The sequence below is a fragment of the Serratia sp. 25CWL12 genome, from assembly GCF_055790885.1.
In genome coordinates, this window is record NZ_CM147698.1 from 980,415 (window position 1) to 1,036,226 (window position 55,812).

The window sequence follows — 55,812 nt, forward strand, 5'->3', positions numbered from 1 at the left end:
GTGTTTGAGTGGGTCACCAATAGTTTGGGTGCCCAAGGTACGGTTTGTGCAGGTGGTCGCTATGATGGACTGGTGGAACAACTGGGCGGACGGGCCACCCCGGCTGTTGGTTTTGCCATGGGAATGGAACGTCTGGTGTTGCTGGTTCAAGCGGTGAACCCGGATTTCAAGGCGCCTGCCATCATTGATGTCTATGTCATCTCAAGTGGTGTCGGCACACAGAGTGCAGCGATGTTGTTGGCAGAGCAAGTGCGTGATGCCATACCGCAGATTAAACTGATGACCAACTACGGCGGTGGCAACTTCAAAAAGCAGATCACCCGTGCTGATAAATGGGGTGCGCGCATTGCCCTGATCCTGGGGGAGAATGAAGTGGCGGCACAGCAGGTGGTGGTAAAAGACCTGCAAAGTGGTGAACAAGAAACGCTGGGGCAAAGCGAAGTCGCGATGCGCCTGGCTTCGATGTTAAGTTAAAGAGAGGGTCGCCGTGGAAGTCTATTCCAATGAAAACGAACAGGTTGATGCTTTACGACGTTTTTTTGTTGAAAACGGCAAAGCGTTGGCTGTGGGGGTTGTGCTCGGTATTGGTGCCCTGGTTGGTTGGCGCTACTGGCAGAATCACCAAAACACCAACATGATGGCGGCTTCTGAGTCTTATGAGCAGGCTATGACGGCACTGGCTTCCGGTAAAGCGGAAGAAGTGGCGGGAGCAGAAAAGTTTATCCAGGCTAACAGCAATAATTATGGTGTCTTTGCGGCACTGCAACTGGCAAGGAATTTTGCCGAGCAAGGTGATTTTGCTAAAGCAGAACAACAATTGGTTCTGGCACAAGGGCAGGCGAAAGATGAAAACCTGCAGGCGTTAGTTAACTTGCGCCTGGCTCGCGTGCAGTTGCAGCAGAAAAAGCTGGATGAAGCACTGAAAACACTGGAAAGTGTGAAAGGTGCGGGTTGGGTGACTATGATGCAAGATGTGCGCGGTGATGTGCTGTTGGCAAAAGGTGATAGCAAGGGTGCACAGGAAGCTTATAGTAAAGGTATTGAATCAAATGATTCTCAGGCGCTTGTGCCAATAATGCGCATGAAGTTGAATAATTTGTCCAGCTAAGGGGAATTCCCATGCAATTGCGTAAAACACTCTTGGTCGGGCTGGTTTCCGTCGCCTTGCTGAGTGGCTGTTCACTGTTTGGTGGTGAAGAAGATGTTGTTGTCATGTCACCATTGCCAAAGGTTGAAAATCAATTCACACCAACCAAGACCTGGAGCACTTCTGTAGGTAGTGGTATCGGTGATTATTACTCCCATCTGCGTCCTGCTTATCAGGACAGTACCGTTTATGCGGCTGATCGTCGTGGCACGGTCAAAGCACTGGATCTGGCTGATGGTAAAGAAAAGTGGAAGGTTGATCTTTCCGAGAAAACCAAGTTCTACACCCGCAATCAGCCTGCGCTGTTGTCCGGGGGCCTGACGGTTTCTGGTTCCAAGATTTATGTCGGCAGTGAGAAAGCCGTGGTTTATGCGCTGAATACCAGTGATGGTCAAGTTGCATGGCAAACGAAGGTGGCTGGTGAGGCACTTTCCCGCCCGGTGGTTGCCGATGGTTTGGTGCTGATCCATACCAGCAATGGCCAACTGCAAGCATTGAACGAAGCGGATGGCACCATCAAGTGGACGGTTAACCTGGATGTTCCTTCATTATCACTGCGAGGGGAGTCAGCGCCAGCAACCGCATTTGGTGCCGCCATTGTGGGTGGTGACAGTGGCCGAGTGAGCGCCGTGTTGATGCAACAAGGGCAACTGATTTGGCAACAGCGTATATCCCAGCCCATGGGGGCGACTGAGATCGACCGCTTGAACGATGTGGATACCACCCCGGTGATTATTGAAAACGTGGTGTACGCATTGGGTTACAATGGTAGCCTGTCAGCGCTGGATCTGCGTTCAGGTCAGATCCTGTGGAAACGTGATATGGGCTCGGTGAATGATTTTATCGTTGATGCAGGCCGTATCTATGTCGTCGATCAGAATGATGCCGTGGTTGCACTGAGTACTCAAGGCGGTACCAACCTGTGGCGTCAGAGTGGCTTGTTGCACCGCAATCTCACATCGCCTGCACTGATTAATGGTTATCTGGTGGTGGGTGATGCAGAAGGTTACCTGCATTGGATTAATACCACTGACGGCCGTTTTGTATCGCAACTTGAAGTGGATAGTTCAGGCTTCTTGTCAGCGCCAATCAACGCTGATGGCCGGTTGTTGATCCAGGCGCGTGGTGGCAAGGTTTACGCTTTTACGCGTTAAGCCGTCTATCGCCAAGTTTAATCACGCGGCAGTCTGAAAGATGACGTGAATAACGGCTCCTGATGTCAGGGGCCGTTTCGTATTTTTAAACTGTGCTGCCAATATCTATTCGGTTTTACAGTAACACATTGATTATTAAGTAATGAGGCTTCAACCATGATACCTGTCATCGCGCTGGTCGGGCGCCCGAATGTGGGTAAATCCACCTTGTTTAACCGTTTAACGCATACTCGCGATGCGTTGGTGGCGGATTTCCCTGGGCTAACGCGAGACCGTAAGTATGGTCGTGCTGAAGTAGAGGGTAACGAATTTATTGTTGTTGATACCGGGGGTATTGACGGAACCGAAGATGGTGTAGAAACCCATATGGCTAGTCAGTCGTTGCTGGCTATCGAAGAGGCAGACATCGTGCTGTTCATGGTGGATGCCCGTGCCGGGTTGATGCCAGCAGACCAGGGGATTGCTCAGCATTTGCGTAGTCGCCAGAAAGCCTCCTTCCTGGTTGCCAACAAAACCGATGGTTTGGATCCCGATAGTGCCACGGCAGATTTCTATTCGTTGGGGTTGGGGGAGGTTTATGCGATTGCGGCCTCTCATGGCCGTGGGGTGACACAACTGATTGAACACGTCATGGTGCCCTTTGTTCCGCCAAAACCGGAACTCGTTGAGCTGAGTGAAGAAGAGGCCAATGCGGCTTATTGGGCAGAGCAAAATGGCGAGCTGACCGATGACGAAGGTGAAGAGCCGGAAGATGATTTCAACCCGCAAGATTTGCCGATCAAGTTGGCGATTGTTGGCCGCCCTAACGTCGGTAAGTCTACGCTGACCAACCGCATCCTGGGTGAGGAGCGTGTGGTGGTATATGACATGCCCGGTACCACCCGTGACAGCATCTATATCCCGATGGTACGTGATGAGCGTGAATATGTGTTGATTGATACTGCCGGGGTGCGAAAGCGTGGCAAGGTGACTGAAACCGTCGAGAAATTTTCGGTAATCAAGACACTGCAAGCGATCGAAGATGCCAACGTGGTGCTGTTGGTCATTGATGCCCGCGAAGGTATTTCCGATCAGGATTTATCACTACTTGGTTTTATCCTCAATAGCGGGCGTTCGCTGGTGATTGCCGTCAATAAATGGGATGGCATGAGTGAGGAAGACCGGGAACATGTCAAAGAGATGCTTGATTTGCGTCTGGGCTTTGTCGACTTTGCCCGGGTGCACTTTATCTCTGCCCTGCATGGCAGTGGAGTGGGCAACCTGTTCGAATCGGTACAGGAGGCTTACGAGTGCGCTACCCATCGGGTTAATACTTCAATGCTGACCAAGATTATGCAGATGGCGGTTGATGACCACCAGCCACCGTTGGTACGTGGCCGCAGGGTGAAACTGAAATATGCTCATGCGGGTGGATATAACCCACCGATTGTGGTGATCCATGGTAATCAGGTCAGCGAATTGGCAGACTCCTACAAACGCTATCTGATGAATTACTTCCGCCGTTCATTGAAAGTGATGGGCACACCAATTCGCATCCAGTTCAAAGAGGGGGATAACCCATTTGCTGGTAAGCGTAATACCTTGACCCCTAATCAGATGCGCAAACGTAAACGCTTGATGAGTCACTTGAAAAAATCAAAATAAGACAGTAGAGCAGCAATCTTAAGGCATCAACACCTGAGATTGCTGCCCCTTGCAGAGTGACAGGTATATCATTTGCCAATGAGTTTTTCTTGCTGACTTAGCTAAGGAACGCCATGTCTTGGGAAATATGGAGTTTTGCATTTGGTGTTACCGTACCGAATCTGTTGATGTTATTGCTAGGTATCTGGCTGCGTCATCGGCGAATAATGGATGATTTTTTTATCGATGGGGCAACCAAGCTGGTATTCAACTTGGCGTTACCCTGCCTGCTGTTTTTTAGTATCGCCAATAACCATCCTCAGCTACGTGATAATTTGACCCTGGTGATTTTTGGTGCAGCGGGAACCATCGGGACCTTCCTGTTACTGGAATTTTCTGCCAAGTGGCTGGTGAAAAACCCTCGTGAACGTGGTGTGTTTGTACAGGGCGGGTTCCGTGCCAATAACGCGATTATTGGCCTGGCTTATGCCATAACCGCCTATGGCGAACAGGGGAAGGCCATTGCCCCGATGTATCTTACGGTCACTGTTGTTTTGTATAACGTCCTGTCGGTTATTACCCTGACGCGCAGTTTGCAGGGGGGGCCAGGGCAGAAGATCAACACCCAGGCACTGTTGCGCAGCATTGTGAAAAATCCGCTGATCTTAGGCCTGCTCAGTGGGGTGGCCTATGCACAGACTGGGCTGGGTATGCCGCAATTTATTCAACAAACCGGCAGCTATATTTCTGGTCTTTCATTGCCACTGGCGCTGTTATGCACCGGGGCCAGCCTTGATCTACGAGCCATGTTCCGCACTTCCAATGTTGCTGTGCTTTCATCATCAGCGAAACTGTTTTTGATACCATTACTGATGACCGTTGGTGGGTGGCTGTGTGGTTTCCGTGGGGAAACATTGGGTATTATCTTTATGTTTTCGGCTTCTCCCACCGCCGCTGCCAGCTATGTAATGACCCGAGCGATGGGGGGCAATGCCACCCTGGCCGCAAATATTATTGCCATCACCACGGTGGGTTCATTCTTTACTACCGCCTTGGGGATCTATTTTTTACGCTCTTGGGGGCTGATTTAATTTTTACCTTGATAGCGTTGTGTTGAACAACACCATGAGTCATTGCGGTGATTGTTGGTGTGGTGATGTATTGGTATACCAGGAGGAAAAATGGACGCTTTATGCCCCGCTTGTGGCCAGCCGATGAATTGGGTTGACGGCGATTATCATTGTCAAATTTGCCAACGTCACTATCGGCAGATTGCTGAATGCCCCGACTGCGGGCAACCGTTGCAGCAATTGAAGGCGTGTGGGGCGGTGGACTACTTATGCCAACAGGGCCATGGCTTGATTTCAAAAAAGCGCGTGAAGTTCAGCTACCAACCCCTCTGAGAGTATACCCAAGTTCAATCAATTTGCAGGTAGGCGGCCACTGTACGAATCCCGATGAGCTTACTAGAGTAAGTGATTCGGGTGAGCGACAAATCCGCCTGGAGCCTGACGAATCCCCACAAAATAATGGTTAGAAGGGAACATTCATGACATTCAGTGATCTGAAGAATCGCCAAACCCACCAGATCAGGGAGAATGCCATGAATGCCTACTCATTATTACATGATTCTATTGCTGTTGCTTGTCCGTCAATTCATAAAAAACGTCTAGATACGCTATGTTTGGCAATGAAAACGCTGTGTTTTCATCAAAAAGCCTCTCTTTCAGGTATTGGGCGAACGTTGCACTCTTCCGCCAAAACTAAACACTGCATTAAGCGTATTGACCGGTTGCTAGGAAATACAAAACTGCAGGCTGAACGAACAGCGATTTATGCCGCTTTGATACCCATGCTGATTGGGCAGCAGAAAAAACCACTTATCCTCATTGACTGGAGCCAGATCAATGAGGAAGCCGGTTTTCATATTCTTCGGGCATCTCTACCGACAACAGGCAGGGCATTAACGCTCTATGAAGAGGTTCATCCTAAAAGTAAAAGTCATAATCGTCAGGTACATGGTGCTTTTCTTCAACAATTGAAATCCCTTCTCCCTGACGATGTCACCCCGATTTTTATCACCGATGCGGGGTTTAAAAACCCTTGGTTCAAGCAGGTCGCGGCTCTTGGTTGGTATTGGGTCGGAAGGATACGCCATTTCACCCAGTTCTCTTATTGCCCTGACAACAAATGGCAACAATGTCGTCATCTGGAACCTGCCGCCTCTGATACACCGCAATCGTTAGGAGAAATTACATTAGCCAAAAGAAATCCATTACAATGGTTTGCCCATCTTTTTAAAAAACCGATGCAGGGTCGAAAAAAGAAGACACAAGGTAAACGTGTTTCCAAGAGGACAAACAGCACCTCTTACGGCAAAAGAGAGCGCGAACCTTGGTTTTTGGTGACTAACTTGCCACCTGAATCACTTTCTGCCAAAGAGGCAGTCGAAGTGTATAAAACGCGTATGCAGATAGAGGAAAGTTTCAGAGATAACAAGAACCAGCGGATCGGTTTGTCACTGAAAGAAACAAGGAGTCAACATGCTAGTCGTCTTGAGGTTTTACTTCTGATAGTGACCCTTGCGACGTTGGCGTTATGGCTTATTGGCAGTTTAGCCAAACAACGAGGCATGGAGAGGGGTTATCAAGCCAATACAGTGAAAACCAGAGCTGTCCTGTCGTTATTTAACCTGGGTATACAGGTACTGAGAAAGACAGGAATACCGGATGCTGAATCTGATGAGTTCCGAAAATTATTGGAGAGAATACCTGACCCTCTCCAGGGAATATCTCGATGAGAAGAATTGTGGGGATCCCTCAGGCCTGGAGCGGATTTGAACGCTGCTTGCAGCGGCCCCGAAAGGGGCGAGCCTCATGGATGAAGCGAGTAACTGCAGCCAACACCGCTGTAGTTTGATTGGCGACGGGTATATTAGTCATCGTAGAGTCGATTATGGTGGGTACTCACTGCAGGTGATACTTTATTCGGGCTCAGGCGTTTTACCGAATCACGCACCACCAAACGCCCGTGCAGTAACAAATTGCAGGGGGGAGCATTTGGGCGCAACATCCGCCGCTGTAATAGTGCAATCGCTTCAGCACCCAGTTCATCGCGAGGAACATGGACCGAGGTCAGCGCGATATTATGGACCTCAGCCAGGTTGAAGCCGTCGGTACTCATAACGGAAATTTTTCTCGGCACATTGATATTCATCTTTTCGAGTGCATTTACCACGCCCACCGCCATATAGTCACCACCCACCAGAATGGCTGTGGGCAATTGTGCCGGGTCGCTAATCCCATTAATAAATGCGGTTACTGCCTGTTCCGCTTCTTCACTACCAAAGCCAGAGGTGGTGACCAGATGCTGACTATCAATAAAGGGAACATTATGCCGCGCGTAAGCCTGCTTGATCCCCACCAGGCGGAGTTCCATGGTATTACGCCGCAAGCATTGCAGATTGAGAATGCGGCTATGCCCTTGCTGGAACAGATAGTTGGCAGAGTACTCGCCAATTAATTGATGATCAGGGGAAACACTATCCAGGCGCATCTGGTGGTCACTGCAATTGATCAGAATACAGGGTTTATTCAGATCGGCCGCCAGCGTATGGATATGTTCATCATCAATACCGATCAGTAACACCGCTTCCGTTTGCGGATCGTTCATTTTCTCTAGAAATAGAGCACTGTTGCTTTGTTCCTCCTCCAACCCGTAATAGCGGATCCTGACATCATGTTCAGCCAGTGCACTGGCTATTCCCTGGATCACTTTGTAGTAGAAAATGTCGCTACGCACATCAAAAGCACGTTGTGGGGCAAACACCGCCAGGTTATTCAACATAAACCTGCCGTTGGAGATCCCCTGCAAAATACCATTTTGTTGGGCACAGGCCAGCACCTGTTGCCGAGCTTTAGGGCTGGTATTGGATTTCCCTGCCAATACACGTGACACGGTACTGATGGAAAGCCCAGTTTGCCGGGCGATTTCTTGTATTTTTAATTTTCCATTCATTTTGTGATTCCGCTCAAATTAGTTGATGAAAATATTTTCACAAAAATAATTCATTATAAAAAAGTGGGTTATAAGAACGATGGCAATACTTTACTTGATTTGTGAGAATTTTTGCAAAAATTACTATTTCACTCATAGACCTCACTGGTTAGTCTATTTGGCAGGCTAAATTTATCAGCCCGGGTTTTGAGACTGAATGGCAATTTAAATGCGATTAAATCAAAGCCTGGTAGAAAAAGTGGTGCTATCTCTTTGCGATTCGCCACAAAAATGCTGCCAGTAGCGGTGAAATTAACCGTGACTGCAGCAGAAAAACGCATTGTTGCCATGGGCTTTTTGACCTGGTTGGTTTGATCGCGGAACGTGGCAAAAAACCTTCACCTACTCTCTAAGTTGGATTGATATGAAAACGTTAAAAACTTGGACGCTAGCCGGGCAATATGCCGACCGTATTGAACTGCTGGTCGATAAACAGCATCTGTTGTGTCTGTATGTACTGGAAAACAATCTATTTCGCGTACTGATTAAGCGCCACGGTGAGCTGGCGCTGGATCGTACCTGGAGCATTGCACCGCAACAAGATGTCCCTTGGCAAGGGCGTGATCGCCAGAGTGTGGACGGCTTTAACTTACCGGGTTATCAGTTGCAACAGCATAAGGAAAGCCTGACCGTCGCCACCGCGAAACTGCGTGTTACGGTACATCAGCCGCTGTGGCTGGAGTGGGAATATTGCAATGATGCCGGTGAGTGGCAACCGTTGGCGGCTGACCGCCCAACCAGCGCATATCTGCTCAACGCTCATGGTGACGGTGTCGCGCATTATCAGCGCCGTTACAAAAATGAGCGTTACTACGGGCTTGGGGAAAAAGCTGGGGACTTGGAGCGGACAGGGCGCCGTTTTGAGATGCGCAATCTGGATGCGATGGGTTATAACGCAGCCAGCACCGACCCACTGTACAAACATATTCCCTTCACCATTACTCGCCGTGATGATGTCAGCTTTGGTTTGTTCTATGACAACCTGAGCAGTTGCTGGTTGGATTTAGGTAATGAGCTCGACAACTATCACTTGGCTTATCGCCGTTATCAGGCTGAAGCTGGGGACCTGGATTATTATATGTTCCTCGGGCCTAAAGTATTGGATGTCACCAAAGCCTTTGTCCGCTTGACCGGTAAAACCCTGTTTGGGCCGAAGTGGAGTTTGGGTTACAGCGGTTCCACCATGCATTACACCGATGCCCCAGATGCTCAACATCAGCTGCAGCAGTTTATTAAGTTATGCCGTGAACATGCGATCCCTTGTGATTCGTTCCAGCTCTCTTCCGGTTATACCTCGATTAATAACAAGCGTTATGTCTTTAACTGGAATTACGACAAAGTGCCGCAGCCGAAAATGCTTAGCAAAGCATTCCATGATGCCGGGCTAAAACTGGCGGCCAATATCAAACCTTGCTTGCTACAGGATCACCCGCAATATCAGCAGGTGGCTGACCAGGGCTTGTTTATCCGTGACTCGCAAAGCGACACGCCTGAACGTTCAGTGTTCTGGGATGATGAAGGTTCACACTTGGACTTTACCAATCCTGAAACGGTGCGCTGGTGGCAGAAAGGGGTTACCGAACAGTTGCTGGAAATGGGTATCGACTCCACCTGGAACGATAACAACGAATATGAAGTGTGGGATGGTGAGGCACGCTGCTACGGTTTTGGCAAACCGATTGCCATCAAACATATTCGCCCGGTGATGCCGTTACTGATGATGCGCGCGTCAATGGAAGCACAGCAACAGTTCGCACCAAACTTGCGTCCTTACCTGATTTCCCGTTCTGGTTGTGCGGGGATGCAACGCTACGTGCAGACCTGGAGTGGTGATAACCGTACCAATTGGCAAACTCTGCGTTACAACATCCGTATGGGGGTGGGCATGAGTTTATCCGGGTTATATAACGTTGGGCACGATGTGGGCGGGTTCTCTGGTGATAAACCCGATGCAGAACTGTTTGTACGCTGGGTACAAAATGGTGTGATGCATCCCCGTTTCACCATCCATTCATGGAATGATGATGCGACGGTGAACGAGCCATGGATGTACCCAACGTCAACGCCGATGATTCGTGACGCGATTAATCTGCGTTATCAACTGATGCCGTACTTCTACACCTTGTTGTGGCAGGCTAGCGCAGATGATGAACCGATGTTGCGTCCCACCTTCCTCGACCATGAACATGACCAGAATACACTGCGTGAGACGGATGACTTCTTAATGGGCCGTGACCTGCTGGTAGCCAGTGTGGTTGAACCTGGGCAACGTCAGCGTGAGGTTTATCTGCCAGATAACACCGATGGCTGGTACTGCTTCTACAGCGGTCAGTGGTATAGCGGTGGTCAGACTATTGTGGTGGATGCGCCTTTGGAACGCTTACCGTTGCTGGTACGTGCTGGGGCCGGATTGCCGATTTCTCACTACTTGGGCCATGTGGATACTGCTGCCGACAATTACCGTGAACTGCGGCTGTTCCCAACCAAGGGCACTGGGCGTTCTGCGGGGCTGCTATTTGAAGATGACGGCGAGAGCCATGGTTGGCAGCAAGGCAATGCGTTGTGGCTGCGTTGGCAGGCAGTGACTGATAACCAACGTATTGAGTTGACCTTTACCACTGAAGGCCAGTTCAAGCCGACATGGCAAACGCTGAATATTGTTTTACCTGCGGGTGAAACCCGTGAGCTGTGGGTTAATGGCGCTCGCTGTAATAGCTATACGTTGTAATTGATGTTGACCTTCAACCCTCGTTAAGAGGGTTGAAGGTATACTTTCGCTGCCGTTATTTAAACGACAGCGAGGGTGAAAAATATTGAAGATAACACCATGGAATAAAAAGATTTATTCTAGTCATCATTTACATTTTGGCATCACTTCGATGACAAAGGAAAGCCACTCGTAATAAAGAGCAACTTTTCATGTTAGTGGGGTTTGAGGGATAGTTTGCGTAAAATAGCAGCAACATCAGTGCTACGTATTGCCCCCGTGGCTGCGGATACCGTTAATTCCTCCAGCTCGTTACCTTCGTCACGGATATTAATGCCATTACGCTTTAAAAATGCCATCGCAACGAAAAAAGCGGTTCGCTTATTACCGTCATTGAAGATATGGCCGCGGGAAATAGCGACAAGATATATCGCAGCGAGTTCGTAAATATCCGCAATACCCTCATAATAAAGCTGATTCTGAACGCGATAAATGATCGCTTCTGCTCTTCCTGGTTCTGGCATCCCGGGAACACCTGGCAGGGCTTCAAGCAGGCGATCATGAAATGCTATGACCTCCTGAGCACTGATCCATTTCATCTATCAGCCAACGCCTTAATGGTATGTCCGTGCCGCCCCATAATTTCGGCAAATTCAGCGTCCAGTTTTGCTTCCTGCCATGTGTTGAAATCATTGCGGCTAATAAGCACGGCGGAAGAGCCATCACGGCGGGTGATTTCTACTGGCTCTCCCGCTGTGGCGATGTCCATTACTTCAGCGATATTCTGCCGGGCTTGAGATGTAGTGTAGGTTCGCATATTGCCTCCGGTGATGTACTTTTTAAAAGTACATCACAAACGTACAACATGCAACATTAACGCTATAACTTAGTATCAAGGCCTGCGGTGAGCACTAGGTTGCGGTGTTCGGCCGCTCGCTACCTTTACCACGTCGCTTCTTGGTGACGTTGATGGTTTTTATCTCGCTTTCCAGCCAACCATCCTGCAACTGTGTTTTCACTAACTCACCCACTTGCGCCTGCTTGGTGGTTTTCAGTAAATCGCCACCCGGTGTTTGCGTTACGCTATAGCCACGAGACAAAGTGGCCAGTGGGCTGACGGCTTCCAACTGGCTGCAAGCAATACCAAACCGTTGACGATAAGCATTAAGCTGCTGCGCCATGCCTTGCTGTAACTGATAGGTCTGTTGCTGAATACGTTGCTGTAACCGGTGTATGCTACCCGTTGGCTGTTGTTGCCGCAGACGCTGTTGCAATTGTTCACTGCGGCGTGAACAGCCGCGCAACTGCCACTGCATGGCTTCTTGCAAGCGCTGTTGTAATTTAAAGAGCCGCGTTTGTTGCCGTGCCAGACGCAAATGCGGGTGTTGCTGCTGCAACCGATGATGAAGACGGGTGAACTGCTGTTGCCGCTGTGCCAGATAGTAGTCCAGAGCCATTTCCAGCCGTTGCTGTTGTGATTGCCATTGGCGTAATAGCTCCAACTGATTGCGGCTGATCAACTCGGCGGCGGCGGAAGGGGTGGGGGCGCGTAAATCAGCGACAAAATCGGCGATAGTGATGTCGGTTTCGTGCCCAACCGCACTGACAATGGGAATATGGCTGGCAAAGATCGCCCGTGCGACACGTTCGTCGTTAAAGCTCCACAAGTCTTCCAGTGACCCGCCCCCACGGCCGACGATCAACACATCACATTCGTTGCGGCGGTTAGCGGTTTCAATGGCATTCACAATCTGCAATGGGGCTTCCGCGCCCTGTACCGAGGTGGGGTAAATGATAACCGGTAAAGACGGATCGCGGCGTTGCAATACTTGCAGGATATCATGGAGCGCAGCACCACTGGCTGACGTGATCACCCCAACGCATTTGGCCGGGCTGGGTAATGCTTGCTTGAACTGCTGCTCAAACAGCCCTTCCTCAGACAGGCGCTGTTTCAACTGCTCGAATTGCTGCTGTAACAAGCCATCCCCTGCGGGCTGCATACTTTCGGCAATCAGTTGATAATCCCCACGGGGTTCATACAACGTAATGCTGGCACGCACCAGAACCTGTTGGCCATTTTGCGGGCGGAAGGTAGTACGGCGGTTGCTGTTGCGGAACATGGCACAACGCACCTGGGCACGCTCATCTTTCAACGTGAAATACCAGTGACCAGAGGCGGGCTGAGAGAAGTTGGAGATCTCGGCGGAGAGCCAAATCTGGCCCATTTCCATTTCCAATAGTTGCCGAACCGTCTGATTAAGGCGGCTTACGGTAAAAATTGAGGGTGCAGTAGGTAGCGACATGTGAGCCAGATCAAATTTCAAAACAGAGACTTAATCGGTTGATACTACCTTGCATTGCAGGGTAATCAAGAGTTTTTATCAGAAAATGCTGGAGGCAATCGGTTACGTTCTGTATAATGCAGCGGCAATATTTTATCTTTTCCCCAACCACCTTGGTGAGATATTGCCCATGCTACGTATCGCTAAAGAAGCTCTGACGTTTGACGACGTTCTCCTGGTTCCAGCCCATTCCACTGTTCTGCCTAATACTGCCGATCTTGGCACTCAACTGACTCAATCTATCCGCCTAAATATCCCTATGCTGTCAGCAGCGATGGATACGGTTACCGAATCCAGCCTGGCCATTGCATTGGCACAGGAAGGTGGCCTGGGTTTTATTCACAAAAATATGTCTATCGAGCGTCAGGCGGAAGAAGTTCGCCGTGTGAAAAAGCATGAAAGCGGTGTGGTGACTGACCCACAAACCGTTACACCGAATACCACGCTGGAGGAAGTGAAAGCCCTGACCGCACGTAACGGTTTTGCAGGTTATCCGGTGGTGACGGACGGTAATCAACTGGTTGGTATTATTACTGGCCGGGATGTCCGCTTTGTTACCGATTTGACCCAACCGGTGACGGCGGTGATGACACCGAAGGAACGTTTGGTGACCGTCAAAGAGGGGGAAGCACGTGACGTCGTTCTGCAGAAAATGCATGAAAAGCGTGTCGAGAAAGCCCTCGTGGTGGATGATAACTTCCGTCTGCTCGGTATGATCACGGTAAAAGACTTCCAGAAAGCAGAGCGTAAACCGAATGCCTGTAAAGACGAGCATGGCCGCTTACGTGTCGGTGCTGCGGTGGGTGCCGGTGCAGGCAATGAGGAACGTATTGATGCGCTGGTTGCTGCCGGGGTGGATGTACTGCTGATTGACTCTTCCCATGGTCACTCCGAGGGGGTGTTGCAGCGCATTCGCGAAACTCGCGCCAAATACCCAGAGCTACAAATTGTTGGCGGCAACGTGGCGACATCCGCAGGGGCCAAAGCATTGATGGATGCCGGTGTTAGCGCGGTAAAAGTGGGGATTGGCCCAGGTTCTATCTGTACCACACGTATTGTGACTGGCGTAGGGGTTCCACAGATCACCGCGATTGCTGATGCGGTAGAGGCGTTGCAAGGCAGTGGTATCCCGGTGATTGCTGATGGCGGGATCCGCTTCTCGGGTGATATTGCCAAGGCGATTGCTGCCGGCGCATCTTGCGTGATGGTCGGTTCCATGTTGGCGGGGACAGAAGAGTCGCCAGGGGAAATCGAACTCTATCAGGGGCGCTCATTCAAATCTTACCGTGGCATGGGCTCTTTGGGGGCGATGTCGAAAGGTTCTTCCGACCGTTACTTCCAGACTGATAACGCTGCTGATAAACTGGTACCGGAAGGTATTGAAGGCCGTGTGGCTTACAAAGGTATGTTGAAGGCTATCGTGCACCAACAGATGGGAGGCTTGCGTTCCTGTATGGGATTGACCGGTTGCGCCACCATTGATGAACTGCGTACCAAGGCTGAATTTGTGCGCATCAGCGGTGCAGGTATTCAGGAAAGCCATGTGCATGATGTGACCATTACCAAGGAAGCTCCTAATTACCGCATGGGTTAATATTTCGCCCATTCGTGCAAGAAGCGTCTAGGGGTGAGGGAGTTCCTTCCTCATCCTCAATGTGCTTTTTGCCCTTTTTTCTGTTGCTGGAATTTGCCTCACATGACAAAAAATATTCATAAGCATCGCATTCTCATCCTGGACTTCGGTTCGCAATATACCCAGTTGATAGCACGTCGTGTGCGTGAAATTGGCGTTTACTGTGAATTGTGGGCCTGGGATGTGAGCGAAGAACAGATCCGTTCATTCAACCCGAGCGGCATTATTCTCTCTGGCGGCCCGGAAAGTACCACTGAATTTAATAGCCCGCGCGCACCAGAATATGTCTTTACTGCTGGAGTCCCGGTACTGGGGGTTTGCTATGGTATGCAGACCATGGCGATACAGTTAGGTGGCCATGTACAGGGTTCAAACGAACGTGAGTTTGGCTATGCACAGGTCGAAATGACCAGCGCCAGCGCCTTGACTCGCGGTATTGAAGACGCCATCAGCCCGGCAGGCAACCCATTGCTGGATGTATGGATGAGCCATGGCGACAAAGTGACGGCTATCCCGTCTGATTTTGTCACTGTTGCCAGTACTGATACCTGCCCATTTGCCATTATGGCCAATGAAGAAAAACGTTTTTATGGCGTGCAGTTCCACCCGGAAGTGACCCATACCCGCCAGGGCCAGCGCCTGCTGGAACGTTTTGTATTGGACATTTGTGGTTGTGAAGCGTTATGGACACCTGCCAGCATCATTGATGATGCCATAGAGCGTATTCGCCAGCAGGTAGGGGACCAGCATGTGATCCTCGGCTTGTCCGGTGGTGTGGATTCTTCGGTTACCGCCATGCTGCTACACCGTGCTATCGGCAAACGCCTGACTTGTGTGTTTGTGGATAACGGCCTACTGCGTTTGAACGAAGCGGAGCAGGTGTTGGAAATGTTCGGCGACCATTTTGGCCTGAATATTGTCCATGTTCAGGCAGAACAACGCTTCCTGAGCGCGTTGGCTGGCGTTGATGAGCCAGAAGCCAAACGTAAGATTATTGGCCGGGTGTTTGTTGAACTGTTCGATGAAGAAGCCTGCAAACAAAGCCAGGTGAAGTGGCTGGCACAGGGCACCATCTACCCGGATATGATTGAATCAGCCGCTTCTCTGACCGGCAAGGCCCATGTGATCAAATCACACCACAACGTGGGTGGCCTGCCGAAAGAGATGAAACTGGGTCTGGTTGAACCGTTGAAAGAACTGTTCAAAGACGAAGTGCGCAAGATTGGCCTGGAGCTGGGTCTGCCATACAACATGCTTTATCGCCACCCATTCCCTGGCCCAGGTTTAGGGGTGCGCGTGTTGGGTGAAGTGAAAAAAGAATACTGCGACCTGCTGCGCCGTGCCGATGCAATTTTTATCGAAGAACTGCACAAAGCGGACCTCTATAACAAGGTCAGCCAAGCATTCACCGTGTTCCTGCCAGTACGTTCGGTGGGGGTCATGGGGGATGGTCGTAAATATGATTGGGTAGTTTCCCTGCGGGCAGTAGAAACCATCGACTTTATGACTGCGCATTGGGCACACCTGCCGTACGAATTCCTCGGCCGGGTCTCCAACCGTATCATTAACGAAGTCAACGGCATTTCCCGTGTGGTTTACGATATCAGTGGTAAACCACCAGCGACGATTGAGTGGGAATGATTTACTAGGCACTCCAAACATTTCGAATCTATTCACAAATCCCGCGCAGACTCAAACCCTGAGCGGGATTTTTAATATCTACGATTCACACCTATTCTGTAAAGCTCACTTTTTTTGACGGTATATTTGACGGTATCCGCACTCTACGGGTACTCTCCTATCAATTTATCCGTCACCATTTAGGTAAATTTTGACGGTCCACGGCACACAGATAGGGCGCGCTCATGCTCACCGATACAAAACTAAAAAATCTCAAGCCACGCGAAAAGCTTTACAAGGTTGTTGATCGCGACGGCCTATATGTGGCGGTACTTACAAGCGGTTCAGTGTCGTTCCGCTTTGACTACCGACTGAACGGTCGCCGGGAAACCCTGACGATTGGCAAGTACGGCCCTGACGGTATCAGCCTGGCTGAAGCGCGGGACCAACTCAATACCGCCAAAAAACTGCTGGAGTCAGGCCAGTCACCGGCTGCGGCGAAGCGGGACGGTATCAGACAGATAAAAGGCGCGGATAATTTCGCAGATTATACCGTTGAGTACATGAAACATGTCCGCCTGGCTGACAGTACAAGAGCTATGAAGCAAGCAGTCATCAACCGGGATATCCTGCCAACGCTTGGAAAAAAGCTGTTGCATGAGATCACTACGCCAATGCTTCGTGCGCTGTGTGATAAGGTTTTAGAGCGCGGAGCCAGAGCCACAGCCATGCAAGTCCGTGAGATTGTGGGCGCTGTATTCAGCCATGCTATTGATCGTGGCCACTCAGTGCCAAATCCGGCAGCCAACATCAAAGCCTCAAGCATCGCAACTTTTGAAGAGCGTGAGCGGGCGCTGGATCCACATGAGATTGGTGTGTTCTTCAATGCCCTTCATTCGACAGGCGCTGCATCATCGCTCAAGCTGGCTATCAAGATGATACTGATCACCATGGTACGAAAGGGGGAGCTTGCCGGGGCAGCGTGGAAAGAAATTGATTTCGAGTCTGCACGATGGGTGATCCCTGCTGACCGGATGAAAGGCAGTCGTAACCATGTTGTTTATCTATCTCAGCAGGCAATGGATATCATGATTTCTCTGCAGGTCGCCGCATGTGGTTCTGATTACATCCTTCCATCGCGTTATGATCCACGAAAGCACATGTCCAACGCGGCGTTAAACCGAGTAATCACAACAACTGTTGATAAAATTAATAAAGAGGGTGGGGATCTTGCGCATTTCACAGTGCATGACCTGCGCCGGACTGCCAGCACGATCCTGCATGAAGAAGGGTTTAATTCTGATTGGATAGAGAAGTGCTTGGCCCATGAGCAGCGCGGCGTCCGTGCAGTGTACAACAAAGCGGAGTACGCCGAACAGCGCCGGGATATGCTGCAGCAGTGGGCCAATATGGTGGATGGATGGATTGAAGCGGAAAAGCGGTAACTCGATTTATGCGGCAACCTCCCGGCGTGGTACGCACATTTCTGGCAAATTAGCTCTTACCAATGCCTCAGCAAATGGAGGTGGTACCGCATTACCGCAACGGGCCACCTGCTTGTCTTTCGCATACTTCTTGCCGCGATAGTCTTGGTCGATAATGTACCAAGCTGGGAAGCCTTGGGCGGCGTATAGTTCGTGCGGCTGCAACATACGCATTCCAATATCGACAATCTGGTAGTCAATACCTTCAACCGTTACCAGGCCAAACCGGTCATTTGTGGTAACGGTATGCAGCGGATCCTTGAGGCTTACCCCTTCCTTATCGGTACCGTAATACTTCAACAAAAACGCTCTCACTTCTCCAAAGTGGTTACCACCGGCTGTTACCGTTTGCAAAGGTTCGGTAACCTCTTGCCCAGTGTTTGTGCCGCGCATCTTGATTAAGTTTGAGGTAACCAGCGCGTGATGATCGACAGTCGTTACAGTGTGGGCTGGTTCCGCCAGATCCGCACCGGGGCCGGTATAGTTGCCGCCGAAATGCTTGGCGAGAAATGCAGATACCAGTTGGCTTTTACCACCACCGCCAGCGGTGATAGTGCCGTTTGGCTCATCAACTCCATGACCTACGCTATTACCAAACTGGCGGGTGATCACCGGGGCTACAACTAGGTGCTCAGCTTTCGTCGTAACGGTAGTTAGCGGCTTACCGGCTTCATATGCTAGGCGGTCGCCACCAAAGCCAGTCTGACCAATTCGCGCAATGATTGGTGCAACAACGCAGGAATGATTGGTATTGCATAGCGTGTGCATAGGCTGATCTGCTGGCCGTGGCTTGGCTGAATACTTAGGCCCACCCGCGCCAACTATCACCGGACTCACCACCGCATAACCATGAGTTTTCGTGATCGTCTGCAATGGCTCATCAAGTGACTGGCCCCGGAAACAATCGTAAGTCGTTTTGGTACTGGTGTGATTGCATTTGACGATGAACGGCGTTGGGTTGTCGATAACAAAGCGTTGAATGCCTCTGGCGATCCGTTTCAGCGTGTTCTCTGCCAGGGGCTTCTTGCGTTCGAATATGCTTGGGCATGGGATTGACCAATCAATGCACTCGGCGGCTGTGCGCCATGGATGCAGTTTGCCGCTTTGCACTTCCAGCGACTTTGGATCCCCGTGGGTAGGTTCGGGCCAGACAACCTTTTTCCCATCACAGCGCATCACCATGAAAAAGCGTTTGCGGATCGTTGGGGCGCCATAGTCACAGGCGCGCAGCTCCCGGTATTCGACCGTATAACCAAGGCCGGCAATCAAAAGGCGGTGTTCTGCGCTGCCCACCGCAATCGCCAATACCTCACAGCACTCAGCCAGTGCAGGGTGATCTGCTGCTATACCAGTCGTCAGCATTGCAACAAATCCTGCGAAAGTTTCACCAGTGCGTTCCGGGCACGGGTAGTTATTCCCACCCTCATCAGTTACGAGCGGCCCCCACGTTTTAAATTCCTCTACGTTCTCCAGCATCATTGCCCGTGGGCGCACTTTCAGCGCCCAACGAATAACGATCCAGGCCAGCCCGCGAATTTCTTTCTTAACCGGGGCACTGCCCTTGGCCTTGCTGAAATGGCGGCAATCTGGGCTAAACCACGCCAGCCCCACCGGCTGACCTGCGGTAGCTGCTACAGGGTCAATATCAAATACTGACTCGCAGTAATGCAGGGTTTCAGGGTGGTTGGTTTCATGCATCGCTATGGCGTGCGGGTCGTGATTAATCGCAATATCAACACTGCGGCCTGTGGCCATTTCAATACCGGTACTTGCTCCGCCACCTCCGGCGAAGTTATCAATGATCAATTCACGGATCATGCTGTTGCCCTCATGTTTTCTGTCAAGCTTGTGACAATCTGGATAATGTCCCATGCTGGCATGCCTTCCAGCTTTAAGCGGTTAATATGTTGTCGCAGCTTATTTTTAAGGTTCTCAGACAGCCCATTGGCTATTGGTACCTGGTCAAGCAGTAAATTAACTTCCTGTGGCCAGAATGCGCAGGCAGTTTCCGGAAGAATAACTTCTGGAATATTTTGTGGTTTGGTTTGTGGTTGAAATGATTCCTGAATAAGCTCTATATCGTTACGTGCGCACTCGTTACCCCAGTGATGCCACCCGTGACAGTTACTACGGCTAAATAATTCAATTCGTGACACGTCACCGTAAAGACGCTCTAGGCGGTGTCTTGCCTCCCAAGGCTTGGCGCTGTGCTGGGTTATCGGCGCGTAGATAATCTGCTTAACACCTGCATCTACCCGGTCAAGACCGGTACCGCGCACTGCTACAAGCATTGATTCCTGGTTGCCTCGGCTGTAGTTGCCGGGGTTCATGCGGGTGATGCCGTTCAACAGATCGAGGAAGTCATAGAAATCGACCAGGCCGCCGTCCTCCAACGCTGCGTTTACCGTGCGCTCGGCCATTTCGTTGAATTTCACCCATGTGAACAGGAACATCTGCCTAACATCAAAGCCCCACGCCGCCGCCAGTTCTTTTGCTTCGTCTGTATGGGTGCCGGTGTACCACATCGCCAGCACGCTGTTTTCTGCTGCGATAGACCAGACTGGCAACCGTTTAAGATCCTGCAGCGTCATTGTGCTGTAGTGATTACCTGCGGCACCGTTACTCACCTTGTTGCCGTACTGCCATGGTGGATCCGCGTAAATAAGCTGATAGGTCATAGAGGATCACCGCGCTCATCATCCTGGCTTTCATGCCAGATCTTTATCTTCCAACCATCGCGCATGGTTATGGTCCGGCTGCCGCGCCTGCTGCTGATGGGGTATGCCGCCAATAAATCTTCAACAGCAAGCAGCCGCTTGTTCTTTCTGTGCTTTATGCGGTGGCATTTCTTCAATACAGAACCGACAAGCCACTCAGCAGATTTGACGGTGATGAACAGATAACTTATCAACACCATCCCCAGATGAATCCAACCCATGAAGTCTAAATTTTTCATATTACGCTCACTTGCGCTACTGGGCGCGTCTTGCGTAGCCTGACATCTGGCTTGCGTTTAGTTTCCTTTCCGGCTCCTTCCCTCTGGTGCTGATCCATCCACGCTTCAACTTCTTCCAAGTTCCAGGCGACAACGCCAGCCAGGTTGAACCGGGCCGGGAACTTACCTTGCTTCTCCAAGCGGCCAATGGTGGAATCAGATAAGGGCACCATTTGCAGGAGCCTTTTTTTATTAATTGCTGCTTTCATGGTTACTCTCCTTTTTGAATTTTGCGTTAGCCTCTTTTCGCTGGAGAATTAAATTTTCCAGCGTTTCTTCGAGAGGTTTTATTTCAGCTTCCAGAGGGTGGGGCAGTATTGGCTTTTGCTCGGTTCTGTCTATCATGCTGCTAACAACAGAGAACGCTTCGGCAATGCTTCTGCTAAAGTTAATTGCTGCTTTATATTTTGCTATCCGCCTTCTAACTTCGTTTATGCGTCTGTTAATTAACAGATTTCTGTATTTTGTTAACTGACGCTTATGCTTTGCTTCTTTCTTTTTCTTCTCTATTTTTTGTTCTGCTTCCCACTCCCGCTCTGATTCTTCTTCCCTTGCGCTTTCGCGTCCGCACACTTCCGCAAATGCATCATCACAAGTAGCATTGGCATCAAAGGTGATATCCCTGCATGGAACTCGACCATACGGACCGTTGCTGCAATATTCAGTCCCTTCAAATGGGCAAATTGAACAATCATCAACGTCGCGCCAGAGAGCTATTGTCCAATCTATTTTTTGCATCACCATCTCCTTTGGCGGGGCCGCAGCCCCGCATGGTGGGTTACATAGGGACTTCGTTCATCAACAGCTCATCACGGCGGATGCTATAAACGTCTGTCGCTCTGTCCAATAGCTCCTGATTGTTAGCCAGCGCCTTGGCTGCTCTGGTGTAGGCCTCATCAATAGCCGCTATATCGTTTTGGTCACTCAAGAAAGAAGTAAACCAAGCCAGGATCTCTTCAGGGCTTTCCAGCTTTTTCTTGGTGTTAACTGGTCGCGCTTCTACCTCAGGCTGAACAATCTTCTCCGCCTTGCCGTTGATCAGGCTGTTAACACCTGCGGCATTAGTTGCCGCTGGCGTGATATCTCGCTCAACGCGTGGCATCTCAGCCAGTTCATCTGGGGTATAGACACCCATGATTACGTCAGGACAGTGAAGGCGTGACCAGCGTTTAACTGCGAGGTATGCCAGTTGCTGCTTAGGATCGCTTGCCCATAGCGTGGAGTTTCTAACCTGAGCTTGAGAAAGCAGAAGTTCCAGCTCGCGTGGTTCTTCCTCACCTTTCATTGTTGCCCACACAATCACGCCACACCCCGTTTCATCCTTCAACGTCCACCCTGGCGCTATGTAAGTTCCCCCGTTTTTTGATGGCTTCTCTACAAACTTACCAATCACGTTTTCCCAAGGCCCAAACCACTTGTAATTAATGCGGTCTTTGGTTGGCGACATTGTTGTGATAACGGCGTTCACTAGCTGCGCTTCATAACCCAGTGTCCCGCTCACAACGTGGGTTTTCTGTGCAACAGCGAACGGGTTCATACCCCACTGCGCCGCCTGCATCGCTACTGCCATGCAATCTGCAGGCTTGCCTGCCAAGTGCGCCGGCACCGTTACCCTGCCTTGCGCCATAACTTCGGCAAACTTCATTAACTGGTTAAGCCCTTCAGGGCTGAAGATTGTTGCCGCTGTACCAGCAACAGCGCTGCTTGCTGGTGCGGTCATCGTTGTGATTTGATTGCTCATGCGTATTGGTCCTGTTTGCGCGCCCAGGCAGGGCGTTGAATTTTCTCTACACCGCCCCATTCGTTTGAAGTGCGGCATTCGTGGTAGGTGTTCAGATCCCGGCGGTAGAGTCGGTGACCCTCGTCTACATCTGATGCGTCAAGTTCAAAAACTCGCACCGGGTAGCGTCCACAGTCGATGGTTTCGCTTACAGCCAGGAAGAAGAAGCCGTGCGCCTCACCCCTCAATTGCTGCACCCCTTCGCGATACATAGCGTCTTGAACGTGATAGCGGAATTCCTCGATGTGTCTAGCGAACCGATCCATGTCGGCAACCTTCTTCACATCAATAATCACCGGGTGATTGGTTAAGTAACGGTCTGGACGAACTCGGCAAAGCTCGCCTGTTTCCGAGTCAGTCCAGTAGAACGATGATTCACAATGGCCATCAGCTTCTAGCATCCAGCGTGCTGCCGGGTGGGCCATGGCGCTATCACGCATCAAAGCTAACTTGCGGCCTTGCTCGGCATCCATGACCGTTTTCCCGAGGCTTTCGCACTCCTCAAGAAAATCCTTTTCCTCCGCCTTGCCATCGTTGGTGCGCCGGTTGAATTCCGGCGCGATGATGAAACGATTTTTGAACTCATCCGGTTCAAGTAGCGCGCAGTGCAGGGCGCTGCCCATATCCAACGCTTTCAGCTTTTCGGTATCAACCGGAGCTGTTTTAATCCACTGCAACAGAGCCGGGTTTTTGGCAACCAGATCAAGCTGTGACTTACTCACGCCGTCATCGGCGTGATAGTCCTCGTTGGAGATATCGTGGTAGATACCTGTTTTCACTTGATCGCCTCTCTTATAAATTGCCCAATCAACGGTATTAGCCCCTCTTGCACCGTGTAATGCTCACGCCGATCCTTTGCGCTGTCATAAATGGCAATCCAGCCGTAATGCGTTTTTACCTGGAGTACTTGGTAGTCTCCCCTCCCATCTCGCCAATCAATATTTTTACTGGTAAGCCATTCCTTGTATGCCTGTAGTTTTGATTTGTGTAGAAGGTTTCGCCTGGCCATCACGCCACCTCATCGAAGTGATTAGGTGAATCGAGCAGCTGCATTGCTCGTTCCATTTTTATTTTCCGCTGCACGATTTCGTACTGGGCGTCATACAAGTGCTCGTCCATCCAGCTTGAATTCATCATTGCGTTAAGCTGATGCTGATCTGTGTGGGGAAAGAGGGCGCTTGCCGCATTGCGCAGACCGTGAAGTTTCAGAGTGACCATTTCCTTTTCGGTAAGGTCACCGATAAGGTTTTGCTCATCCTGATCCATTTCGAGGATCTGCTCGTATTGCTCCAGAGCCTCGTCAATCATTCGTTGGTAGTTGAAATTGCTCATATCAACCTCAGTAGTTAATGGTCATGTTTTTGATTCTCATGCGCGCCACCACCTCGACGCATTTTCTTGCGAACTCATCCGGGATCCCTTCATTTATGAGTTCTTCAACGGCTGTGCGGTTGATGGCCCTGCGATGCTCAACATCTTTGGCGCGTTTTGCGGCTTCATCAGCGATGCGTTGCTGCTCAGCTATCCGCGCCTGCTCTCTCTGATCAGCTTCCTGCCTGATGCGGTCAGCCTCCTGTTTTGCCCGGAGCTGCTCGGCTTCAATGGCGGCTTGTTTATCGCGTTCTGCTTTGGCCTCAGCGTCGATGCGTTGCTGTTCTGCCAGCGCCGCCGCGTCTTTGGCGTCTTGCTCAGCCTTGGCTAGTGCTGCTTTTGCGTCAGCTTCTCGCTGTGCTGCCGCTGCGATTTCTGCTTCATTGGCAAGTCTGGCCTGCTCAACTGCCTGCTGCTTCAACTCCGCTTCATGGGCAATGCGCTGGCGTTCTGCTTCCGCCCTGGCTTCGGCTGCGTCCCTGTCGTGTATTTCGTTCATAAGCAGGGCTTCTTTATGATCCGACTCGATGCGATCAGCTCGCGCCTTATCGAAAGCAACGTTCATTTCCAGTGCCTCAACGTGCCATGCCTGCATCTGCTGATCTGCTTTGATTCGCTCCTGCTCAGCTTCCCAGTCAGTGACGGGCTTCCGGATCTCAATGGCTAAATTGTCGAGCGCGTCTCGTACTTTCTTGCGGCTGGCATCAACCAAGGCAGGGCGCTTTTTCATATCAGCGACGAGATTCTTACCAGCCTCATCAATCATGGCCTTTGTGCTGCGTACGGTAGCCGCCATGCTGATATAAACCCGGCGACCAGCAGACTTATTCAAGTCACCGACGACTGGCAGCGCTTTTTCACGAATGCTTGTGATAAGGCCATCAATGTATTCATCATTGATGAATGCGGCTTCCAGCTCTGCTGGTGTCGCTGGTAAGTTGACTAATGCAACTTCTGTTTTTTCCTCGCTCATCTGTGCGTACCTTCCAATCTGTTCGCCGTGTCAAAGGCAACTTTTGTAATGAAAGCCCATTGCAGGGCTTCGCTGAAATCTGCAAACCGCCAACTGATACAGCCGCAGACGGTTACGCAGTAAATCCCGTTGATGGTTTGAGATATCATGATTAGTACCTTTTGTTTACCAAATCGGTAACTATAAATGGCAGGCGGAAACCTGCTGGCCAATGAATTGAGTGAAGTCGTTATGGTCGAAAATGTACGCACCGCCAGGCTGACTTTCATCTAAGTTACGTGCTGCCGCATATGCGCGTTTCATGTTACTGATGAAAGCCATGAAAGCCGCGTTACGTTCACAGTTGCAGCGCCAAACGTTGAAAGCGTTTACTTTCATGAATGCTTCGAATCGTGGGTTCATTTCACTATCCTTCGTAGCTTTAACGAATCGCCCCGCAGGGCGCTTTATAAGTTCACTTCTAAAGAGCTTGTCCAGTCGGTCCCGCTCTTAACGGGGCTGGGGGTGATTGAGTCGCTCACCCGATGCGTTTACTTACCTTTGTTTACCTTTTTGGTAACTCAGTGAGGTAATAATTAACCGATAATGAATAGATGTCAATAGTTATCGGCATTAAAATTACCATACAGGTAACTATATCGGGCATGCAAAAGCACCGCATAGCGGTAACTTATTGGAAAGAAAGGAATAGATTGTTACTTATTGCCTGGACTGTAGCATCACAAATTCAATGAATGATTCTATCTTGGCCTTATCTTCAGCGGAAAGCTGCGCAAACTGTGATCGATCATAATTAATCATCGTCGGGTCTTTCTGCTGCAGCAATAGCTCATAACCACGACGCCCGAACGCCCCGGCGATAGCCTCCAGGTTATTGATCGTCACATTTCCTTCACGGCTCAATACGCGATTAACTGTTGACTGGCCAACACCAGCGGCGGCGGCTACTTTCGCCTGGCTGGACATTTCGCGGCTATTACTCATCCATAACTCAAGATTCATGGCCACTACTGCGCCAATATCCGTCTCTTGCTGCGCAGGATCCGCACCAGCAGCCATGGCAAGCATGTGATCACGGTCTAGCCAGTATTTTGGCTTATTACTGATCACCTCTATCTTGCGTGCGAGGGCATCACCGATCCCCTTGTGATTGTTGTCATCCACTGGCTTTAGACAGCGACTGATAAAGTTGGCAGTGATGCCCATTCTTTCAGCGAGTCGCACTTGTTTACCGTCGAACTCTCGTTGAATGATGCTCTGTAGGTTCTCGCGCCGAACTTCGTTGATGCTTTTCATGTCGCTAGCTAGTCCATTTTGTTAATTTCTGTCTGTATTTAAAACAAAATTACCTTAATGGTAAATGAACCATAACGGTAATAAATTTGCTAAATGCCACCAATTAGGTAATCATTCATGCATCCGTTGCCACCAATGAGGTGCCATAAATTGGAAAAAGTCGAGAAATTCAATCTTAAAAAAATGTGGCTCTGCATGAATGCTGATGAGCGAAAAGCTTTTGCTGATGATGCAGGTAGCACCGTTCACTACATTAGAACGCATACCGTGAGGGCCACTAAGGTGCCACGCCAAGCGTTTATGGATCAACTGGTTAAAGCTGTAAGGAAACGTAAGCCAGAAATCACCCGGGAGCAGGTGATCGAATACTTCTACCGATGAACATCAAGCCTAAATAGGGTCGCTTATGCGGCCCTTTTTTATTGTCTTTTTAGCTAAGGTAATAAAAATCTATTTATGGTTGATCTATTTTTCATTTATGTGCATTCTTACATCACTGACGACAAAAAAAGTGAGGACACAGGATGAAAATCATTACCCGCGTTGAGGCCATTCAGTTGGGAGTGCTCCGGTTCTATACCGGCAAGCCCTGCCGCAATGGCCACTACTCGGAGCGTTTTACCAGCAATGGGGTTTGTGTTGAATGCTCCGCGCAGCACTCATCAGCGTACCGTAAGCACATCAAGAAGCTGATCCACGACGCACGGGCTAAGTTTGCGGAGGTGCGCTGATGGCTGGTGACTGGATCAAAATGAGAACTGACCTGCACACGCATCCGAAAATTGTCCGAATGGCGTCCGCATTGAAAGCGGACAGGCTTCGTATTGTTGGCGGACTACATTCCGCTTGGTGTCTTTTCGATGTCCATTCTGTTGATGGTTTTCTTGATGGTTACAGTCCTGAAACGCTCGACGACATGATCGGGTTCCCTGGTTTTTCGCGTGCAATGATGGTAGTTGGCTGGCTAGAAGTTGATGGTGAAAACCTCGTAATGCCCCGTTTTGACGAGCATAACGGCCAGTCTGCCAAGCGTCGGGCACAGGATGCAGCAAGAAAAAGAAGCGTCCGAAAAATGTCCGCACCAGAAGAGGACAAAATGCGGACCAGAGAAGAGAAGAGAAGAGAAGATCTAAAAGATAAAGATCCCCCTCTTACTCCCCCGAAGAAGGAAAAGGTGGTTTATGAGTACCCACCAGGATTGAACGTAGCAGCCTGGGATGAGTGGAAGCAGTACCGGAAGGATTTAAATATTAAATCCTACGCACCAACACCCAGGAGCGAGGGCGCAGCAATCACCAACCTGCTGAAGCTATCAGGCGGTGATCTGCAGAAGCAGGCAGAAATCATCAGGCAGAGCATGGCCAACAGTTGGCGTGGGCTATTTGAAATCAAGACAGGGGGCAACCATGAGGCAAGCGGGAGATATAGCGCGGGACATAGTTTCAAAGGCAACGCAGTCGAAGCAGTTCACGCAGCAACAGCCAGAATGCGGGAACAGCACGGACTCACAAGCCCTGGACAGAACAATCAGGATTTGGGATCGCATGGTGGAGCTTTATTCGGACAAGTGGACACGCAGGAACGGGCTGACACCGCCATCACTCTGGATCAACGCGATTGGAAAGCTGTCTGACGCACAGATCAAGTCAGGGATCGGCGAGTGCATGCGGCAATGCCTGGTTGAAGGCAACCGCTTTGCTCCAGACCTATCCGACTTTCTGACCTACGTCAGCAGCAGCACAAAGCACGGCATTGGCATCGGTACTGATGAGGTCATGCAAGAGTTTCATGGCTACTGCAAGAACCGAAGCCGGTACAGCTGCGCTGAAACTTACCCATGGCGGCATGATGTTCTGTACTGGATTGTTTGCGACCTGCGCCGAGAGATGATCCAGAATAATCTGAACGACGCGGAATTGGAACGCCGGGCAGATAAGCACCTTAAGCGCTGGGCAGAGAAGGTCAAAGCAGGAGAGCAAATACCCAAGCCGGTTCCGCTGCTATCCGAAGATGCATCCAGTCGCAGGAAGGGAAAGCCGGGTGCAGGGCATTCAGCGGCAATGGAAATGCTATCAAGACTTCGAGGCGGCAAACCAAATACGAATTGAACTAGCGAAATTACGCAGCGATTCAGGGGTAGATTGCGTTATGAGTCACTCAGGCACATAACGAGATGGGTTAACAGTTAAAGCTCAACAGCGGCCCATACAGAGCGTTTTAGCACAGATGCGAATTGTGAAAACAATCGCTATTTTTAAGTTGCAAATAGTTACCAAATTGGTAATAGTTACCTTTATGGTGTTATAAGGAGCTGTTTTATGAATCCAATTGCTTTTATCGAGAAGAACATTAAACAAGCGCTCATATCTGAAGGCTTCAGCGTTTCGGTTGCTCAGGGGGGGGCAAATGTAGCGGTTGATTTTTATCGTCGTTCATCTCAACCAACGGTTAAAAGCCGTGGAATTTATGATGACTGTCTGAAGGAGGCGGTTAGGTTTGCAAAGCTTCAGGGTGAGAAGTCAGTAAAAATAAGCGGTAAGACAAAAAAGGTAACGGCATGAGCAAAATCATAATTGGGATAGATCCAGGGTGTTCAGGGGCAATCGTCGTCCTGAGTTCATCTGGAAAGTATCTGAACAGCATCAGCACGCCGACGCTGAAAGTTGGCACAAAGACCCGTGTTAACGGTGCTGCTGTTGCATCGTTCCTGCGTGCATTCGAGCTGGCAAGTGCAGAAGCATTCCTGGAGCAAGTTGGCGCAATGCCTGGGCAGGGTGTTAGCAGCATGTTCACGTTCGGCCATGCCGCTGGGGTTGTTGAGGGGATCCTGCAGGGGCTGTTGATTCCCTACAGCTTGGTTACTCCGCAAGCCTGGAAGAAAACAGCGGGGCTGATTGGCAGCGACAAAGACGCGGCGCGGAGTCGGGCAATACAGCTTTACCCGGAGCTGAGAATTCTTGACCAAAAAGCCAAGGGCCAAGCCGTAGCTGATGCTTTGCTGATAGCACGTCACGGAATCGGGATTTAACTATGGACGACATCGATCAGGCCAACGAGCGCGCAGAGCAAATACTGCAGATTCGCATAGACGCAGCCAGGGCAAAGTCAGCGTTACCAGCGGCGCATGAGTGCGACGCGTGCGGCGCGCAAATACCGGAAGCCAGGCGCAGAACAGTTCCCGGCGTTCGGTTGTGTATTGACTGTAAGACGCTAGAAGAGATGCACCAACGTATACACAGGTAAGGATCTGATAATGAAAAATATCGTTGTAAATCAAGGTATAAAAACTGATAAGTCTCAGATGGTTGTTATGACTTACGAGCAACTAAAGCAGCAGTTTGATGCTGTAGTGGCTGAGAATGCGAAAGCTATCGCAGCTGTTAAGGCCTTTGCTGACGCTACCGAGCAGCTTACTGAAATCATTGGTGATGAAATCGGAATGAATGGCGTGGCTGGGTTGCTTGCGGCATTTTCTGTTATCGGGAATATGCCTGCAACCTCCGCAGCACTGGCAGAAGTAGAGGCTCGAGGCGTTGAGAAGTTTATCGCGAAGAAGCTTAAGCAACTCGAAGCCATGCACCCGGATACTCACGCATTTGGCGCTACAGCCATGTCTATTCGGGCGCAGGTTAACGAGTTGCAAGCGTACGTTGTAGAGATGCGGGAGGCCCGGTGATGAAGATTATGCCTAAATCAATCGAGCACCTCACTGATGAAGTGATTGCTGACGCTTTTGAGGGTAGCGGCTGGATACGCAGAATCATCGCCAGCCCCGGCTTGGTCATGCGGTGAAGTTATTTATCGCGTTACGGAAAAGGGGCAAGAGCTGGCTATTTCATCCCTGCCACCGGTGAAGGAATCCGAGTATGGCAAGTACCTGAATGCTGATACAGGGCATTCGTTTACTGATTGGCTCGGTATTAATAAACCAGAAATAGAATGGCGCAGTTCGCGCTATGGAAAGTATGAGTATCGAATGTGCCGGGTTTTTGATAGCGGATACTCGCGCTACCGGGAAGTTGAAGGCGACTGGTGCGCCACGAAGAAAGCAGCCAAGGCCAGTTACAAGCAGGCTTTGAAAGAGTTCAGGGCCGAGGGGCGGCACACACAAGGGGAGGAAGCAAAGCAATGAACCTGACAATTCAAAATTTATGTGACATCTGTGATTTTATGGGTATATCGACCCAGACGGATGAATGCGCAGACATGACCGCTGAGGTGTGGATCGGTGAGGGCGTCATTAAGGGCGAAGGCGGAGCTCCTGACTATCGAGGGCTGATTGCTCATTGTGCCGAGTATCCAGAAGAGGGGGCAATACCACTGGAGGAAGCAAAGCCATGAGTAAAGAAGCTGAAAAGCGCTGGGAGTGTTTCACTACTCTTTGCAAAGAAATGAATGAATTGGCAGATGAAATAATTGAGTGGTCAGCCGATGGTCATTACCGCGATCGACTCATTCAGCTTTATGACCTTGCTGATACGGTTTTTGGTGCAAAGAACGTTAAAAGGCTACTCGCAGCGCTGGAGGAAGAAGGGCGGCGCACCGAGGTCGCAGAGAAGCGACTACATGAGGTGGCAACGCATTGCGCCACGGTAGAGCTGAAGAACACAGTGCTTGAGCAGCAACTACAGCTGCTAGGGACAACGAAAGAAAGTGATGCTGTGGCTGATGGAGTGAAGCTTGTAGCAATTATTCTTAAGGGATCGCTTAATGAGATGAATTCAAACTTTTTTACCAAGCTTGGACGAGGCCCGAATATCAAAATTGTTAGCGGACTGATTCCGCAACTTGAACGACTATCCATGCTTATTCGGACTGAGAAAGATATAGATGCGTGTCTGGCTGCAATTGGGGTGGTTAAGGTCAAGGGGGAGTGATATGCCAGAAGCAAACAGTTTTACAGACGACGAACTGGAAATGATGTCACACGGCAACAATCCACAGTCGAATGCTTACCGCGAGCTGCTGGCGCTACGCAAGTCGGCAATCCACACCGCCCTACCAGCGCCCGTGGTGACAAGCGAACTGATTAAGCTAATTCGTTCTGGCGATATCGAAGAGATGCTATTCAAGTCAACCCATGAGCAGGCTGAATTCACGCGAATTCAGCTATACAACATCCGCGCCGCAATGCTGACGGCGGAACATGTAAGCACTGCTTACACGTTGCCGGAGGGCTATAAGTTGGTGCCGATTGAGCCGACAGCGGAGATGATTAAAGCAACCGGCATCATGGACGATGAATATTATTTCGATTGCCAGGAATCCGCTGATGCATTCATGCACGAGAACTATAAAAAAATGCTTGATGCAGCACCAACCCCCACCAAGGCGGCTAACAATGGCAATGACTGACGAACAACGCCGCGCCGATGCCAGGGATAGAAAGCGTGCCCAACGTCAGCGCGAACGTGAAGCGGCGGCCACTGGCGCTGTAAGCGGTAGGAGGCGGATAAGTTTCGAGGTAAGCGATCACATCTTCGAGAAAATACAGGCCAACTGTGCCGCACGGCGACCAGGTAAGGATCCGTATAGCATTGATGAGTATTTCGAGCTGCTAGCCGTGCAGGATATCAATCTGTTGAAGCGGCAACTGGCTGAGCTGGCCAATCACAAATGCCAGTGCGGTGAGTCGATGCCGGGGCCAACTGGAGGTTGCTTTCGGAACGGCGAGGCGGCGTGTAGGCAGACTCACATATGGCGTGAGCTGATGCTTAAAACGCTGTGACGTGTCACATTACAAAGCGTGACAATTTACGGCAAGTCACACACAACGAAACCCGCTACTTGGCGGTTTTTCACTGCGTGTTATGATGTTACCAAGGGGGTAATCATTATGGCTAAAGACGGTAAACTTAATGCGCAGATGGAGCGGTTTTGTCAGGAGCATATCAGGAACCCAGATAACCAAACGGCAGCCGCAAAAGCTGCCGGGTACAAGAATCCTGCGGTGTCTGCATCACGACTAATGAAAGACCCTGACATTCAGGCGCGGATAGCTGAACTGATGCAGCACCGCAACAAGCGAACCAGGATCGGCGCTGACTACGTGCTGAAGCGATTGATTGAAATTGATGAGCTGGACCTTGCAGACATCATGAATGATGACATGACGCTCAAGCCGCTTAGCGAGTGGCCTAAGCCGTGGCGTCAGTTTCTGTCAGGGGTGAAGGTTGCCGAGCTATTTGATGGGCAGGGCAATGACAAGAAGATGATTGGCGTGCTGAAGTCGATCAAGTGGCCGGACAAAGTTAAGAACCTGGAGTTGATCGGCAAGCATGTGGACGTTAACGCATTCAAGGAAATTCATGAACATAACGTTAACGTGACCCTGGCTGACCGAATGGCCAAGGCCCGCAACCGTGCGCTGGAGAAAACAACCAAGTGAACGATGACAGCGAACAGCTTGAGCAACAACTGATCGATGATATAGCCAGCTTTACCCACGATCCACACGGTTACGCACTCTATGCATTCCCTTGGGGTGAAGAGGGAACCGAGCTGCACGATTCACCAGGCCCGCGAGTATGGCAGGGTGATGCTTTCGATGAAATAGGCGAACACTTACAAAACCCGGAAACAAGGCACCAACCGCTACTCATCTGTCGCGCATCTGGGCATGGGATCGGCAAGTCTGCTTTTATCTCTATGTTGGTGAAGTGGGGTATGGACACCTGCGAAGATTGCAAAGTGGTGGTGACAGCAAACACAGAGAACCAGTTACGCACCAAGACGTGGCCTGAGATCGCAAAGTGGCAGCGCCTATCAATCACTAGCGACTGGTTCAACTGCACAGCCACCGCTATCTATGCCAATGATCCGGCGCATGCAAAATCGTGGCGGGCTGACGCCGTTCCGTGGTCTGAGAACAACACCGAGGCATTCGCCGGGCTGCACAACAAGGGAAAACGCATCATCCTGGTATTCGATGAGGCATCCAACATTGCCGATCTGGTTTGGGAGGTTGCTGAGGGGGCGCTGACCGACGAAGGGACAGAAATTATCTGGGTAGCGTTCGGTAACCCGACGCGCAATATGGGCCGGTTTCGAGAATGCTTCCGCAAGTATCGCCATCGCTGGAAGGGTAAGCAGATCGACAGCCGCACCGTTGAGGGTACGAACAAAGAGCAGATCGCCAAGTGGGAGCAGGACAACGGCGCGGATAGCGACTTCTTCAAGGTGCGGGTGCGCGGTATCTTCCCTGATGCATCTGAGACCCAGTTTATCCCAACCGGCTTGACTGATGAGGCGCTGGCCAGGGTAGTAACTCAGCGTGATGTTGCCCACGCTCCGACCATTATCGGCGTAGACCCCGCCTATTCTGGCGCTGACGATGCAGTGATCTACATGCGCAAGGGGCTACATGCAAAACTGCTTTGGCGTGGCAGCAAGACTACCGATGATTTGATCATGGCAAAACGCATTGCTGATTACGAGGATGAACACCAGGCTGACGCTGTAAATATCGATTTTGGCTACGGAACAGGGATTCACTCCATCGGCACCGGCTGGGGGAGATCGTGGACGCTAGTCCCGTTCGGTGGTGCATCCAGTGATCCGCAAATGCTGAACAAGCGCGGCGAGATGTACAACAGCGCCAAGACATGGATGAAACTAGGCGGCGCATTGGATGAGCGGGAAACGGCAGAGGACTTATCTGCGGTGGAATACAAGGTGAGGGTAGACGGCAAGATCGTGCTGGAGCCAAAGGAGCAAGTTAAAGAACGTTTAGGCCGGTCGCCCGGTTGCGGTGATTCCTTTGTCTTGACCTTTGCTTACCCGGTAGTTAAAAAGCGGCATGCGCTACCTGGTGATAAGCGTGGCGGGGCGGTAACTGAATATGATCCGTATGCGTAAAAAAATGCCCTCACAAGGAGGGCGAAATCGTACACACAGGTAATGGTCATGGCTAAAACGGGAAGAGCACTGGCGTTAAGGTTCGCCTTTGCTTATCTGCAAATCGGGCCGTGGCTATATTGCAGTACCAATAATCTTACCGTTTAACCATCGAGAGCACCGGTACCAGTTTTTAGACTTAGCAAGGTTTAAGGGATGGCCCGGCTTGTTGCTCTCAATGATTACCGTAAAGGTAATTTATAGTTATGTTAATGTCAACAAATAGGAATATAAATTACTATATGGTTTAATTGGTAATCATTTTGAGGATTATCCGTATGTGCATGAGTTCACCAAAAGCCCCACCAGCTCCCACAGTGCAGGCCGCGCCACAGCAACAAGATGCGTCCATTGTTGATGCTGCAGACAAAGAGAAATCACGTCGCCGCGCTGCTGGTGGCCAGCAATCAACAATCCTAACCGGCGCGCAGGGCGTAACAGGCCAGGCGACAACTACCGGCAAAACGCTATTAGGCGGCTAAGATGGCAGTGAAGGAATCCCGCAAGCAGTTTTTAATGAGTCAGCTATCACAGCTGGAAACTGCCCGTAGTTCTTATGATCCGCACTGGAAGGAGCTATGTGATTTCATCCTGCCAACAAGTGGGAGATTCCTTACGTCTGAAGTCGCCAAGAACAAGCGCAACACCAAGATTGTCGATCCCACTGGCGGCTTAGCATCGCGCACCCTGGAATCAGGAATGCTTTCCGGTATCACTTCACCCACTCGCCCGTGGTTCTCACTGAGCACACCCAACAAACAACTGATGGACAGTTGGCCAGTCAAGATGTGGCTGACTCAAGTTGTCAGCTTGATGAACGATGTGATGAACAAATCTAACTGGTATCAGTCGCTGACAGTTCTTTATCGCAATCTCGGAACATTTGCCACGGGTGCCATCTCCATTCTGGAAGACGATGAAGACGTGATCCGCACGCACGTTTTCCCGATCGGCAGTTACTACGTATCGAATAGTGATCGCCTCCAGGTTGACACCGTATTCCGCAAGTTTTCCATGACATGCCGCCAGCTAGTTACTCAATTCGGAATTGATAGCGTGAGCGATGCGGTTAAGTCGGCGTGGGAAAGCGGCAGCTATGAGCAGTATTTCGAAGTAGTTCATGCAGTAATGCCAAACGCCAATCGCGACACCGGAAAACTTGACTCGAAAAACAAGCGCTTCAGCTCTATTTACTTCGAGACTGGCGGTGATGGCGATAAACTTTTGCGTGAATCTGGCTTTGATGAGATGCCGATCTTGGTACCGCGCTGGGATATCAACGGAGAGGATGCTTACGGCTCATCTTGCCCAGGAATATTGGCTCTGGGCGGTATCAAAGCGCTACAACTCCAGCAAAAACGCAAAGACCAGGCCATCGATAAGTTGGTTAATCCGCCAATGATGGCCCCTTCATCACTGCGCAATGAGCGCCTTTCCCTGCTTCCCGGTGATGTTTCCTATTACAGCGGGGCAGGCGATCAGAGTGGGTTTAAGCCCATCTATGAAATCAACCCGCACATTAACGAGCTGCTGGCCAGCATTCAAGATGTCCGCCAACTGACCAATGAATGCTATTTCGTTCCTCTGTTTAACATGTTCAGCCAGATCAACACCCGCAGCATGCCGACTGAAGCCGTTACTGAAATGCGTGACGAAAAAATGCTTCAGCTTGGGCCGGTGCTTGAGCGCCTGAATGATGAGTTTCTTGACCCCGCCATTGATAGAATTTTCAACATCATGCTGCGTCGCGGCATGTTGCCACCACCACCCGAGGAGCTTCAGGGGCAGCCGTTGCGAGTTGAGTACACCAGCGTGATGGCGCAGGCGCAGAAAGCTGTTGGCATTGGCTCCATTGAGCGGTTTATCGGTTTCGTCGGGAATATGTCTCAACTGTTCCCATCAGCCAGAGACAAGGTTGATGTTGACAACACCATTGATGAGTACGGCGACATGCTCGGTGTACCAGCGACGATCACCAAGTCAGATGAGCAGGTGCAGGCAGATCGAGAAGCACAGGCGCAGCAGATGCAGGCGCAGCAGACGTTAGAGATGGGCGCACAAAGTGCAGACATTGCTAAGACGCTAAGCCAGGCCAACACCAGTGATCCCAACGCACTGGCCAAGATTGCACAGGGTATGCAGCAATGATGACGCAACAGCAGTTACAGCAGCGCCACGCTGAAGATGTCAAGCAAGTGATGAGCACTGAACCTGGCCGCCGCTTTGTCTGGGGGCTTTTGCTGAATGCTGGCGTGTTTCAAACATCATTCAGCAGCGATACCAATACAACTATGTTCCGCGAGGGTAACCGTAACGCGGGGTTAGCTTTATTTAATGACGTGTTCGGCCTTTGCCCGGACTTGTACCTGAAAATGGCCGCTGAGGCTGAAGCAGACAAAGTAAACACAGCCGGTGGCGCAATTGCCGAAGAAGAGGAAAACCAACAATGAACCTATTTGAGCGCTTGCTGATGCGTCGCCTGATGAGTGAAGCCAGTACTGATGGTGGTGAAGGGGGTGCACCGCCAGCGGGTACAACCACAGAGCCAAGCCAATCAGCCCAAGAGCCTACTGGTGATAACAAGCCACCCGCAGAGGCTGATAAACCAGCGGCCACCGATCCCGCGTCTGATGCAGAAAAGGACAAGGATAAGCCAAAGGATACTGAGAAGGAGAAGGAGGCAGAGAAGAAGGACGACAAGCCTGCCGTGCCTGAAAAGTATGAGTTCAAAGCGCCGGAAGGCGTTGAGCAACTGGACGCAGCAGCGCTGGCAGTATTTGAGCCTATCGCTAAAGAGCTGGGGCTATCACAAGAACAGGCTCAGAAGCTGGTCGATATCTATCCGCAGATTCAGCAGCAACAGGCGGAGGCATGGAGCAAGCAAGTTTCTGACTGGGGTGAGCAAGTCAAGACGGATAAGGAAATCGGCGGCGACAAGCTAACGGCCAGTGTTGGCCAGGCACAAAAGGCACTGGATCAGTTCGGAACTAAAGAGTTGCGAGAATACCTTGAGGTGAGCGGCCTAGGCAATCACCCCGAGCTTGTCCGGGCGTTCTCAAAAATCGGCAAGGCCATGTCTGAGGATTCGATGGTATTGCCAAATAATGGCGGTCAGCTTAGCGCGGCCGATGTCCTTTATGGAAACAAGTGAGGTAAATAACTATGGCTGTTAAAGGCTTAAATGCGCTGACGCTGGCTGACTGGGCGAAGCGCGTAGATCCCAATGGTAAGGTAGACAAGATTGTGGAGCTGCTCGCGCAGACCAACCCGATCTTGACTGACATGCTTTATGTTGAAGGCAACCTGCCAACTGGTCACAAGACCACGGTACGCACTGGCCTGCCAGCGGCTACCTGGCGTTTGCTGAACTACGGTGTACAAAGCAGCAAGTCAACCACTGCGCAGGTTACTGATGCTATCGGCATGCTGGAAGCTTATGCGGAAGTCGATAAGTCACTGGCAGATCTGAACGGTAACACCAGTGAGTTCCGTCTGTCTGAAGATCGTGCATTTCTCGAAGCTATGAACCAGCAGATGGCTGAAACCCTGTTCTATGGCAACACCACGATTAATCCTCAGCGCTTTATGGGGTTATCATCCCGCTACAACGACCTGAGCGCAGGCAACAAGCAGAACATTATCGATGCTGGCGGTACCGGCACAGATAACAGCTCTATCTGGCTGGTGTGCTGGGGTGAGAACACCGTGCACGGCATCTTCCCTAAGGGTCAGAAAGCAGGACTGAATCATCAGGACTTGGGTGAGCAGACACTGTTTGATTCTGCAGGTGGGAAATATCAAGGATACCGCACTCACTATAAGTGGGATAACGGCCTGAGCCTGCGAGATTGGCGCTATGTTGTCCGTATCGCGAACATCGACATCAGTAACCTGGTCACTGACACCACGCCAGCGGATATCTGCAAGTTGATGATTCGCGCCATGCACCGCATCCCTAACCTAGGGATGGGTCGCCCGGTTTTCTACATGAACCGCACGCTGAATGAATTCCTCGATCTGCAATCGCTGGAAAAAACCTCTCTGGGTATTTCCGTGAAAGAGACTGAGGGTATTTGGTGGAATACTTTCCGTAACATTCCTATCCGTCAGTGCGATGCGTTGCTGGAAACTGAAAGCCGCGTTGTTTAACTCATGATCTGATAGGTCGTTTCGGCGGCCTTTCTGATTGCTAAATGGAGAGATGAAATGATCCTCGACAAATTAACACTATTCTCCGAAGCGCAAGCGGTTACGACCACAGCGCCTTCAACTGATGTTCTCGATCTGGGGCCAATTAAAGGCACCGTTCGTGATATCGGCGTTGGTTACCCGATTGAGTTCTTTGTTCAGGTGTCCACCACCGCGACCGCAGGCGGTGCAGGAACTGTCAACTTCCAGTTGCAGACCAGCACTGACAACGTGACCTACACAACCATTTTTGACAGTGGCGCGGTAGCTATCGCAGCGCTGACCGCAGGCAGACGCCCGGTAGATGCTAAGGTGCCTGGTGGAGTCAGGCGCTACCTACGCGTTAACTATACCGTGAGCTCTGGGCCGCTGACTGCTGGCGCATTTACATCCGGACTATTGTTGAATTTGGATGACAATTATCCATACCCATCTGGCTTCACCGTGTCTTAAGGGGAATCTATGCCGCGTTATTCGGTTCTACGTAAGTCGTACATCAACGGCGAGCTGCTTGAAGAGGGCGCAGAAGTTGATTACTCCGGCGAGGCTGGCAGTGCGCTGAAACTCATCTCTGATGGCGGGGATAATCAAAATACTGATGGTTCCGGCAATGATGGCGGTGATTCTGCTGATCTGGAAACTTTGCGCCAGCAGTATGAAGAGCTGTTCGGCGAGAAGCCGCACTTCAACACTGGTGCAGCTAAGTTGCAGACTGCTATCGATGATAAGCGCAAAGAGTTAGGCATCTAATCACCGTTTAATCACCGAGGGGCTTCGGCCCCTTTCTTCTCTGGGGGTCATATGGATCTCGTAAATTTAAAGACTGGCACTGATAAATACCAAGATGAAGATGGCAAGACTGTTGAGAGAGATAACTTCCCGTGGGGGTTGCGTGTATCTCTGAACAACGAAACCATGAAAAAACTTGGTATGTCATTGCCGCAGGTTGGCAGTGAGATGATGTTTGCTGGGAAAGTGCGCGTACTCTCTACCAGTTCACACAATGATGGTGATGAAACCTGCAATAACGTTGAGTTGCAGATTACTGACCTTGGGCTAATGGATTCAGACAGTGAACCTAAGAAGTCGGCTGCGTCAACCCTCTACGGTGGTGATGACTAATGGCTTCCGTTATCCAGATCTGCAATGTGGCATTGGGCCGCCTGGGTAACAGCCGGGTGATCGCCAGCTTGAATGAGAAGAGCAAGGAGGCGGCAGCGTGCAATCTGTTCTATGAAGATTGCCGAGATGCAGTGCTGGCTGACTTCCCGTGGCAATTTGCAACAAAGCGCGTGGCACTCGCTGAGATGGATATCACTCAGCCAGACTGGCTGTTCAGTTATCGCTATCCAACTGACTGCATGCGACTGATAGAAGTTTATCCACCAGATGGTAGCCGTTTCACGACGCCGGAGTTTCGCACGCCATTCGAAACCGCATCCCAGGAAGATGGCACTGGTCGCCTTATTCTTACTAACCTGCCAAACGCATGGATCCGCTATGTATCGCGTATCACTGATCCGAACATGTTCGGGCCTGAATTCCGCGATGCACTGAGTTGGCGGCTAGCTTCCGAGATAAACATGCAGGTAACAGGCGACGCTAGCATGGGCAACCAGGCAATGCAGAAGTATCAGCTAACGATTTCATCAGCATCAGCGTTAAGTATGAGCGAGACTCAAGAGCCTGTTGCGCCGTGGTCTGATATCACAGAAGCGAGGCTATCATGACAACCAGCCTGATTCAGCCATCCTTTGCCGGTGGAGAAATATCACCCAGCCTGTACGGGCGTGTTGATTTGGAGAAGTACCAAACTTCTTTGCGCCGGTGCAGAAACTTCATTGTTCGCCAGTATGGTGGGATTGAAAACCGTCCCGGCACTCGCTTTGTTGCTGAAGCGAAATATGCTGATCGCAAGTGCAGGCTAATCCCGTTCCAATTTAATACCGAGCAAACGTATGTACTTGAGGTTGGCGATTACTATTTCCGTGTTTACATGGATGGTGCCCAGGTTATCTATGGATCCGGGCCAAGCGCAGGCCAGCCGGTTGATGTGGCCACGCCGTGGGCGGTGGCAGATATTGCGTTGCTGAAGTACACACAATCTGCTGACGTCATGACTTTGTGCCACCCAGACTATCAGCCGTTAGAGATCCAGCGCTACGCGCACGACGACTGGCGCACAGCGGAGGTGGTAACAAAAGGCGGGCCGTTTGAATCAGTGAACATTGATGAAGCAGTTACGGTTTATGCCAACGCGACTACAGGAGCCGTAACGCTGACCGCCAGTGCATCAATATTCAAGTCATGGCACATCGGCAAGCTGTTTTATGTCGAGCAAAAGAACGTTGACAATACGCCAAAGTGGGAAACCGGAAAGCCCATCGGCATTAATGAAAATTGCAGGTACGGCTTTAACTTTTACCGCTGTATTGATACTGGACAAGAGGGTAAGACCGGATCTGTTGCACCTAGCCACACACAGGGCGCGCAGTGGGACGGGTGGGGCTATGCAGCTGAGAATGGCGTGCAATGGCAATATCTACACAGTGGATCAGGCATCTTGCGAATTAACAGCGTTTCTCCTGACGGACTAACTGCCAATGCCACTGTAATCACCGAGTCTGACGGTGTTCAGGAGTTGCCTGGGAATATGGTTGGTGCTGGCAATGCTACTTATAAATGGGCGCACTACGCCTGGAATTCGCAAGTGGGTTACCCCGGCACAGTTGTTTACTATCAGCAGCGCCTTATTTTTGCGGGATCACGCAACCAACCACAGACAGTATGGGCAAGCCGAAGCGGGGGGTATAAAGACTTCGGGACATCAGCGCCAACCGTCGATGATGATGCAATCACGTACACTTATGCTGGTCGCCAGCTTAATCAAATCCGTCACATGATTGATGTTGGCTCCCTAGTGGCGCTAACCAGCGGTGGTGAGTACAAAGTTAATGGCAACCAGCAGGGGACGCTAACGCCAAGCGCCTTCCAGTTCTCCAGTCAGGGACAGAATGGGGCCAGCCATGTACAGCCTATTGCGGTCAGCAACGTCGCGCTATTCATTCAGCAAAAAGGGGGGGCTGTGCGCGATCTGGCATACTCGTTTGATGTTGATGGATTTCAGGGTTCTGACCTGACCATTCTTGCTGATCACATGTTCGTTGGCCATCAGATTGTTGATTGGGACTTCTCCATTACCCCGATGTCTATCGTGTGGGCGGTACGTGAAGATGGCGTTTTGCTTGGTCTAACATATATGCGTGAGCAGCAGGTTATTGCCTGGCACTCTCACCAGGGTGCTGGACAGTTCGAGTCTGTATGTAGCATTGGTGAGAGCACCGAAGATGCTACCTATTTTGTTGTTAGTCGCACTATCAACGGCCAGCAAAAACGCTACATTGAACGCCTGCAATCCCGGTTCTATACCAATATCGATGATGCTTTCTTTGTTGATTGCGGCCTGACGTATGACGGTCGCAACACTGACCCCGGTAAAACCATGACGCTAACCGGTGGAGTTGGTGATTGGCCGTATGATGAAGAGATGGTGCTGACCGTATCAGGATCATCCTATTTTGTTCCTGGTGATGTGGGTAGTGAAATCCATATGCCCTACACCGAGGACGGAGAAAGCAAGGTGCTGAAGTCGCTGATCCGGTCGCTAAATAGCGGCAATCAGGCAGTGGTTACCAGTAACCGCAACATCCCTGTTCAGTTCCGTGGTGTATCGGTCAGCAATTGGGGTATGGCACGCATAACATTCACCGGGATTAATCATCTTGAAGGGCAGATAGTCAGCATACTTTCTGATGCCAACGTTGAGCCACAAAAGACCGTCAGTGCAGGCAGTATCACGCTGGAGAAACACGGCGTGGTAGTTCATGCAGGCTTGCCGATCAAGGCAGTAATGGAAACCCTCGACGTTAATCTTAATGGCAATGAGACGCTGTTGGACAAGAAAAAGCTGTTCACCAAAGCGTCGGTGCTGGTCAATGCATCTCGAGGTGTATTTGCTGCAACCCCGGGTTGTGAATTCTATGAGTATGCACAGCGTAATGATGAGTTCTACGACGAGCCGGTAGATAACGCCACGGGTACCATTGAAATGCTGTTGGATGCCAATTGGGGCAAGAATGGACGGGTAATCATCCAGCAAGAGGATCCGCTACCCATGACAATTCTGGCTGTTATCCCACGTGTAACTGTGGGGGGAAACTGATGCGTAAGGTGCAAATCGTCGAGGCCACCACAGAGCATGTGGAGGCATTACTACCACTGGTCCGTCAGGCTGATATTGATGAGTTCTCAGCGATGAGCGGCAAGACTCCGGCTGATGTACTGGCGGTTGCCCTGCGCTCCTCCGCTCTGTGCTATGCGGGCATGGTAGATGATCAGGTTGTAACGATCTTCGGCGTGGCTCCGCGCTCCATTATTACTGGCTCCGGCGTGCCGTGGCTTGTCAGTTCTGATCTGGTAGAGAAATACCAAACCACATTCTTACGCCGCAGCAGACCGCTGCTACGTGCATTTCTTGAACAATACCCAGTGCTTGAAAACTACGTTGATGCACGCAACACCGCCGCTATTTGCTGGCTCCGCTGGATGGGTTTCACTCTCTATGATGCAGAGCCTGCCGGGTGTTTAGGGCTTCCTTTCCACAGATTTGAAATGAGACGAGGTAACCATGTGTGAACCCACAACCATTGCAGTAGGTGCCTCGTTGGCGCTCAGTGCGTTGAGCGCATACAGCCAAGTTCAGCAAGGTAAGGCCGCGCAAAACGTAGCAAATGCCAATGCCGACGCGCAACAGGTTGCTGCCCGTGACGCAATCAACACGGGTAATGCTCAGGCCGATATGCAGCGCCAGCAGACCAAGCAGCTTCAGGGCGCACAGGCAGCCGCATTCGGTGCTGGTGGCACGGACATGACCAGCGGCAGTGCGCTCAACATCTTTGCAGATACAGCCAGCAACGGCGCGATGGACTCGATGACCACGATCAATAACGCGGTCAACCGTGGCAGTGGCCTTAGCTTCCAAGCTGATGTAAGTCGCACGCAGGGAAACATCGATCGCAAAGCCGCTAACATGGGTGCTGGCATGACAATCCTTAACGCTCCGCTGCAGGCGTTCGGTGCCTATAAAACCTTTGGCGGTGGATCCTCATTGTTTAGTTCTGGCGCAAAAGCGACGGGCGGCGCTTCATCGGCCAACATGTTTGACGGTATGAAGAAAAGTAACTCGTCATTTATCGGCGGCAGCAGCTTCAAGAATTTCACATTTTAAGGGGGAGTCATGCCAATAGTACCAATTTCACAGCGCCAGACAGCACCAGAGATGGCCCCCATCAACAACGTTAATCTGCGCCTGCCACAGCAGGGGGTTGGTGAACAGCTGGCCCAGGTTGGCGGCGGCTATATGCAGGCGTTTGGTCAGGAGAAGCAGAAGCAAGATCTGGCAGACATGCAAGACATGATCAATCAGTTCTCTGTGTTCGCTGACGATCTTTACAACAATCCACAGAATGGATTGGTAACCCTGCAAGGTAAAAGCGCCATTGGACAAGGAGAGTATCGCGCAGGGCAAATTTCTGCCAAGGCTACGGAGATGCGCGATTCTCTACCTGAATATATGCGCCCTATGTTCGATCAGCAGATCCAGCCGCTTGGTCGCAGTTATGGCAATAAATTCCGGCAGTATGACATTGGACAGAAGCAGCAGTATGAGGCCCAGGTATATGCATCTGGTAACGAGTTGGCAGAGGTTCAGGCGCGTGGGTTGTGGAATGATCCCGTAGCTTTTGGCGAGGTGATGAAATCACGATTTGACGCCACTGATATGTACGCTGATGCATACGGAATGCCAGATGAATGGAGAGTCGCACAGAAGGTAAAAACCAAAGAGAGGGCGGCGAGCTCGGCTCTTGATACTTGGATTGCTAATGACCCACTCGGTTACATCAGCAGGAACGGTGAACTTTCAGATATTGGCGGCGTCTCTCGCACATCAGTGCCTGATAATGCTTCATCATCGACACGTGGTATTAACAATAATAATCCCGGTAACATAGAGTTTAGCGACAAAAACCCCTGGGAGGGACAGACCGGAAGCGATGGCCGCTTTGCAAAGTTTGCCGCGCCTGAACACGGCATCCGGGCGTTGGGAAAAAACCTACTGTCATATAATAGGCTTCATGGGCTGGATACCGTTGGGGAGATAATAACCCGATGGGCACCACCAAAAGAGAAGGGGAACGACACTGCCGCTTACATCAAGGCGATTTGCGCCAGGCTCGGCGTTGGCGCGAATGACCAGATCGACGTAACCAATCCGCTCACGCTGGCCGAGCTATGTGCCGGGATAATTCGTCAAGAGAACGGCAAAGATAGTGCCAGTGCCATCAGCCCCGATCAAATTAACACTGGTGTCAGCGCTGCGTTGGGGATTGCTGCCCTTGAAACACCCAAGCGCTACAATGGTAATACCGTTTACGACGCAGCAAGCCCGCAGGATCAGGCGCGCGCTAATCGGCATGCAATGCAAATACTAAACCAGCAGAGAGCGCAACAGTCAGATGCGCTAAATCAGCAGGTTAAAAACATCTATGCGGCAACTGATGATGGAAAGCAGCCTGACTACGTACCAAGTCAGCAAGCATTTATTCAGACAGCAAAAAATCCAACTATTGGATTGCGCCAATGGCAGGACATGCAAGACCAGCTAAGTTATGGTGGGAAAATTGCAGCAGCTAAAGATATGACTCCTGGTGCTCGTGAAGAGCTACTTCAGCAGTCTAAGCCGATTGATCCAAACGCTCCTAACTTTGCGGCACAGCAGCAGCGATGGGAAAAGATGCAGGCGAAATTTAAGCAGCTCGATGCCGAATGGGAAAAGAGCCAGGGGAGCGCTCGATTCTCTTCGTCATTGCAAAATAATTTCCCCCTGGACCCTAATGACAAAAATAATCAGGCAGCAGCCGATCACTACTTTGATCAGAAGGTTGCCCCCAGTTTCAATATCAACAACTCCGACAGCTTGAACCAGGTTGCAGAGATAACAACCAAATCTGGCATGCTTCCGACGCAGATCAAGACGATGCTCACCGCTGGGGCAACATCGCGCGATCCTGCTGTCGTTGTTCCTATGGCCAAGATGTACGGACAGATTTTTGACAACAATCCGGCAGCGGCGACAGGCGTTGATAAAGGAGCAATGGCGTTTTACTCGAAGGTTTATGCTTATGACCGCGCTGGCGTACCGGCAGAAAAAGCGGTCGATATGGCCTACAACCAAGTTTATCAGCAGGACGACCGCTTGAAGCAAATGATAAGCCAGCAGGTGCGGGACAAAGATTACATCAAGGACAGAGCCAAGGCAGCACAGGACAATATCAATAGCCTGTCGCCATCATGGACAAGCTTCGGCGCGCCAAGTATTACTGCGGCTGGCCAGGAAAATCAGCTTTACCAGCGCGATTATCAGACCATCTACGATGCTAACTTTGCTCAGACTGGCGGCGATGCAGAGCAGGCGAAGGCCATGACCAATGCGATGATTAAAAAAGTTTGGGCTGTCTCGACCATCAACGGCAAAGAAGAGGTTATGAAGTACGCTCCTGAAGCTGTTTATGGTGTGACTAATGGATCAGGAAACTGGATCCAGGGGCAGTGGCAGGCCGAGAAAGATCGCCTGCGTGGCAAGGCATTTGGTGGCGCTCGTGATGATACGGATTTGGTATTGGTGCCTGATGCTGTAACACCGCGCGATCAGAGTTACAGCGTTATGCTTCGGCAAAAGAATACGGAAGGTTATGACGATGTTCGCCCTTATTACGGTGAAAATGGAATGCCTCTTCGATTTAAGCCTGAGCAGAAAACATCGCCTATGTACAAACAAATGATAATTCTGCAACAGCAAGGAATTAGCGAAGCAAGAGCCGAAAGGCTCAGCGTGCCAACAACGGAATTCAATGATTATAGGAATAGCCGCCAGCTTCACGACGCTGCACAGAATAATGCGCCTATAGCAAGTATGCCGAGCAACATTAAAGCAGGAGGTCAGTAATGCCAACATATGAGATGAAACCTGATGATCTGCTGTCTGCTGATGTACAGAGTATTCCTCAACCTGATGACAGCGCGGCATATATGGAATCACCTTCCGTGCTGTCTGCCTTAAACCCCTTCACTGATGATCAGCGAATTCAGCGTTCCCGGCAGGCTGCTTTTCGCCTGGATAACTCCATGGGGAGTTTTATCGCTACGGCGCCATTTAGCCAATTCGATAAAGTCGACGGGTATAACCCTTTCGACAATGATGCAACTGAGCTGAAAGGATATGAGGATTACGCAGATTCATTCATCGATTCAGGATCCCCAGAAGAGACGCGAGCAATCCAACAGAGGATTGATCAGCAAAGAACCGATCGACAATACCAGTCTGAGCTTGGGTGGGCAGGAACGGTGTCTAGTATTGGGATGGGGTTGATTGATCCTATCAACCTGGCGTCGATGTTTGTCCCTGCCGGTGCCGTAGTGCGTGGCGGTGAGGTTGCGGCTACTGCTGGTAGGTTTGCCCTAGCCAATGCCGTCGGCGGTATCGCGTCAGAGGTGGCTTTGCAGGCTACCCAGGAAACAAGAACAGCAGGTGAGAGTATGGCAAACGTTGCTATTGATGCCATGGTTGGCGGGATACTGGGCGCTGGCGCGCAGTTACTTGCAGGTTCCGGTCAGCGCACCGCTGTATCTCAAGCGGTTGCCAGTAATCTCCGTGGCAATGATTCTCCGCAAAGCATCGGCGCAGCACAAGTTTTCAATACCACTCTTGATCAGGAGCAACTTGCTGGGGTTGGGTTAATCAATAAAACTCTGAGTGTTAACCCCGGAGGCCGCCTGGCTCAGTCACCATCTCGGGCTTCTCGATCCATTAACCAGCAGCTTGCAGAGAACAACTATTACTTTGCCAAGAACGATGAAGGACTAGCCACATTTACCGCGGCAGAAACTAAGATCAAGCAATATGATGCCATGCTGTACAAGCAGATGGAGTCAACCAAGGACGCCTATCAGGCGTACAGCAAAAACATCCGCGCGGCCGGCGGCAAGCGAATGAACTTTGTTGATTTCAACGAGGCGGTTGGCATGGCGATGCGCCGCGGCGATCAGAGTGATATTCCTGAAGTAGCACAGGCTGCCGCTCAGATTCGGCCAATGTTCGAAGCAACAAAGGTTCGCATGCAGGAACTTGGCATTTTGCCTGAGGATGTCGACGTCTCAACGGCGCAAAGCTACCTGCCTCGCATTTATAAGTTCGACAAAATTCTCTCTGATCGCACTGAGTTCCGAGGGCGCATTGCTAACTGGGTTCAGGGTATCAGTGCAAAAGGTGCTGATGTGGCCAGCGCTCGCATTGAGAAGATTGATTCGGGCCTATCTGCTGCGGCAGAGGCCAAACCGCGCGCAAAAGCATTGGCTGACGAAATTACCGCAGCAGAGTCATGGTCTGGCCGTAAAACTGAACTTATGGACGAGGTTGGCAACAGGACGAAACTGATCGGCCAGGAGCAGGACTTAACAGCCAGGCTGGAGAAGCAACAGGCGCAACTGGCCACAGCCAAAAATCAGAAGCTGATTACCCGGCTTAACAAAGAGGTTTCTGACTTGCGCACCAAGCTGGATGACGTTGCCAGGGCAAAGGAGGAACTTCCAACGTTGCAGCGCCATCTTGAATTGCTGGATAACCCACGCAAGCACCGCTCAGAGCTGCGCAAGCTGCAGAAGAAGGCCAACTCCACGATCAGACTGAATGCAAGCCGTGAGCGCGCACTGAAGGCAATGGAGCCGCTTTCACGGGAGGAAGCCGAGGGTGCCGCAGATGAGATCGTCAACAAGATTATTGGCGCTCCTTCTGGCCTAGTTCCCGCTCAGCTGCTGCCTGAAAAAATAATCGGCCGCGCTGGCTTCACGAAGAGTCGAAGCCTGCTCATCCCAGACGAACGGATTGAGGACTTTTTGGAGTCTGATATCAACCACGTCATGGAAAGCTATCTGCGCCAGGTTGGCCCGGAAATCGAACTAACCGCGCAATTCGGCAGCAAGGATATGGGCGAGCAGATCCGACAGGTATCGGAGGAATACACCCAACTGATCAAAGATGCCAAGACGCCGAAGGAGCGTGCGAAGCTGGAGAAGCAACGTGAAGCTGACCTTCGCGACATTGAGGCAATGCGAGACAGGTTGATCGGTACGTATGGTGCGCCAAAGGACCCGCGAAGCTTCTTTGTTCGTGCCGGCCGTGTCGCGCGAAACGTCAACTTTCTGCGCCTGCTTGGTGGTATGACAATATCGGCCGCCACCGATTTGATGCGTCCTGTCATGCAGCACGGTTTAAGCAAATCACTTCGCCCTATGGGCGCCATGCTACGAAATATGGCCGCGGTGAAAGTGGCAACCAAAGACCTGCGGGAAATGGCTGTCGGTCTTGATTATGTGTTGTCTACCCGAACGAAGGCCATTGCTGATCTCACTGACCCATACAGCCGGCGCTCTGCTTTTGAGCGTGGACTTAACTGGGGTACGCAGAAATTTGGTAACTGGACGCTGATGAACCAATGGAACAGCGCATTGAAGTCATGGTCTGGCCTTATCGTTCAATCCCGTATCCTGGACAATGCGCAACTGTTGGCAGCGGGAAAGGAAGTACCCCAGAAAGAGGTCAGAAAGCTGGCGCAAATCGGTATCGACCAGAGCATGCTGCGCCGTATAGGTGAGCAATTCACGAAGCATGGTGAAGATATGGACGGGCTTTTGACTGGCCATAGTCACCTGTGGGATGATCGCGCAGTGCGTGAGGCTTTCCAATCTGCCGTATTGAAAGACGTTGACTCTACCGTTGTCACGCCAGGTGTTGGCGATACGCCGTTGATGATGAGCAATGAAGTAGGCAAGATGATCCTGCAGTTCAAGACGTTCATCTTTGCGCAGCATAACCGTGTGATCGTTTCTGGTATTCAACAGGGTGATGCATCGTTCTACCTTGGAGCCATGGGGACTATCGCGCTCGGCGCAATGGTCTACGTTATGAAGCAAAAGCTCAGCGGCCGTGATATCGACTACAGCCCTAACAACCTGGTGAAGGAGGGTATAGACCGCGCCGGCATGATCGGCTGGTTGTCGGAACCACTGAATGCCGTGGAGAATATCAGTGGCGGCCGGTTCGGCCTTGGCGCCATGTTTGGCGCGCCGCCGGTATCCCGCTTCCAGAGTCGCAATGCAATCGGCGCTCTTTTGGGGCCAACCTTCGATATGGCCGGTGACGGAGCTGTGATCGCCAATGGTGTGCTCAACGGAGAATTTGACGACAAGCAGACACATGCGGTCAGGAAGTTGCTACCATATCAGAATCTTTTTTACATCGCCCCGCTACTAAATCGGGTTGAGGAACAATTAAAATAATAAGGATGGTGAAAATGAAAACTAAAATAATTGCTTTTTTATCTATTTTTATCTCATTTGGTGTTATGGCAGATCAGTGCAACAAAGACAATTTTGATAAGTGTAAAACATGTGATCAGCTTTCAAAGGCTATAGATCTAAAGAATCCCGATCATGGTGATTATTACAGAGGTGCCCTATGGAATGGCTTGTATGCTTCATATGTTAGGAATTGCCAGGCAGTGGCCGAAAAGTTGTTAGACGGCGGGGCAACGCCATCTCTTGGTGGGTATCTAGGATCTATGGGGGCGGTGATAACGGGAAAGTGGCCTCATAATAACGAGTTGATAAATATTCAATGGGCTGAGTTGCTGATTAAACACGGTTTTGGAGTCAGTAATTATACCGGAGAATACAGGTCAGCTACAGAGGTATGGGCTGAAGATGAAAGCAGTATAGAGTACAAATCAGTTTGGGATAAACTGATATCTTCCAGCGAAAGAAAACCTTTAGAACCAGAAAGGAACATAGAGTGGTGTGCCTCTGATGGTTATAAGTCAGTTGTTTATTATTCTCTGAAATCTTGCACTGACAAAGCGATAACTCGCTTAGACGATGGGATTTCTCCTGCCTCAGAAATATCATCTGTAGCTATAAACTCATGTCAAGATGAAGTGAAGAAGTTTATTTCAGGCGTTGCCTGTAGGTTAGCGATGGAGCATCATTCTGATTTAGATAAAAAGAAAGCATATAATTTCATATATAATGATAATAAAGCTAATAGCGATGTTATCAGCAGGCTAAAAGAAAGGACAATGGAGGATGTTCTGGAATATAGGACTGTAATTAAGAATAAAAAATAATCTACACTAACCACTCCCCCGATCAACACCTAGCAAAAAGCCCGCTGCGCGGGCTTGGTTATGTTTATTGGTAGCTTATCGAAGAAGGCTTTTTTTGGATAGTGAATTGAAAACGTTCATGATAATAGCCTCTTCCTGATCAGACCCTGCATCTTCTGATTTTGGCAGAGGTATCTTTGATATGATCGCCAGCCTGTGCTGATGATGCTCTGGGTCTCCCCAAAGCCATATCTCTTCTCTGCCAACGTCATCTTCTTCTTTAATCTGACGCAGTTCACCAGACATTACATCGTAGGCATATACGTAACATTTGTACGCCAATGCGTCATACATGCGAGATTGCCAGAATGACATACCGTCATGCGTCTGGTTCATATCAGACACAATCACATCGTATCGCTCAAGCAGATATCCGAAAAACACTTGGCCTGCAAGATCATGCAGAATAGAGCGGTGCTCTCTTTTCAGAGTGCGCCATACCAATATCTGACTTACTGGCCTGCATTTCAATACAGTATCTGGTTGGATAACAACGCGATTGTAGTAAGCAACCTCTCTTGAGACGTCATTCACCAACGCCAATTCAAAGTGTGGCTGTGTAATCTTGCCTGCCAGGCGATCATCAATCCTGACTATACGGTAACCAGGGGCAAGCGTTAGCCCCGCAATCTGGCTAACGATATCATCCCCGTGTGCTACCGCTGAATAAAGCTCGCTGTTATCTTGGCTTTCATTTAGATGAGCGAAAACCTCATTAACTTTTGCGGCATCTACCAGCTTCTGTGGCATGTGCACCTCATGAGTATAGGGAAACCTTACAGCAACAAATCACCTTTAGGGTAACTTGTTTGTTTAGTATATACGCAACGAACCATGACATGCACCACTTATTCACAAAGTTAGTCATGAGGACAGGGTATAGCACCAGCATGATCCACATACGGTTTAGATTGACCTTTTCCATTAAAAAAGTTACCTTTTTGGTTCTTTGACAACCGCTTTAACCTGCGCCATAGTGATTACGCACCAGCAAAATCTGGTGCCGGGATTGGAACCCCGCTAACTACAAAGGCGCAGATGCCGCGCAAGCGGTTTTTTTATGCGTAATGCACAGCTACCCCCTCTCAATGGTGGGGCGTGCAGGGCAGCCGCAAGGCTGGCCGGGTCCTTTGTAGCCGGTAGTTCCAACCCTGTACGTCTCACCACCAATCGAGATTGGAACCTCTGGTGGTGATTTCCAAACTACAAAGGAAATTAACCATGACAGCTCAAACCAAACCTACCGTATTCTCCTTCGAGTCATCTAGCCATATCCGTGCATTTAGCATTGATGGCAGCCCATGGTTTTCAGCTAAAGACGTGTGTGATGCTTTGCGTCTAACCAATTCTCGCATGGCTATGAAGGCGCTGGACGATGATGAAAAGGGGGTAAGTTCAGCTTACACCCTTGGCGGGCAACAAGATTTAGGCGTTATCTCCGAATCCGGCCTCTATACCCTGATCCTCCGCTGCCGCGATGCAGTAACACCAGGCACCATTCCTTACCGGTTCCGTAAGTGGGTAACCACCGATGTCCTCCCGGCGATCCGCCAAACTGGTGTTTACCAACACCGCACACCTGAAATACTCGCAGACCTCACAGGAACGGCTCAGGCCACCAGTACCACCATGAGCGTGCGTGATGCCCGGCGCGGGAAGAAGGGAACCAGTAGCAAGGCAGCCAGCCGCATAGCTGAGAGCTGCGTGCCGATGATCATGGAGGCAATGCGCAACCAGTACCACTATGCAAACTCGAACGTTGGCCCGGAGGAAGTGATCCCCGCCCTGTTGAGTGATGAGCGCAACCTGCAGATCACTGCGCTGGTGGAGGAGCTGGCAGACAACGGCCATGACGTATCAGGAATAGTCCGCGAGGTTGAGGTGATGCGGTACTACATTATAGAGTGCGCCAAGCGCATGTCGGTCATAGCAACCAGCGCTGCATTCATTGGGAGCCAGACCAAGATCCAGTAATATATAGAATGACAACGGGGCCGCAAGCCCCGTTTAAAGTTGCGCTATTCAACAGCTTTATGCGCAATAAACTCAGCGTGAGTCTTAATTTCTCGCTTCATTTTTTCTGTTTGTGTGACGTAGTTCACCAAAGCATTTAGCTCTAGGAAGGCAGCGCCGACCTCTGATCCATCAGTCTCCAGCTCCCTCAGCAATCGCTCAAGGTTTGAACCATTGGCAAGCCCAGCAACCCCGTTGTTTGTATGCACTTCTTGTTCAAGCTTTCTGCTTGTTGGGTAGTCGTATTTCTTCACTTGGCGTCACCACTCATTCAGCCTAAGACACTGTATATATATACATATATTATTACCATGGCAATTGCAATGCATCAACTAAATTTACCTAAAAGGTAATATTTAATCAATGTCATTGCCAGTTTAATTCATATACGGTTTTCTTGTGCGTACAATGATGGGAGTTAAAGCGCAAAAACAGGGCGAAAAAATGACTGTATCAACTGAGGTGAGCCGTGAGGAGTACATTGGAAACGGAGTGGCGACAGACTTCGATTACCGATTCCGCATCTTTTCTGCGGCAGATTTGGTTGTATCTGTCGCTGACACAACAGAAACTATCAGGGTATTAACCCTCAATACCGACTACACCGTGACTGGTGCAGGCAGCAGAACGGGCGGGAAAGTAAAACTCTCATCCCCGCTGACACTGAACTGGCGTATCAGCATCGAGCGAGCGCTTCCGGTCACCCAAGAATCAGACGTTCGCAACCAGGGTAATTTCTTCCCTGAAGTCCATGAGGATGCGTGGGACAAGCTGACCATGCTGATCCAGCAAGTGTGGGGTTATTTTGGTTTGGCGCTGCGTAAACCGTCTTGGTTGGCGCGTTACTATGATGCTCAGGGAAACCGTATCGCTAACCTCGGTAACCCAGTTAACGCGCAGGATGCAGTAACCAAGATCTATGTTGATACAACGACTAATGACCGCTTTATTCGCACGTTGCGTGTTCCTGAATCGTCCGTTGCAGCGCTACCTAATGCAGTCATGCGCACTAATAAGATTTTGGCTTTTAATAGCGTTGGCGACCCGATTACCGTACTGCCAGAAAGTGGGTCTGCTGCCGATGTTATGATTGAGCTTGCAGAACCTACCGGTGCATATCGCATTGGTTATAACGGCACTACGGTTGGTGATGAGCTAGATCAGATAGATTTTGATACCCAGTTTTTTATAGAGGGTAAGCGTAAGCTTATAGTGGATGCTACAGATAGAGCTGCGTTCAAGTATTCGGCTTTTTGTGACGGATGTTTAGCTGCTGGCATTGAAACCTTCGTTCACAGGGAGGCTAATGAACACCTTCCTGATGGTGGGGGAAACTCAAAGCTTGTTATATCTACATTGAATAAGCAGACAGGGGACTTGGATACTGTATTAGAGCTCCCGCCTATTGTGGGAAAGGATTATAGAGATCCTTCTATAACATACATTCCAGAGTTCCGTGTAATTATTGTGTCTTGTCAAGTTTATGATGTTGTAGGAAACTCATATAATGGTGGAACTGTATGGACTGTTAATCTGTCATACGGAATAACTAGCCAGACAGAGGTTATTGCTCCTGGGTACTTTCAGTGGGGAAAGGTGTTAAGAACCCCAGATAATAAAATTCTATTAGCCTCCTATAAAACGGATGGAACAGGTATTGGTTTATTTAGAAGCACTGGATCCCCGTCAGCGCCAGGCTCTTTTGTACTTATTTCAACCATCTTCAATGATGATCCCGCGTTAAACCGTAATGAGGTTTCCCTATATTACTACAATGGTTTGCTTGTTGCGTTTGCTAGAACACAGAGTAATGTTGACCAGAGTCTACAAAATGCGTCTTTAATGTATACAGCAGACCAGAGTGGGGAGACTGGATGGTCAACACCGTTAAGATTATCAGGCTCCACTATTGTAGCGCCTCGCATGTACACTAACATAGACGGCGGGTTGGTTTTGTCTGCTGGTCAGATATTTGGTGGTAAGCGTGGAAGTGTCTCAATGCAGATCACTTACGATCTTGTTTCTTTTTCTACGCGTCAAACAGTTTACCGCAACTCCACTGGAGATGGTGGGTATTCGAGCGCGTTTATTTCCAATGGGAAGCTAGTTATATACACGTACAATGAAACAGAGACGCTACAACGCTCTAATACTTACCTCGAATATTTTAATCCTGATGCCGTAAACTCCGGCCCAACAAACCCTAACGCGGGACTTACGATTAATAATGTTAATAACGTCACATATCTCGGTGACGATATTATTTTCAACACGGCAACGGCGGCAGATGGATATGTTTCATTTTACGTTAACAGAAATATTAACGGGGTAAAAGGGGCTGTTTTTGCCGCTGAGCTTGATGGTGTTCCTGGTGCGCAACAATTGTTAATGCAGCGCGGTGATGGTAGCCTTTTTGCGGCGCTCGGGCCAGTAACTGTATCCGCTGCTGGAGTTTATTTTTCATTACGTACCGCATTTAACATCCCGCCCGGCGTGTATCGCTTAACGCTGCCAAATTCTCGAATGTTGTTTTTATCAAATCCGCCGACAGGGGTAATAAAAAATATCCCTTACTCATCTATCAACGCAGACAGTATGACGACAGATATAACTAAACACGTCCCTATCGGTTTTATTATAGGGGTTTAATGGTGATATCGGCTTCTAATCTCCCAGTGGGGTGGGGTATGAAATTGGAAAAGGTGACAACAAATCTTTCATACGGGGCGTCTGGCAGTAGCGCCGTATTTGGCGTAGCCCAATTCCTTGATCGCTTCTCGCCTGAACAGTGGGCGGCTATCGGGGTGATTGGTGGTTTGTTTTTCGCGCTGCTTACCTGGTTGATGAACCTGTATTTCAAGCTGCGTGAAGACAGAAGAAAAGAGCGGGCCTGGAAAAGTGGGGTTGCTGATGAATAGGCTGAATAAAGTTGCCGCTGGTGTCGTCTGCTCCGTTGCTGTGATTATCGGGATAGTGATTAGCAATGGTAATGTGCGCACCAGCCAGAAAGGGTTGGAGCTAATCGGTAATGCTGAGGCTTGCCGATTAGAGCCGTATCTTTGCCCGGCAAACGTGTGGACGGATGGCGTAGGAAATACACGCGGGGTTAATCCTGGTGTACGAAAAACCGTTGACCAGGTGGCCGCAGACTGGGAGCGCAACATTCTTGATGCAGAGAAGTGCGTTATTCGGTATGCGA

The 55,812-nt window shown here is 50.3% G+C and carries 62 protein-coding genes and 1 pseudogene (2 of these 63 running past the window's edge); 46 read left to right on the forward strand and 17 right to left on the reverse strand.

The annotated features are described in order from the left end of the window. From hisS to ACX9GV_RS04305, 7 genes are all read left to right on the forward strand, one after another. Window positions 1–474: the 3' portion of a histidine--tRNA ligase gene (hisS, locus tag ACX9GV_RS04275; RefSeq protein ID WP_473197154.1), read on the forward strand. It extends 801 nt beyond the left edge of the window; 474 of the gene's 1,275 nt are visible here — the last part of the coding sequence; its start codon lies beyond the left edge, outside the window; the stop codon is at window positions 472–474. Window positions 475–487: 13 nt separating this feature from the next. Continuing rightward, window positions 488–1,108, forward strand: a complete 621-nt coding sequence (locus tag ACX9GV_RS04280; RefSeq protein WP_473197155.1) for a YfgM family protein — start codon at window positions 488–490, stop codon at window positions 1,106–1,108. Between the two features lie 11 nt (window positions 1,109–1,119). Further along, window positions 1,120–2,301, forward strand: a complete 1,182-nt coding sequence (gene bamB / locus ACX9GV_RS04285) for an outer membrane protein assembly factor BamB (RefSeq protein ID WP_473197156.1) — start codon at window positions 1,120–1,122, stop codon at window positions 2,299–2,301. A 156-nt stretch (window positions 2,302–2,457) separates the two neighbouring features. Continuing rightward, on the forward strand, window positions 2,458–3,945 hold the full coding sequence (gene der / locus ACX9GV_RS04290) for a ribosome biogenesis GTPase Der (protein WP_473197157.1): 1,488 nt from the start codon (window positions 2,458–2,460) through the stop codon (window positions 3,943–3,945). A gap of 113 nt (window positions 3,946–4,058) precedes the next feature. Further along, on the forward strand, window positions 4,059–5,015 hold the full coding sequence (locus ACX9GV_RS04295; RefSeq protein ID WP_473197158.1) for an AEC family transporter: 957 nt from the start codon (window positions 4,059–4,061) through the stop codon (window positions 5,013–5,015). A 90-nt stretch (window positions 5,016–5,105) separates the two neighbouring features. Continuing rightward, complete coding sequence (locus tag ACX9GV_RS04300) at window positions 5,106–5,327, forward strand: zinc ribbon domain-containing protein (RefSeq protein ID WP_473197159.1); 222 nt, start codon at window positions 5,106–5,108, stop codon at window positions 5,325–5,327. 146 nt (window positions 5,328–5,473) lie between these two features. Next, complete coding sequence (locus ACX9GV_RS04305) at window positions 5,474–6,724, forward strand: IS4 family transposase (RefSeq protein ID WP_473197160.1); 1,251 nt, start codon at window positions 5,474–5,476, stop codon at window positions 6,722–6,724. A 134-nt stretch (window positions 6,725–6,858) separates the two neighbouring features. On the opposite strand, the gene ACX9GV_RS04310 is transcribed toward ACX9GV_RS04305, so the two are convergent. Beyond that, window positions 6,859–7,941: a LacI family DNA-binding transcriptional regulator gene (locus ACX9GV_RS04310; RefSeq protein ID WP_473197161.1), complete on the reverse strand. Its 1,083-nt coding sequence runs from the start codon at window positions 7,939–7,941 to the stop codon at window positions 6,859–6,861. Window positions 7,942–8,344: 403 nt separating this feature from the next. On the opposite strand from ACX9GV_RS04310, the gene ACX9GV_RS04315 reads away from it, so the two are divergent. Further along, entirely contained in the window at window positions 8,345–10,708 is a 2,364-nt protein-coding gene (locus tag ACX9GV_RS04315) for a glycoside hydrolase family 31 protein (RefSeq protein ID WP_473197162.1), read from the forward strand. Window positions 10,709–10,902: 194 nt separating this feature from the next. Here ACX9GV_RS04315 and ACX9GV_RS04320 read toward each other — a convergent pair whose 3' ends face one another. The 3 genes from ACX9GV_RS04320 to xseA form a co-directional block, all read right to left on the reverse strand. Next, window positions 10,903–11,286, reverse strand: a complete 384-nt coding sequence (locus ACX9GV_RS04320; RefSeq protein ID WP_473197163.1) for a type II toxin-antitoxin system death-on-curing family toxin — start codon at window positions 11,284–11,286, stop codon at window positions 10,903–10,905. Then, window positions 11,283–11,504 carry a type II toxin-antitoxin system Phd/YefM family antitoxin gene (locus ACX9GV_RS04325; RefSeq protein WP_473197164.1) on the reverse strand — a complete coding sequence of 74 codons (222 nt, stop codon included), beginning with the start codon at window positions 11,502–11,504 and terminating at the stop codon, window positions 11,283–11,285. The genes ACX9GV_RS04320 and ACX9GV_RS04325 overlap by 4 nt, the downstream gene beginning before the upstream one ends. A gap of 94 nt (window positions 11,505–11,598) precedes the next feature. Next, window positions 11,599–12,990, reverse strand: coding sequence for an exodeoxyribonuclease VII large subunit (xseA, locus tag ACX9GV_RS04330; protein WP_473197165.1), 1,392 nt, complete (start codon window positions 12,988–12,990; stop codon window positions 11,599–11,601). 169 nt (window positions 12,991–13,159) lie between these two features. Here xseA and guaB point away from each other — a divergent pair, with 169 nt between their 5' ends. From guaB to ACX9GV_RS04345, 3 genes are all read left to right on the forward strand, one after another. After that, complete coding sequence (gene guaB / locus ACX9GV_RS04335; protein ID WP_023489178.1) at window positions 13,160–14,623, forward strand: IMP dehydrogenase; 1,464 nt, start codon at window positions 13,160–13,162, stop codon at window positions 14,621–14,623. Window positions 14,624–14,725: 102 nt separating this feature from the next. After that, window positions 14,726–16,303, forward strand: coding sequence for a glutamine-hydrolyzing GMP synthase (gene guaA / locus ACX9GV_RS04340; protein WP_473197166.1), 1,578 nt, complete (start codon window positions 14,726–14,728; stop codon window positions 16,301–16,303). Between the two features lie 224 nt (window positions 16,304–16,527). Continuing rightward, the gene (locus ACX9GV_RS04345; RefSeq protein ID WP_473197167.1) at window positions 16,528–17,727 is read left to right on the forward strand and encodes a tyrosine-type recombinase/integrase; all 1,200 of its coding nucleotides are present in this window, start codon (window positions 16,528–16,530) and stop codon (window positions 17,725–17,727) included. Between the two features lie 6 nt (window positions 17,728–17,733). On the opposite strand, the gene ACX9GV_RS04350 is transcribed toward ACX9GV_RS04345, so the two are convergent. The 11 genes from ACX9GV_RS04350 to ACX9GV_RS04400 form a co-directional block, all read right to left on the reverse strand. After that, on the reverse strand, window positions 17,734–19,581 hold the full coding sequence (locus ACX9GV_RS04350) for a DNA cytosine methyltransferase (protein ID WP_473197976.1): 1,848 nt from the start codon (window positions 19,579–19,581) through the stop codon (window positions 17,734–17,736). Then, a complete protein-coding gene (locus tag ACX9GV_RS04355) occupies window positions 19,581–20,444 on the reverse strand; it encodes an MT-A70 family methyltransferase (protein ID WP_473197168.1) in 864 nt (287 codons plus the stop codon). Before ACX9GV_RS04355 ends, ACX9GV_RS04350 begins: the two co-directional genes overlap by 1 nt. Continuing rightward, entirely contained in the window at window positions 20,441–20,722 is a 282-nt protein-coding gene (locus tag ACX9GV_RS04360) for a DUF4752 family protein (protein WP_473197169.1), read from the reverse strand. Before ACX9GV_RS04360 ends, ACX9GV_RS04355 begins: the two co-directional genes overlap by 4 nt. Next, entirely contained in the window at window positions 20,719–20,970 is a 252-nt protein-coding gene (locus ACX9GV_RS04365; RefSeq protein ID WP_473197170.1) for a helix-turn-helix transcriptional regulator, read from the reverse strand. Before ACX9GV_RS04365 ends, ACX9GV_RS04360 begins: the two co-directional genes overlap by 4 nt. After that, window positions 20,954–21,499: a hypothetical protein gene (locus tag ACX9GV_RS04370; protein WP_473197171.1), complete on the reverse strand. Its 546-nt coding sequence runs from the start codon at window positions 21,497–21,499 to the stop codon at window positions 20,954–20,956. Before ACX9GV_RS04370 ends, ACX9GV_RS04365 begins: the two co-directional genes overlap by 17 nt. A 40-nt stretch (window positions 21,500–21,539) precedes the next feature. Next, window positions 21,540–22,502 carry a RecT family recombinase gene (locus tag ACX9GV_RS04375; RefSeq protein ID WP_473197172.1) on the reverse strand — a complete coding sequence of 321 codons (963 nt, stop codon included), beginning with the start codon at window positions 22,500–22,502 and terminating at the stop codon, window positions 21,540–21,542. Then, the gene (locus tag ACX9GV_RS04380; protein WP_473197173.1) at window positions 22,499–23,320 is read right to left on the reverse strand and encodes a PD-(D/E)XK nuclease-like domain-containing protein; all 822 of its coding nucleotides are present in this window, start codon (window positions 23,318–23,320) and stop codon (window positions 22,499–22,501) included. The genes ACX9GV_RS04375 and ACX9GV_RS04380 overlap by 4 nt, the downstream gene beginning before the upstream one ends. Before the next feature lie 229 nt (window positions 23,321–23,549). Continuing rightward, window positions 23,550–23,873, reverse strand: coding sequence for a hypothetical protein (locus tag ACX9GV_RS04385; protein ID WP_473197174.1), 324 nt, complete (start codon window positions 23,871–23,873; stop codon window positions 23,550–23,552). 7 nt (window positions 23,874–23,880) lie between these two features. Further along, window positions 23,881–24,885: a hypothetical protein gene (locus ACX9GV_RS04390; protein ID WP_473197175.1), complete on the reverse strand. Its 1,005-nt coding sequence runs from the start codon at window positions 24,883–24,885 to the stop codon at window positions 23,881–23,883. Window positions 24,886–25,065: 180 nt separating this feature from the next. Beyond that, window positions 25,066–25,287: a hypothetical protein gene (locus tag ACX9GV_RS04395; protein ID WP_473197176.1), complete on the reverse strand. Its 222-nt coding sequence runs from the start codon at window positions 25,285–25,287 to the stop codon at window positions 25,066–25,068. A 297-nt stretch (window positions 25,288–25,584) separates the two neighbouring features. Next, a complete protein-coding gene (locus ACX9GV_RS04400) occupies window positions 25,585–26,181 on the reverse strand; it encodes a helix-turn-helix domain-containing protein (RefSeq protein WP_473197177.1) in 597 nt (198 codons plus the stop codon). 150 nt (window positions 26,182–26,331) lie between these two features. Between ACX9GV_RS04400 and ACX9GV_RS04405 the strand changes: the two genes are divergently transcribed. The 30 genes from ACX9GV_RS04405 (at window position 26,332) to ACX9GV_RS04550 (ending at window position 50,561) form a co-directional block, all read left to right on the forward strand. Next, a complete protein-coding gene (locus ACX9GV_RS04405) occupies window positions 26,332–26,562 on the forward strand; it encodes a hypothetical protein (protein ID WP_473197178.1) in 231 nt (76 codons plus the stop codon). Window positions 26,563–26,705: 143 nt separating this feature from the next. Beyond that, window positions 26,706–26,912 (forward strand): hypothetical protein, encoded by a 207-nt coding sequence (locus ACX9GV_RS04410; RefSeq protein WP_473197179.1) that lies wholly within the window; start codon window positions 26,706–26,708, stop codon window positions 26,910–26,912. Continuing rightward, window positions 26,912–27,814: a DNA replication domain protein gene (locus ACX9GV_RS04415; RefSeq protein ID WP_473197180.1), complete on the forward strand. Its 903-nt coding sequence runs from the start codon at window positions 26,912–26,914 to the stop codon at window positions 27,812–27,814. Before ACX9GV_RS04410 ends, ACX9GV_RS04415 begins: the two co-directional genes overlap by 1 nt. A gap of 31 nt (window positions 27,815–27,845) precedes the next feature. Continuing rightward, window positions 27,846–28,289: a replication protein P gene (locus ACX9GV_RS04420; RefSeq protein ID WP_473197181.1), complete on the forward strand. Its 444-nt coding sequence runs from the start codon at window positions 27,846–27,848 to the stop codon at window positions 28,287–28,289. A 210-nt stretch (window positions 28,290–28,499) separates the two neighbouring features. Beyond that, entirely contained in the window at window positions 28,500–28,742 is a 243-nt protein-coding gene (locus ACX9GV_RS04425; RefSeq protein ID WP_473197182.1) for a hypothetical protein, read from the forward strand. After that, window positions 28,739–29,209 (forward strand): hypothetical protein, encoded by a 471-nt coding sequence (locus tag ACX9GV_RS04430; RefSeq protein WP_473197183.1) that lies wholly within the window; start codon window positions 28,739–28,741, stop codon window positions 29,207–29,209. Before ACX9GV_RS04425 ends, ACX9GV_RS04430 begins: the two co-directional genes overlap by 4 nt. Window positions 29,210–29,211: 2 nt before the next feature. Next, window positions 29,212–29,424, forward strand: a complete 213-nt coding sequence (locus ACX9GV_RS04435) for a TraR/DksA C4-type zinc finger protein (RefSeq protein WP_473197184.1) — start codon at window positions 29,212–29,214, stop codon at window positions 29,422–29,424. 10 nt (window positions 29,425–29,434) lie between these two features. Next, window positions 29,435–29,857 carry a hypothetical protein gene (locus tag ACX9GV_RS04440; RefSeq protein ID WP_473197185.1) on the forward strand — a complete coding sequence of 141 codons (423 nt, stop codon included), beginning with the start codon at window positions 29,435–29,437 and terminating at the stop codon, window positions 29,855–29,857. 45 nt (window positions 29,858–29,902) lie between these two features. After that, the gene (locus tag ACX9GV_RS04445) at window positions 29,903–30,313 is read left to right on the forward strand and encodes a hypothetical protein (protein ID WP_473197186.1); all 411 of its coding nucleotides are present in this window, start codon (window positions 29,903–29,905) and stop codon (window positions 30,311–30,313) included. After that, on the forward strand, window positions 30,310–30,522 hold the full coding sequence (locus ACX9GV_RS04450; protein ID WP_473197187.1) for a hypothetical protein: 213 nt from the start codon (window positions 30,310–30,312) through the stop codon (window positions 30,520–30,522). Before ACX9GV_RS04445 ends, ACX9GV_RS04450 begins: the two co-directional genes overlap by 4 nt. After that, window positions 30,519–31,058, forward strand: a complete 540-nt coding sequence (locus ACX9GV_RS04455; RefSeq protein WP_473197188.1) for a hypothetical protein — start codon at window positions 30,519–30,521, stop codon at window positions 31,056–31,058. The genes ACX9GV_RS04450 and ACX9GV_RS04455 overlap by 4 nt, the downstream gene beginning before the upstream one ends. A 1-nt stretch (window position 31,059) precedes the next feature. Then, window positions 31,060–31,536: a hypothetical protein gene (locus tag ACX9GV_RS04460; RefSeq protein ID WP_473197189.1), complete on the forward strand. Its 477-nt coding sequence runs from the start codon at window positions 31,060–31,062 to the stop codon at window positions 31,534–31,536. Next, window positions 31,523–31,909 carry a hypothetical protein gene (locus ACX9GV_RS04465; protein ID WP_473197190.1) on the forward strand — a complete coding sequence of 129 codons (387 nt, stop codon included), beginning with the start codon at window positions 31,523–31,525 and terminating at the stop codon, window positions 31,907–31,909. The genes ACX9GV_RS04460 and ACX9GV_RS04465 overlap by 14 nt, the downstream gene beginning before the upstream one ends. Before the next feature lie 108 nt (window positions 31,910–32,017). After that, on the forward strand, window positions 32,018–32,569 hold the full coding sequence (locus tag ACX9GV_RS04470; RefSeq protein ID WP_473197191.1) for a terminase small subunit: 552 nt from the start codon (window positions 32,018–32,020) through the stop codon (window positions 32,567–32,569). Beyond that, window positions 32,566–34,038 (forward strand): terminase, encoded by a 1,473-nt coding sequence (locus ACX9GV_RS04475; RefSeq protein WP_473197192.1) that lies wholly within the window; start codon window positions 32,566–32,568, stop codon window positions 34,036–34,038. The genes ACX9GV_RS04470 and ACX9GV_RS04475 overlap by 4 nt, the downstream gene beginning before the upstream one ends. A gap of 317 nt (window positions 34,039–34,355) precedes the next feature. After that, a complete protein-coding gene (locus ACX9GV_RS04480; RefSeq protein WP_473197193.1) occupies window positions 34,356–34,559 on the forward strand; it encodes a hypothetical protein in 204 nt (67 codons plus the stop codon). 7 nt (window positions 34,560–34,566) lie between these two features. Beyond that, window positions 34,567–36,225, forward strand: a complete 1,659-nt coding sequence (locus ACX9GV_RS04485) for a portal protein (RefSeq protein WP_473197977.1) — start codon at window positions 34,567–34,569, stop codon at window positions 36,223–36,225. Further along, window positions 36,222–36,527 carry a Bbp19 family protein gene (locus tag ACX9GV_RS04490; RefSeq protein WP_473197194.1) on the forward strand — a complete coding sequence of 102 codons (306 nt, stop codon included), beginning with the start codon at window positions 36,222–36,224 and terminating at the stop codon, window positions 36,525–36,527. Before ACX9GV_RS04485 ends, ACX9GV_RS04490 begins: the two co-directional genes overlap by 4 nt. Then, window positions 36,524–37,228: a peptidase gene (locus tag ACX9GV_RS04495; protein WP_473197195.1), complete on the forward strand. Its 705-nt coding sequence runs from the start codon at window positions 36,524–36,526 to the stop codon at window positions 37,226–37,228. The genes ACX9GV_RS04490 and ACX9GV_RS04495 overlap by 4 nt, the downstream gene beginning before the upstream one ends. 11 nt (window positions 37,229–37,239) lie before the next feature. Continuing rightward, on the forward strand, window positions 37,240–38,226 hold the full coding sequence (locus tag ACX9GV_RS04500; RefSeq protein WP_473197196.1) for a major capsid protein: 987 nt from the start codon (window positions 37,240–37,242) through the stop codon (window positions 38,224–38,226). A gap of 57 nt (window positions 38,227–38,283) precedes the next feature. Further along, window positions 38,284–38,718 (forward strand): Bbp16 family capsid cement protein, encoded by a 435-nt coding sequence (locus ACX9GV_RS04505; RefSeq protein ID WP_473197197.1) that lies wholly within the window; start codon window positions 38,284–38,286, stop codon window positions 38,716–38,718. Between the two features lie 9 nt (window positions 38,719–38,727). Beyond that, complete coding sequence (locus ACX9GV_RS04510) at window positions 38,728–39,015, forward strand: hypothetical protein (protein ID WP_473197198.1); 288 nt, start codon at window positions 38,728–38,730, stop codon at window positions 39,013–39,015. Between the two features lie 51 nt (window positions 39,016–39,066). Continuing rightward, the gene (gp10, locus tag ACX9GV_RS04515; RefSeq protein ID WP_473197199.1) at window positions 39,067–39,387 is read left to right on the forward strand and encodes a capsid staple protein; all 321 of its coding nucleotides are present in this window, start codon (window positions 39,067–39,069) and stop codon (window positions 39,385–39,387) included. Next, a complete protein-coding gene (locus ACX9GV_RS04520; protein WP_473197200.1) occupies window positions 39,387–39,995 on the forward strand; it encodes a phage connector family protein in 609 nt (202 codons plus the stop codon). The genes gp10 and ACX9GV_RS04520 overlap by 1 nt, the downstream gene beginning before the upstream one ends. Beyond that, window positions 39,992–42,487 carry a phage tail protein gene (locus tag ACX9GV_RS04525; protein WP_473197201.1) on the forward strand — a complete coding sequence of 832 codons (2,496 nt, stop codon included), beginning with the start codon at window positions 39,992–39,994 and terminating at the stop codon, window positions 42,485–42,487. The genes ACX9GV_RS04520 and ACX9GV_RS04525 overlap by 4 nt, the downstream gene beginning before the upstream one ends. Next, a complete protein-coding gene (locus tag ACX9GV_RS04530) occupies window positions 42,487–42,960 on the forward strand; it encodes a hypothetical protein (protein ID WP_473197202.1) in 474 nt (157 codons plus the stop codon). Before ACX9GV_RS04525 ends, ACX9GV_RS04530 begins: the two co-directional genes overlap by 1 nt. Then, on the forward strand, window positions 42,953–43,552 hold the full coding sequence (locus tag ACX9GV_RS04535; RefSeq protein WP_473197203.1) for a hypothetical protein: 600 nt from the start codon (window positions 42,953–42,955) through the stop codon (window positions 43,550–43,552). Before ACX9GV_RS04530 ends, ACX9GV_RS04535 begins: the two co-directional genes overlap by 8 nt. 9 nt (window positions 43,553–43,561) lie before the next feature. Then, a complete protein-coding gene (locus ACX9GV_RS04540) occupies window positions 43,562–46,330 on the forward strand; it encodes a hypothetical protein (RefSeq protein WP_473197204.1) in 2,769 nt (922 codons plus the stop codon). After that, window positions 46,330–49,719, forward strand: a complete 3,390-nt coding sequence (locus ACX9GV_RS04545) for a hypothetical protein (RefSeq protein ID WP_473197205.1) — start codon at window positions 46,330–46,332, stop codon at window positions 49,717–49,719. Before ACX9GV_RS04540 ends, ACX9GV_RS04545 begins: the two co-directional genes overlap by 1 nt. A gap of 14 nt (window positions 49,720–49,733) precedes the next feature. After that, on the forward strand, window positions 49,734–50,561 hold the full coding sequence (locus tag ACX9GV_RS04550; RefSeq protein ID WP_473197206.1) for a hypothetical protein: 828 nt from the start codon (window positions 49,734–49,736) through the stop codon (window positions 50,559–50,561). Between the two features lie 75 nt (window positions 50,562–50,636). On the opposite strand, the gene ACX9GV_RS04555 is transcribed toward ACX9GV_RS04550, so the two are convergent. Next, window positions 50,637–51,350: a hypothetical protein gene (locus ACX9GV_RS04555; protein ID WP_473197207.1), complete on the reverse strand. Its 714-nt coding sequence runs from the start codon at window positions 51,348–51,350 to the stop codon at window positions 50,637–50,639. Between the two features lie 216 nt (window positions 51,351–51,566). Between ACX9GV_RS04555 and ACX9GV_RS04560 the strand changes: the two are divergent. Both ACX9GV_RS04560 and ACX9GV_RS04565 read left to right on the forward strand, forming a co-directional pair. Further along, window positions 51,567–51,768: pseudogene (locus tag ACX9GV_RS04560) on the forward strand (ash family protein); the annotation flags it as partial. 53 nt (window positions 51,769–51,821) lie between these two features. Beyond that, window positions 51,822–52,574, forward strand: coding sequence for a BRO-N domain-containing protein (locus ACX9GV_RS04565; RefSeq protein WP_473197208.1), 753 nt, complete (start codon window positions 51,822–51,824; stop codon window positions 52,572–52,574). A gap of 44 nt (window positions 52,575–52,618) precedes the next feature. On the opposite strand, the gene ACX9GV_RS04570 is transcribed toward ACX9GV_RS04565, so the two are convergent. Beyond that, window positions 52,619–52,867, reverse strand: a complete 249-nt coding sequence (locus tag ACX9GV_RS04570; RefSeq protein WP_473197209.1) for a hypothetical protein — start codon at window positions 52,865–52,867, stop codon at window positions 52,619–52,621. 154 nt (window positions 52,868–53,021) lie between these two features. Between ACX9GV_RS04570 and ACX9GV_RS04575 the strand changes: the two genes are divergently transcribed. The 3 genes in view from ACX9GV_RS04575 to ACX9GV_RS04585 are tightly spaced (at most 38 nt apart) and all read left to right on the forward strand, a layout consistent with a single transcriptional unit that may run on beyond the window. Further along, the gene (locus tag ACX9GV_RS04575; RefSeq protein WP_473197210.1) at window positions 53,022–55,262 is read left to right on the forward strand and encodes a hypothetical protein; all 2,241 of its coding nucleotides are present in this window, start codon (window positions 53,022–53,024) and stop codon (window positions 55,260–55,262) included. Between the two features lie 38 nt (window positions 55,263–55,300). Further along, window positions 55,301–55,531, forward strand: coding sequence for a class II holin family protein (locus tag ACX9GV_RS04580; RefSeq protein WP_473197211.1), 231 nt, complete (start codon window positions 55,301–55,303; stop codon window positions 55,529–55,531). After that, window positions 55,524–55,812, forward strand: the 5' portion of a protein-coding gene (locus ACX9GV_RS04585; RefSeq protein WP_473197212.1) for a lysozyme. It continues 224 nt past the right edge of the window; 289 of the gene's 513 nt are visible here — the first part of the coding sequence; its start codon is at window positions 55,524–55,526; the stop codon falls past the right edge of the window. Before ACX9GV_RS04580 ends, ACX9GV_RS04585 begins: the two co-directional genes overlap by 8 nt.

Coding starts and splice junctions, on each gene's coding strand:
- bamB (WP_473197156.1), top strand. CDS start 1,120: ATGCAATTGCGTAAAACACTCTTGGTCGGGCTGGTTTCCGTCGCCTTG.
- der (WP_473197157.1), top strand. CDS start 2,458: ATGATACCTGTCATCGCGCTGGTCGGGCGCCCGAATGTGGGTAAATCC.
- ACX9GV_RS04295 (WP_473197158.1), top strand. CDS start 4,059: ATGTCTTGGGAAATATGGAGTTTTGCATTTGGTGTTACCGTACCGAAT.
- ACX9GV_RS04300 (WP_473197159.1), top strand. CDS start 5,106: ATGGACGCTTTATGCCCCGCTTGTGGCCAGCCGATGAATTGGGTTGAC.
- ACX9GV_RS04305 (WP_473197160.1), top strand. CDS start 5,474: ATGACATTCAGTGATCTGAAGAATCGCCAAACCCACCAGATCAGGGAG.
- ACX9GV_RS04310 (WP_473197161.1), bottom strand. CDS start 7,941: ATGAATGGAAAATTAAAAATACAAGAAATCGCCCGGCAAACTGGGCTT.
- ACX9GV_RS04315 (WP_473197162.1), top strand. CDS start 8,345: ATGAAAACGTTAAAAACTTGGACGCTAGCCGGGCAATATGCCGACCGT.
- ACX9GV_RS04320 (WP_473197163.1), bottom strand. CDS start 11,286: ATGAAATGGATCAGTGCTCAGGAGGTCATAGCATTTCATGATCGCCTG.
- ACX9GV_RS04325 (WP_473197164.1), bottom strand. CDS start 11,504: ATGCGAACCTACACTACATCTCAAGCCCGGCAGAATATCGCTGAAGTA.
- xseA (WP_473197165.1), bottom strand. CDS start 12,990: ATGTCGCTACCTACTGCACCCTCAATTTTTACCGTAAGCCGCCTTAAT.
- guaB (WP_023489178.1), top strand. CDS start 13,160: ATGCTACGTATCGCTAAAGAAGCTCTGACGTTTGACGACGTTCTCCTG.
- guaA (WP_473197166.1), top strand. CDS start 14,726: ATGACAAAAAATATTCATAAGCATCGCATTCTCATCCTGGACTTCGGT.
- ACX9GV_RS04345 (WP_473197167.1), top strand. CDS start 16,528: ATGCTCACCGATACAAAACTAAAAAATCTCAAGCCACGCGAAAAGCTT.
- ACX9GV_RS04355 (WP_473197168.1), bottom strand. CDS start 20,444: ATGACCTATCAGCTTATTTACGCGGATCCACCATGGCAGTACGGCAAC.
- ACX9GV_RS04360 (WP_473197169.1), bottom strand. CDS start 20,722: ATGAAAAATTTAGACTTCATGGGTTGGATTCATCTGGGGATGGTGTTG.
- ACX9GV_RS04365 (WP_473197170.1), bottom strand. CDS start 20,970: ATGAAAGCAGCAATTAATAAAAAAAGGCTCCTGCAAATGGTGCCCTTA.
- ACX9GV_RS04370 (WP_473197171.1), bottom strand. CDS start 21,499: ATGCAAAAAATAGATTGGACAATAGCTCTCTGGCGCGACGTTGATGAT.
- ACX9GV_RS04375 (WP_473197172.1), bottom strand. CDS start 22,502: ATGAGCAATCAAATCACAACGATGACCGCACCAGCAAGCAGCGCTGTT.
- ACX9GV_RS04385 (WP_473197174.1), bottom strand. CDS start 23,873: ATGAGCAATTTCAACTACCAACGAATGATTGACGAGGCTCTGGAGCAA.
- ACX9GV_RS04390 (WP_473197175.1), bottom strand. CDS start 24,885: ATGAGCGAGGAAAAAACAGAAGTTGCATTAGTCAACTTACCAGCGACA.
- ACX9GV_RS04395 (WP_473197176.1), bottom strand. CDS start 25,287: ATGAACCCACGATTCGAAGCATTCATGAAAGTAAACGCTTTCAACGTT.
- ACX9GV_RS04400 (WP_473197177.1), bottom strand. CDS start 26,181: ATGAAAAGCATCAACGAAGTTCGGCGCGAGAACCTACAGAGCATCATT.
- ACX9GV_RS04410 (WP_473197179.1), top strand. CDS start 26,706: ATGAAAATCATTACCCGCGTTGAGGCCATTCAGTTGGGAGTGCTCCGG.
- ACX9GV_RS04415 (WP_473197180.1), top strand. CDS start 26,912: ATGGCTGGTGACTGGATCAAAATGAGAACTGACCTGCACACGCATCCG.
- ACX9GV_RS04420 (WP_473197181.1), top strand. CDS start 27,846: ATGCGGCAATGCCTGGTTGAAGGCAACCGCTTTGCTCCAGACCTATCC.
- ACX9GV_RS04425 (WP_473197182.1), top strand. CDS start 28,500: ATGAATCCAATTGCTTTTATCGAGAAGAACATTAAACAAGCGCTCATA.
- ACX9GV_RS04430 (WP_473197183.1), top strand. CDS start 28,739: ATGAGCAAAATCATAATTGGGATAGATCCAGGGTGTTCAGGGGCAATC.
- ACX9GV_RS04435 (WP_473197184.1), top strand. CDS start 29,212: ATGGACGACATCGATCAGGCCAACGAGCGCGCAGAGCAAATACTGCAG.
- ACX9GV_RS04440 (WP_473197185.1), top strand. CDS start 29,435: ATGAAAAATATCGTTGTAAATCAAGGTATAAAAACTGATAAGTCTCAG.
- ACX9GV_RS04450 (WP_473197187.1), top strand. CDS start 30,310: ATGAACCTGACAATTCAAAATTTATGTGACATCTGTGATTTTATGGGT.
- ACX9GV_RS04455 (WP_473197188.1), top strand. CDS start 30,519: ATGAGTAAAGAAGCTGAAAAGCGCTGGGAGTGTTTCACTACTCTTTGC.
- ACX9GV_RS04460 (WP_473197189.1), top strand. CDS start 31,060: ATGCCAGAAGCAAACAGTTTTACAGACGACGAACTGGAAATGATGTCA.
- ACX9GV_RS04465 (WP_473197190.1), top strand. CDS start 31,523: ATGGCAATGACTGACGAACAACGCCGCGCCGATGCCAGGGATAGAAAG.
- ACX9GV_RS04470 (WP_473197191.1), top strand. CDS start 32,018: ATGGCTAAAGACGGTAAACTTAATGCGCAGATGGAGCGGTTTTGTCAG.
- ACX9GV_RS04480 (WP_473197193.1), top strand. CDS start 34,356: ATGTGCATGAGTTCACCAAAAGCCCCACCAGCTCCCACAGTGCAGGCC.
- ACX9GV_RS04490 (WP_473197194.1), top strand. CDS start 36,222: ATGATGACGCAACAGCAGTTACAGCAGCGCCACGCTGAAGATGTCAAG.
- ACX9GV_RS04495 (WP_473197195.1), top strand. CDS start 36,524: ATGAACCTATTTGAGCGCTTGCTGATGCGTCGCCTGATGAGTGAAGCC.
- ACX9GV_RS04500 (WP_473197196.1), top strand. CDS start 37,240: ATGGCTGTTAAAGGCTTAAATGCGCTGACGCTGGCTGACTGGGCGAAG.
- ACX9GV_RS04505 (WP_473197197.1), top strand. CDS start 38,284: ATGATCCTCGACAAATTAACACTATTCTCCGAAGCGCAAGCGGTTACG.
- ACX9GV_RS04510 (WP_473197198.1), top strand. CDS start 38,728: ATGCCGCGTTATTCGGTTCTACGTAAGTCGTACATCAACGGCGAGCTG.
- gp10 (WP_473197199.1), top strand. CDS start 39,067: ATGGATCTCGTAAATTTAAAGACTGGCACTGATAAATACCAAGATGAA.
- ACX9GV_RS04520 (WP_473197200.1), top strand. CDS start 39,387: ATGGCTTCCGTTATCCAGATCTGCAATGTGGCATTGGGCCGCCTGGGT.
- ACX9GV_RS04525 (WP_473197201.1), top strand. CDS start 39,992: ATGACAACCAGCCTGATTCAGCCATCCTTTGCCGGTGGAGAAATATCA.
- ACX9GV_RS04530 (WP_473197202.1), top strand. CDS start 42,487: ATGCGTAAGGTGCAAATCGTCGAGGCCACCACAGAGCATGTGGAGGCA.
- ACX9GV_RS04535 (WP_473197203.1), top strand. CDS start 42,953: ATGTGTGAACCCACAACCATTGCAGTAGGTGCCTCGTTGGCGCTCAGT.
- ACX9GV_RS04540 (WP_473197204.1), top strand. CDS start 43,562: ATGCCAATAGTACCAATTTCACAGCGCCAGACAGCACCAGAGATGGCC.
- ACX9GV_RS04545 (WP_473197205.1), top strand. CDS start 46,330: ATGCCAACATATGAGATGAAACCTGATGATCTGCTGTCTGCTGATGTA.
- ACX9GV_RS04550 (WP_473197206.1), top strand. CDS start 49,734: ATGAAAACTAAAATAATTGCTTTTTTATCTATTTTTATCTCATTTGGT.
- ACX9GV_RS04555 (WP_473197207.1), bottom strand. CDS start 51,350: ATGCCACAGAAGCTGGTAGATGCCGCAAAAGTTAATGAGGTTTTCGCT.
- ACX9GV_RS04565 (WP_473197208.1), top strand. CDS start 51,822: ATGACAGCTCAAACCAAACCTACCGTATTCTCCTTCGAGTCATCTAGC.
- ACX9GV_RS04575 (WP_473197210.1), top strand. CDS start 53,022: ATGATGGGAGTTAAAGCGCAAAAACAGGGCGAAAAAATGACTGTATCA.
- ACX9GV_RS04580 (WP_473197211.1), top strand. CDS start 55,301: ATGAAATTGGAAAAGGTGACAACAAATCTTTCATACGGGGCGTCTGGC.